General features: G+C 60.6%; 54 protein-coding genes and 2 tRNA genes (2 of these 56 cut by a window edge). 24 read left to right on the forward strand and 32 right to left on the reverse strand.

Translation table 11 applies throughout. The features are described from left to right. The 3 genes from ACYU70_RS20470 to ACYU70_RS20480 form a co-directional block, all read right to left on the reverse strand. Positions 1-249, reverse strand: the 5' portion of a protein-coding gene (locus ACYU70_RS20470; RefSeq protein ID WP_460616091.1) for a flavin monoamine oxidase family protein. It extends 1,455 nt beyond the left edge of the window; only the first 249 of its 1,704 coding nucleotides appear in the window; its start codon is at positions 247-249; its stop codon lies off the left edge, out of view. 181 nt (positions 250-430) lie between these two features. Then, positions 431-2,890 carry a TonB-dependent receptor gene (locus ACYU70_RS20475; RefSeq protein WP_342299029.1) on the reverse strand — a complete coding sequence of 820 codons (2,460 nt, stop codon included), beginning with the start codon at positions 2,888-2,890 and terminating at the stop codon, positions 431-433. Positions 2,891-2,986: 96 nt separating this feature from the next. Further along, positions 2,987-3,337 (reverse strand): hypothetical protein, encoded by a 351-nt coding sequence (locus ACYU70_RS20480; protein WP_342299028.1) that lies wholly within the window; start codon positions 3,335-3,337, stop codon positions 2,987-2,989. Positions 3,338-3,508: 171 nt separating this feature from the next. Here ACYU70_RS20480 and ACYU70_RS20485 point away from each other — a divergent pair, with 171 nt between their 5' ends. Next, on the forward strand, positions 3,509-3,985 hold the full coding sequence (locus tag ACYU70_RS20485; RefSeq protein ID WP_342299027.1) for a hypothetical protein: 477 nt from the start codon (positions 3,509-3,511) through the stop codon (positions 3,983-3,985). Between the two features lie 219 nt (positions 3,986-4,204). Continuing rightward, positions 4,205-6,022 (forward strand): molecular chaperone HtpG, encoded by a 1,818-nt coding sequence (gene htpG / locus ACYU70_RS20490; protein ID WP_342299025.1) that lies wholly within the window; start codon positions 4,205-4,207, stop codon positions 6,020-6,022. 121 nt (positions 6,023-6,143) lie between these two features. Here htpG and ACYU70_RS20495 read toward each other — a convergent pair whose 3' ends face one another. Then, the gene (locus ACYU70_RS20495; RefSeq protein WP_342299023.1) at positions 6,144-7,058 is read right to left on the reverse strand and encodes a class I SAM-dependent methyltransferase; all 915 of its coding nucleotides are present in this window, start codon (positions 7,056-7,058) and stop codon (positions 6,144-6,146) included. Positions 7,059-7,174: 116 nt separating this feature from the next. Here ACYU70_RS20495 and ACYU70_RS20500 point away from each other — a divergent pair, with 116 nt between their 5' ends. Then, positions 7,175-8,143, forward strand: coding sequence for a YpdA family putative bacillithiol disulfide reductase (locus ACYU70_RS20500; protein ID WP_342299021.1), 969 nt, complete (start codon positions 7,175-7,177; stop codon positions 8,141-8,143). Between the two features lie 61 nt (positions 8,144-8,204). Here the strand turns inward: ACYU70_RS20500 and ACYU70_RS20505 are convergent, their stop codons facing one another. After that, entirely contained in the window at positions 8,205-9,605 is a 1,401-nt protein-coding gene (locus ACYU70_RS20505; protein WP_342299020.1) for an SGNH/GDSL hydrolase family protein, read from the reverse strand. A gap of 29 nt (positions 9,606-9,634) precedes the next feature. Beyond that, on the reverse strand, positions 9,635-10,978 hold the full coding sequence (locus tag ACYU70_RS20510) for an OmpP1/FadL family transporter (protein WP_342299019.1): 1,344 nt from the start codon (positions 10,976-10,978) through the stop codon (positions 9,635-9,637). A gap of 150 nt (positions 10,979-11,128) precedes the next feature. Between ACYU70_RS20510 and lptB the strand changes: the two genes are divergently transcribed. The 3 genes from lptB (at position 11,129) to ACYU70_RS20525 (ending at position 13,891) form a co-directional block, all read left to right on the forward strand. Then, positions 11,129-11,860 (forward strand): LPS export ABC transporter ATP-binding protein, encoded by a 732-nt coding sequence (lptB, locus tag ACYU70_RS20515; protein ID WP_342299017.1) that lies wholly within the window; start codon positions 11,129-11,131, stop codon positions 11,858-11,860. Positions 11,861-11,970: 110 nt separating this feature from the next. Continuing rightward, positions 11,971-13,521, forward strand: coding sequence for a GH3 auxin-responsive promoter family protein (locus ACYU70_RS20520; RefSeq protein WP_342299015.1), 1,551 nt, complete (start codon positions 11,971-11,973; stop codon positions 13,519-13,521). Positions 13,522-13,657: 136 nt separating this feature from the next. Beyond that, entirely contained in the window at positions 13,658-13,891 is a 234-nt protein-coding gene (locus ACYU70_RS20525; protein ID WP_342299013.1) for a hypothetical protein, read from the forward strand. A 15-nt stretch (positions 13,892-13,906) separates the two neighbouring features. On the opposite strand, the gene ACYU70_RS20530 is transcribed toward ACYU70_RS20525, so the two are convergent. Then, the gene (locus ACYU70_RS20530) at positions 13,907-14,689 is read right to left on the reverse strand and encodes a TIGR00266 family protein (protein ID WP_342299011.1); all 783 of its coding nucleotides are present in this window, start codon (positions 14,687-14,689) and stop codon (positions 13,907-13,909) included. A gap of 185 nt (positions 14,690-14,874) precedes the next feature. Between ACYU70_RS20530 and ACYU70_RS20535 the strand changes: the two genes are divergently transcribed. Beyond that, entirely contained in the window at positions 14,875-15,483 is a 609-nt protein-coding gene (locus tag ACYU70_RS20535) for a toxin-antitoxin system YwqK family antitoxin (protein WP_342299010.1), read from the forward strand. 11 nt (positions 15,484-15,494) lie between these two features. Here the strand turns inward: ACYU70_RS20535 and ACYU70_RS20540 are convergent, their stop codons facing one another. The 10 genes from ACYU70_RS20540 to ACYU70_RS20585 all read right to left on the reverse strand — a co-directional run bounded on the left by ACYU70_RS20540 (position 15,495) and on the right by ACYU70_RS20585 (position 27,031). Next, complete coding sequence (locus ACYU70_RS20540) at positions 15,495-15,887, reverse strand: hypothetical protein (protein ID WP_342299009.1); 393 nt, start codon at positions 15,885-15,887, stop codon at positions 15,495-15,497. Positions 15,888-16,030: 143 nt separating this feature from the next. After that, complete coding sequence (locus ACYU70_RS20545) at positions 16,031-16,651, reverse strand: response regulator transcription factor (RefSeq protein WP_342299008.1); 621 nt, start codon at positions 16,649-16,651, stop codon at positions 16,031-16,033. Between the two features lie 97 nt (positions 16,652-16,748). Then, positions 16,749-18,752 (reverse strand): tetratricopeptide repeat-containing sensor histidine kinase, encoded by a 2,004-nt coding sequence (locus tag ACYU70_RS20550; protein WP_342299007.1) that lies wholly within the window; start codon positions 18,750-18,752, stop codon positions 16,749-16,751. Positions 18,753-19,010: 258 nt separating this feature from the next. Further along, positions 19,011-20,561, reverse strand: coding sequence for a glutamate--tRNA ligase (gene gltX / locus ACYU70_RS20555; RefSeq protein ID WP_342299005.1), 1,551 nt, complete (start codon positions 20,559-20,561; stop codon positions 19,011-19,013). Between the two features lie 104 nt (positions 20,562-20,665). After that, positions 20,666-21,961 carry an erythromycin esterase family protein gene (locus tag ACYU70_RS20560; protein ID WP_342299004.1) on the reverse strand — a complete coding sequence of 432 codons (1,296 nt, stop codon included), beginning with the start codon at positions 21,959-21,961 and terminating at the stop codon, positions 20,666-20,668. Between the two features lie 112 nt (positions 21,962-22,073). Continuing rightward, positions 22,074-22,265: a hypothetical protein gene (locus tag ACYU70_RS20565; RefSeq protein WP_342299003.1), complete on the reverse strand. Its 192-nt coding sequence runs from the start codon at positions 22,263-22,265 to the stop codon at positions 22,074-22,076. 58 nt (positions 22,266-22,323) lie between these two features. Next, positions 22,324-22,707, reverse strand: coding sequence for a RidA family protein (locus tag ACYU70_RS20570; protein WP_342299001.1), 384 nt, complete (start codon positions 22,705-22,707; stop codon positions 22,324-22,326). A 131-nt stretch (positions 22,708-22,838) separates the two neighbouring features. Next, entirely contained in the window at positions 22,839-24,674 is a 1,836-nt protein-coding gene (gene glmS, locus ACYU70_RS20575) for a glutamine--fructose-6-phosphate transaminase (isomerizing) (RefSeq protein WP_342298999.1), read from the reverse strand. A 67-nt stretch (positions 24,675-24,741) separates the two neighbouring features. Then, positions 24,742-26,235 carry a DUF4270 family protein gene (locus ACYU70_RS20580; RefSeq protein ID WP_342298997.1) on the reverse strand — a complete coding sequence of 498 codons (1,494 nt, stop codon included), beginning with the start codon at positions 26,233-26,235 and terminating at the stop codon, positions 24,742-24,744. Then, complete coding sequence (locus tag ACYU70_RS20585) at positions 26,219-27,031, reverse strand: glycogen/starch synthase (protein ID WP_342298995.1); 813 nt, start codon at positions 27,029-27,031, stop codon at positions 26,219-26,221. Before ACYU70_RS20585 ends, ACYU70_RS20580 begins: the two co-directional genes overlap by 17 nt. A 119-nt stretch (positions 27,032-27,150) precedes the next feature. Here ACYU70_RS20585 and panC point away from each other — a divergent pair, with 119 nt between their 5' ends. The 6 genes from panC (at position 27,151) to ACYU70_RS20615 (ending at position 31,885) form a co-directional block, all read left to right on the forward strand. Continuing rightward, positions 27,151-27,999: a pantoate--beta-alanine ligase gene (gene panC, locus ACYU70_RS20590; RefSeq protein ID WP_342298994.1), complete on the forward strand. Its 849-nt coding sequence runs from the start codon at positions 27,151-27,153 to the stop codon at positions 27,997-27,999. A 110-nt stretch (positions 28,000-28,109) separates the two neighbouring features. After that, a complete protein-coding gene (gene panD, locus ACYU70_RS20595) occupies positions 28,110-28,457 on the forward strand; it encodes an aspartate 1-decarboxylase (RefSeq protein ID WP_198069639.1) in 348 nt (115 codons plus the stop codon). 99 nt (positions 28,458-28,556) lie between these two features. After that, positions 28,557-29,606: a lysylphosphatidylglycerol synthase transmembrane domain-containing protein gene (locus ACYU70_RS20600; RefSeq protein ID WP_342298993.1), complete on the forward strand. Its 1,050-nt coding sequence runs from the start codon at positions 28,557-28,559 to the stop codon at positions 29,604-29,606. Positions 29,607-29,706: 100 nt separating this feature from the next. Continuing rightward, on the forward strand, positions 29,707-30,186 hold the full coding sequence (rfaE2, locus tag ACYU70_RS20605) for a D-glycero-beta-D-manno-heptose 1-phosphate adenylyltransferase (RefSeq protein ID WP_342298991.1): 480 nt from the start codon (positions 29,707-29,709) through the stop codon (positions 30,184-30,186). 143 nt (positions 30,187-30,329) lie between these two features. Further along, on the forward strand, positions 30,330-31,007 hold the full coding sequence (locus ACYU70_RS20610) for a zinc metallopeptidase (protein WP_342298990.1): 678 nt from the start codon (positions 30,330-30,332) through the stop codon (positions 31,005-31,007). Between the two features lie 263 nt (positions 31,008-31,270). Then, the gene (locus ACYU70_RS20615; RefSeq protein ID WP_342298989.1) at positions 31,271-31,885 is read left to right on the forward strand and encodes a response regulator transcription factor; all 615 of its coding nucleotides are present in this window, start codon (positions 31,271-31,273) and stop codon (positions 31,883-31,885) included. A gap of 108 nt (positions 31,886-31,993) precedes the next feature. On the opposite strand, the gene ettA is transcribed toward ACYU70_RS20615, so the two are convergent. Beyond that, positions 31,994-33,658 (reverse strand): energy-dependent translational throttle protein EttA, encoded by a 1,665-nt coding sequence (gene ettA / locus ACYU70_RS20620; protein ID WP_342298987.1) that lies wholly within the window; start codon positions 33,656-33,658, stop codon positions 31,994-31,996. Positions 33,659-33,941: 283 nt separating this feature from the next. Here ettA and ACYU70_RS20625 point away from each other — a divergent pair, with 283 nt between their 5' ends. From ACYU70_RS20625 to ACYU70_RS20635, 3 genes are all read left to right on the forward strand, one after another. Next, positions 33,942-35,261: a DUF349 domain-containing protein gene (locus ACYU70_RS20625; protein ID WP_342298986.1), complete on the forward strand. Its 1,320-nt coding sequence runs from the start codon at positions 33,942-33,944 to the stop codon at positions 35,259-35,261. Between the two features lie 99 nt (positions 35,262-35,360). Beyond that, positions 35,361-35,582: a DUF2795 domain-containing protein gene (locus tag ACYU70_RS20630; RefSeq protein WP_035561220.1), complete on the forward strand. Its 222-nt coding sequence runs from the start codon at positions 35,361-35,363 to the stop codon at positions 35,580-35,582. A gap of 134 nt (positions 35,583-35,716) precedes the next feature. Continuing rightward, entirely contained in the window at positions 35,717-36,397 is a 681-nt protein-coding gene (locus ACYU70_RS20635; RefSeq protein ID WP_342298981.1) for an ABC transporter ATP-binding protein, read from the forward strand. A gap of 4 nt (positions 36,398-36,401) precedes the next feature. Here the strand turns inward: ACYU70_RS20635 and ACYU70_RS20640 are convergent, their stop codons facing one another. The 3 genes from ACYU70_RS20640 to ACYU70_RS20650 form a co-directional block, all read right to left on the reverse strand. After that, positions 36,402-37,592 carry a lycopene cyclase family protein gene (locus ACYU70_RS20640; protein ID WP_342298980.1) on the reverse strand — a complete coding sequence of 397 codons (1,191 nt, stop codon included), beginning with the start codon at positions 37,590-37,592 and terminating at the stop codon, positions 36,402-36,404. Between the two features lie 99 nt (positions 37,593-37,691). Further along, complete coding sequence (locus ACYU70_RS20645; RefSeq protein ID WP_342299031.1) at positions 37,692-38,435, reverse strand: LOG family protein; 744 nt, start codon at positions 38,433-38,435, stop codon at positions 37,692-37,694. Between the two features lie 380 nt (positions 38,436-38,815). After that, a complete protein-coding gene (locus ACYU70_RS20650) occupies positions 38,816-40,045 on the reverse strand; it encodes a Glu/Leu/Phe/Val dehydrogenase dimerization domain-containing protein (RefSeq protein WP_342298978.1) in 1,230 nt (409 codons plus the stop codon). A 245-nt stretch (positions 40,046-40,290) separates the two neighbouring features. On the opposite strand from ACYU70_RS20650, the gene ACYU70_RS20655 reads away from it, so the two are divergent. Further along, a complete protein-coding gene (locus ACYU70_RS20655; RefSeq protein WP_168671712.1) occupies positions 40,291-40,611 on the forward strand; it encodes an ArsR/SmtB family transcription factor in 321 nt (106 codons plus the stop codon). An 11-nt stretch (positions 40,612-40,622) separates the two neighbouring features. On the opposite strand, the gene coaE is transcribed toward ACYU70_RS20655, so the two are convergent. From coaE to ACYU70_RS20695, 8 genes are all read right to left on the reverse strand, one after another. Then, positions 40,623-41,276 (reverse strand): dephospho-CoA kinase, encoded by a 654-nt coding sequence (gene coaE, locus ACYU70_RS20660; protein ID WP_342298976.1) that lies wholly within the window; start codon positions 41,274-41,276, stop codon positions 40,623-40,625. 34 nt (positions 41,277-41,310) lie between these two features. Further along, positions 41,311-41,997 carry a YbbR-like domain-containing protein gene (locus ACYU70_RS20665; RefSeq protein ID WP_342298974.1) on the reverse strand — a complete coding sequence of 229 codons (687 nt, stop codon included), beginning with the start codon at positions 41,995-41,997 and terminating at the stop codon, positions 41,311-41,313. Between the two features lie 3 nt (positions 41,998-42,000). Next, positions 42,001-42,333, reverse strand: coding sequence for a preprotein translocase subunit YajC (gene yajC / locus ACYU70_RS20670; RefSeq protein ID WP_342298972.1), 333 nt, complete (start codon positions 42,331-42,333; stop codon positions 42,001-42,003). A gap of 27 nt (positions 42,334-42,360) precedes the next feature. Then, the gene (locus tag ACYU70_RS20675) at positions 42,361-42,861 is read right to left on the reverse strand and encodes a DUF1573 domain-containing protein (protein ID WP_342298971.1); all 501 of its coding nucleotides are present in this window, start codon (positions 42,859-42,861) and stop codon (positions 42,361-42,363) included. A gap of 132 nt (positions 42,862-42,993) precedes the next feature. Continuing rightward, positions 42,994-43,992, reverse strand: a complete 999-nt coding sequence (locus ACYU70_RS20680; protein ID WP_342298969.1) for an isocitrate/isopropylmalate dehydrogenase family protein — start codon at positions 43,990-43,992, stop codon at positions 42,994-42,996. Positions 43,993-44,120: 128 nt separating this feature from the next. Next, positions 44,121-44,432, reverse strand: coding sequence for a YtxH domain-containing protein (locus ACYU70_RS20685; RefSeq protein WP_342298967.1), 312 nt, complete (start codon positions 44,430-44,432; stop codon positions 44,121-44,123). A 141-nt stretch (positions 44,433-44,573) separates the two neighbouring features. Then, complete coding sequence (nusB, locus tag ACYU70_RS20690; protein ID WP_342298965.1) at positions 44,574-45,770, reverse strand: transcription antitermination factor NusB; 1,197 nt, start codon at positions 45,768-45,770, stop codon at positions 44,574-44,576. A gap of 176 nt (positions 45,771-45,946) precedes the next feature. After that, entirely contained in the window at positions 45,947-47,038 is a 1,092-nt protein-coding gene (locus ACYU70_RS20695; RefSeq protein ID WP_342298963.1) for a Glu/Leu/Phe/Val dehydrogenase dimerization domain-containing protein, read from the reverse strand. Between the two features lie 267 nt (positions 47,039-47,305). Between ACYU70_RS20695 and ACYU70_RS20700 the strand changes: the two genes are divergently transcribed. Together ACYU70_RS20700 and ACYU70_RS20705 are read left to right on the forward strand one after the other, a co-directional pair. Further along, entirely contained in the window at positions 47,306-49,090 is a 1,785-nt protein-coding gene (locus ACYU70_RS20700; RefSeq protein ID WP_342298961.1) for an ABC transporter ATP-binding protein, read from the forward strand. A gap of 6 nt (positions 49,091-49,096) precedes the next feature. Continuing rightward, entirely contained in the window at positions 49,097-49,492 is a 396-nt protein-coding gene (locus tag ACYU70_RS20705) for a VOC family protein (protein ID WP_342298960.1), read from the forward strand. A 65-nt stretch (positions 49,493-49,557) separates the two neighbouring features. Here the strand turns inward: ACYU70_RS20705 and ACYU70_RS20710 are convergent, their stop codons facing one another. After that, positions 49,558-50,022 (reverse strand): T9SS type A sorting domain-containing protein, encoded by a 465-nt coding sequence (locus ACYU70_RS20710; RefSeq protein ID WP_342298958.1) that lies wholly within the window; start codon positions 50,020-50,022, stop codon positions 49,558-49,560. Positions 50,023-50,199: 177 nt separating this feature from the next. On the opposite strand from ACYU70_RS20710, the gene ACYU70_RS20715 reads away from it, so the two are divergent. The 4 genes from ACYU70_RS20715 (at position 50,200) to ACYU70_RS20730 (ending at position 52,179) form a co-directional block, all read left to right on the forward strand. Then, positions 50,200-50,273: transfer RNA gene (locus ACYU70_RS20715), tRNA-Pro, on the forward strand. Positions 50,274-50,379: 106 nt separating this feature from the next. Next, positions 50,380-50,453: transfer RNA gene (locus ACYU70_RS20720), tRNA-Pro, on the forward strand. A 209-nt stretch (positions 50,454-50,662) separates the two neighbouring features. After that, positions 50,663-51,340, forward strand: a complete 678-nt coding sequence (locus ACYU70_RS20725) for a hypothetical protein (protein WP_342298957.1) — start codon at positions 50,663-50,665, stop codon at positions 51,338-51,340. 125 nt (positions 51,341-51,465) lie between these two features. Further along, complete coding sequence (locus tag ACYU70_RS20730; protein ID WP_342298954.1) at positions 51,466-52,179, forward strand: hypothetical protein; 714 nt, start codon at positions 51,466-51,468, stop codon at positions 52,177-52,179. A 9-nt stretch (positions 52,180-52,188) separates the two neighbouring features. Here ACYU70_RS20730 and ACYU70_RS20735 read toward each other — a convergent pair whose 3' ends face one another. Next, a complete protein-coding gene (locus ACYU70_RS20735) occupies positions 52,189-52,707 on the reverse strand; it encodes a hypothetical protein (RefSeq protein WP_342298951.1) in 519 nt (172 codons plus the stop codon). A gap of 93 nt (positions 52,708-52,800) precedes the next feature. On the opposite strand from ACYU70_RS20735, the gene ACYU70_RS20740 reads away from it, so the two are divergent. Beyond that, complete coding sequence (locus ACYU70_RS20740) at positions 52,801-53,508, forward strand: hypothetical protein (protein ID WP_342298949.1); 708 nt, start codon at positions 52,801-52,803, stop codon at positions 53,506-53,508. A gap of 9 nt (positions 53,509-53,517) precedes the next feature. Here ACYU70_RS20740 and ACYU70_RS20745 read toward each other — a convergent pair whose 3' ends face one another. Next, a protein-coding gene (locus ACYU70_RS20745; RefSeq protein WP_460616092.1) for an ABC transporter ATP-binding protein crosses the window boundary here: on the reverse strand, positions 53,518-55,289 show its 3' portion. The gene runs 19 nt beyond the window's last position; 1,772 of the gene's 1,791 nt are visible here — the last part of the coding sequence; its start codon lies beyond the right edge, outside the window; it ends in the stop codon at positions 53,518-53,520.

Consider the following 55,289-nt stretch of genomic DNA (forward strand, 5'->3'; position numbering starts at 1 on the left):
GTCGGGCGCAGCAGGCTCAATAGCTACCTTTTCGCAGGCGGCCAGCAGGCCACCGGCTCCCACCAGCACGCCCAGTTTGGTGGTGATGGCCAGGAAATCGCGCCGGCTCTGGCCGGTGGCCAGCTCCGCCAGCTCCTCAGCCGAGGGCCCGCCGGGCTCGTTGGCCGCCACGGCCAGCTGAAAGGCTTTTTGCAATGAGCGCAGCAGCGAAGTACGGGCCTTGGGAATGTTCGTAAAGAGTTCGGACATATAAACTGGAAAAGGGCGGGATTTATGAAATTTATCGAAAGAAACAGTTTTATATCGGGATAAAAAAATACGGTCGGCGACTTCCATCTGGAAGCCACCGACCGTTGCAAATTGCCGGTTGGTGATTAGTCGGCGAGTAATAAGGGCCCAGTTTCGCCCGGCCTGTGAAAGCCGCGCGCCGCTACTTGAACGCCAGCGGCACCACCAGCCGCACGCTCACATTACGCCCCTGATTGAACACGCCGTAGCGGCCATTGGCCACATTCAAATCAGCGTATTTCAACCGGCTCAGATGGCTCTGGTAGCCCACATCGAACAGATTATTGGCGGTGATGAACAGCGAAAACAGCGTGCGACCTTTGGCATCGGCCAAATCGGTGCCGATGCCGGCGTTGATGAGCGTGTAGCCGGGCGTGGCCGTCTCGGTGTCGAAGGCCGAGAAGTAGCGGTTCTGGGCGAAGGTGTGCTCCAGCTGCACGCGGGCGTAGGGGTTGGTGATGCGCTTGCCCTGGCGGCGGAAATTGGCCCGCAACTCCGATTGCAGCCGGTCGCCGGGGATGAAGGGCAGGTACTTCTCGGCAGCGGGCACGTTCAACTGCTCAGCGCGCACCATCGAAAACGAGTTTTCAAAGTGCAGCCAATCCAGCGGGTGGGGGTGGAAGTCGAGGCTGACCTCGCCGCCCACCAGGCGGGCCTGGCCCTGGTCGTACTTATAGGCCCGGGTGTCGTCGCGGAGCGAATCACCCCCGCTGGCCGTGAGCAGCCGGCGCGTGAAAATGTAGTTGCTGATGCTGTTCTCAAACGCATCGACGCTGAACCGAACGTGGTCCGTGACGTAACTCACACCGGCGTCCACCTGCAGACTGGTTTCGGGGCTAAGGTTGTCGTTGCCGATTTCGTAGCGAATGGTGCCTTCGTGCTTGCCGTTGGAGCCCAACTCGGCAATATTCGGCGCGCGGAAGCCGCGCGAGAGGTTGGCCTTCACCGTCAGCTTCTCGTTCAGATTATACGCCGCGCCCAGGCTGCCGCTGTAGTTGCGGAAGGTGCTCAGAAAGCCTGGAAACTTGGTTTCGGCCGTGGGGGCATTGCTGGGCCGCTCATTGCTGTCGAGCAGCAGCTTATCGGCTGAAATCTGGCGCACATCGTACCGCAGCCCGCCGCTGATGTCGAGCGAGCCAATGGTTTTCTTGGCCACGCCAAACACGCCGCCCTCGTTCACGCGGTAGGCCGGAATCAGGAATTCCTGGCCTAGGTTCTGGTTTTGCTGGTGCAGGCCGCTGGTGCCCACGGTCAGGTTCCAGCCATTTTTTTCGGGCAGGAAGTAGCGCAGCGAATAGTCCACGGTGCGCAACTGGAAGTAGAGCGAGGTTTCGGCGGGGTCGAGCACGTTGCCGTACTCGCGGCGCAGGTTCTGCTGGTAGCTCACCTGCAGGCCAATACGGCCGCCGTTCGAGCCCAGAATGAAGCTGTTGTCGGTGCCAATGCGCAGGTGGTTGATTTGCTGCTGGGGGACAGCCAGGCCGTAGCCGCGCAGGTCGCTGTCGGTCACGGGTACGCTCAGGGTCGAGTCGCCGCTGGGCACGTCCTTCACGAAGCGGCCGGTTTGCGGGTCGCGGGCACCCTCCGTCAGCCCCAGTCGCTGGTTGAACGTGCTGAAGGTGAGGTGCGAATAGCCCCAGCTTTTATTCACGCCCACGTAGCCGTTAGCATCCCACTCATTAAAACCCGAGTTGTACACCCGGCCATCGTAGCGGTTCTGGTAGTCGCCGGCCACCTTGCGGGTGCCCCGCGCCAGCCAGTTAAAGCCGTTGAGGTTGCCCGCATTCTGGAAAGAGTAGGCCTGCAGGTGGTTATTGGTCTGGTAGTTGGCCGTAGCCGTGCCGGTGATGTGGCCCTCGGCAATGGGGTCAGGGGCCACGAAGTTGATAACGCCGGCCATGGCATCGGAGCCATACAGCAGCGAGCCCGGACCTTTGATAATCTCGGCCCGGTCCACGCTAAACTCGTCAATCTCAATGCCGTGCTCGTCGCCCCACTGCTGGCCTTCCTGCTTGGCCCCGTTGTTTAGGGTGATGACGCGGTTGTAGCCCAGCCCGCGCACGACAGGCTTGCTGATGGCCGCGCCGGTCGTAATCTGGCTCACGCCCGGCGTGTGCGCAATGGCATCCACCAGATTCGAGCCGGCCGTCTGGTTCAAGCGCGTGTGGTCGACCACCGAGGTCGGAATAGGCGAGCGCCGCAGCTGCGTGGCCTGCGACACCCCGGTCACCACCACCTGCCCAATCTCGGTGGCCGCCACCGTCAGCTTGAAATCGAGCGGCTGGCCGCTGCCCGTGTCCACGGTCTGCGTCACGGTGTTGTAGCCCAGCGAGCGCACCTGCACCGTGAAACGCCCCCGCGGCAGGCTGCTGAAACTGAATGAGCCGTCCGGCCCGGCGGCCGTGCCCTGCTTTAGGTCGTCGAAAATAATGTTGGCTCCCGGCAGGCCCTCACCGGTAGCTGCATCGGTAATGCGGCCGGTGAGGGGCGGGGCGGCCATGCGCACACGCGGCGCAACGGGCTGGGTATTCTGAGCAAAAAGAGCTGTCGGCGCTATCGCCAGGCCCATTAATAAAGAGAAACGGGGAATAAGGAATGACATGAAAAAAGCCAAAGCAGCCCGGCCCGCCAACCGCGCAAAAGCGCGGCTGCGGGCGAGGCAGGGTAACACCAAGAAGAAAAAGGAATGCGCCGGAGGTTAGGCGAGGGCGGGCGGGCCGCGCAACGACCGCGCAAAAAGCACTTCGCCCGCCGCCGGCCGCACGGGCGGCAAAGCGGGCGTAGCGGCGTAGCGTATGGCCACGCGGGGCTGGGGCGCAGCCACCGGCACGGCGGCCTGAAACGCTACGTCATAAAACTGCTCTACGTCGCAGTGCTGGTGCTTGGCGCTGACAAGTGCCTTGCCCTTGTGGCGGAATGCCGGGGCCTGGGCCGGCTCTTCAATGGTGTGGGCGTGAGGGTGCATCGCCAGAATCCACGCCTCGGGCAGCAGCGTCCGCACGAGGCAGAGCAGCAGCAGCAGGGCTAGATGGGAACGGATGGCTTGCACAATACAAAGATGGAGGTAAAGGCCGGAAGTTGCTCAGTAAATAAATTTTACGAGTGGTTACTGTTCACCAATCCATCGCGCTACATTTCCCGTAATGGTGCCGTAACTTGCTGCCCGAGCGGCCTTTTAGCGCCTTTTTCTGTGATAATTAGCAATATTCCTGACTTTTCTTTGCAATACGACGAACAGCTGAGCCTGTTGCGTATCGAATGGGCCTCAGGAGCCGACACCCGTACCCTGCGCCAAAGCGCCGAACAACTCCTGGCCCTGGACCGGGAGCTGGGCCCGCGCCACCTGCTGCTCAACATGAATACCTTTCCCGACATCTCGGTCTACGACCAGGTGTGGCTGGGCGTGAGCTGGATGCCGGGCATCGTGAAGCTGCCGCTGGAGCGCGTGGTGCTTGTGAACCACCGCCACCGCGTGCACAACCAGCTGGCCATCGATTCGCTGCTGGCCATGTTTCGGAGCATTATTAAGTTTGATATTCAGTATTTCCCCCAGCCCGAGCCCGGCCTGCAATGGCTGTCCGACTACTCGGCGCGCCTGCCCGAGCTGCAGGCCGAATGGGACGCCGTATTTGGGTCCGGCCCGGTTTCGGCTGGTAGCTTCGAAGCTCCGCACCGGAGCCAGCCCGAGTTGCTGTAGCCAGACCACATACTTGTCATTCCGACGAAGGAGGACGATGCCTGGACGGCTTTACTCAGATTCCTCCTTCGTCGGAATGACAAGTATGGGCCGCAACCGGCCGCTGTCAATCTGACAGCTGATTACCCCTTGGAACGTCCTTTGAAAGCTACGGAAACCGTGGCCGGGGCCTCTGCGCCCAGCCATTCCGTCTGTATTCAACCGTTTCCATCTTATATCATGCAAGAAACCGGCTCCATCTCCATCCACACCGAGAACATCTTCCCGATTATCAAGAAGTTCTTGTATTCCGACCACGAGATTTTCCTGCGGGAACTGGTCAGCAATGCCGTCGATGCCACCCAAAAGCTGAAAAGCCTGGCCCAGCTGGGCGAGTACAAAGGCGAGCTCGGCGAGCTGAAAGTGCGCGTGACCGTGGACAAGGAAGCCCGCAAAATCACGATTTCTGACCACGGCCTGGGCATGACCGGCGAGGAAATCAAGAAGTACATCAACCAGATTGCCTTCAGCGGCGCCACTGAGTTTGTGGAGCAGTACAAGGACAAGGATGCCGCCACGAAAGACCAGATTATCGGTCAGTTTGGCCTCGGTTTCTACTCGGCCTTCATGGTGGCCAGCGAGGTCGAAATCTTCTCGCAGAGCTACAAGGAGGGCACCGAAGCCGCTCACTGGACCTGCGACGGCAGCACCTCCTTCACCCTGGAAACCACTGAGAAAGCCGAGCGCGGTACCGACGTGGTGCTGCACGTAGCCGAAGATTCAGACGAGTTTCTGGAGGAGGCCCGCCTGCGCGGCATCCTCACCAAGTACTGCAAGTTCCTGCCCATTCCGATTGAGTTCGAAGGTGAGCTCATCAACGACACCAACCCCATCTGGACCAAGCAGCCGAGCGAGCTGACCGATGAGGACTACAAGAAATTCTACCAGGAGTTGTACCCCATGAGCATGGACGAGCCCCTGTTCTGGATTCATCTGAACGTGGACTATCCGTTCAATCTAACTGGTATTCTGTACTTCCCGAAAGTGAAGGACGAGCTGCAGTTCTCGCGCAACAAGATTCAACTCTACTCGCGCCAGGTGTTCATCACCGACGAGGTGAAGGACGTGGTGCCCGAGTTTCTGATGCTGCTGCACGGCGTGATTGACTCGCCCGATATCCCACTGAACGTGTCGCGCAGCTTCCTTCAGGCCGACGCGGCGGTGCGCAAAATCAACACCTACATCACCAAGAAAGTAGCCGATAAGCTCAGCAGCCTGTTCAAGCAGGACCGCGCCGGCTACGAGGAGAAATGGGGCGACATCGGTATGTTTGTGAAGTACGGCATGCTGAGCGACGAGAAGTTCTACGACAAAGGCAAGGACTTCGTGCTGCTGAAGAACGTGAACGGCAAGCTGTTTACCATCAACGAGTACACCGAGCACATCCAGGCCAACCAGCAGGACAAAAACGGCAATACCGTCATCCTCTACACCAATGATGCCGAGCACCAGCACGGCTTCGTGGCGGCAGCCCAGGAGCGTGGCTACGACGTGCTGAACTTCGACCAGGTGCTCGACCCGCACTTCGTGGGCCAGCTGGAGCAGAAGCTGGAAAAAACCAGCTTCAAGCGCGTGGATGCCGATACGCTGAGCAAGCTCATTGAGAAGGACGACACCACCGAAAGCGTGCTGAGCGAGGACGACACCAAGAAGCTGGAGGAAACCTTTACCACGGCTATTGCCAACCCGGCTATGCACGTGAAAGTGGCCGCCCTCAGTCCGCAGGATGCGCCCGTGGTCATCACCCAAAACGAGTTCATGCGCCGCATGAAGGACATGCAGCGCACTGGCGGGGGCGGCGGCATGCAGATGTTCGGGGCCTTCCCCGAGTCCTACGATGTGACCGTGAACGCCAACCACCCGCTGGTGAGCAAAGTGCTGGCCGACGGCGGCGACAAGCTGGCCAAGCAAGCGTTTGATTTGGCGCTGCTGTCGCAAGGCATGCTGAAAGGCGAGGCCCTGACTGCCTTCGTGAAGCGCAGCACGGAGCTGCTGTAGCCGTAGCGCGGACTTTTAGTCCGCGACCGAATAGCAAAAAAACGCCTGAGGCTTTAAGCTTCAGGTGTTTTCTGCTTTAGGGTGCTGTTTTAATATTGGGGCCGCGGACTAAAAGTCCGCGCTACTTCACGTTCCGCGCCACCACAAACATGCGGTCGCCAAATCGGCCCGTCAGCTTGTTCAGGTAATACGTCGGGTATTGCCCGGCCAACTTGCTCACCTTCTCTACCACGCTGCCGCCGAGGCGGATGTTCTTCGGCGGCTTCACCGGGTTCAGCAGTTCCACCACTTCAAAGCCCTGCTTCTTGAGCATTTTGGTGATGGTGGCGGGGGTGAACTCGAACAGGTGGTAGGGCGGAATGTCCATCTTGCGCTCTTTGCCCAGTGCGCCATAAGCCGCGAAGCCCAGGCGCACGGTGGGCAGGTTGAGCGTGGCCGGCAGGGCCAGCACCAGCAGCCCGCCCGGCTCCAGAATGAGGTGGAACTTGGCCAGCGTGGCGCTGGGCGAAAGCAGGTGCTCCAGCACGTCGCCCATGTAGGCGAGGTCGAACTGGTTTTCGTGGAAGTCCTCGGTGGTTTCGATGTTGCCCGTCACCACGGGCAGGTGCAGCTCGCGGCGGGCAAAGTCGGCGGCGTGCTCGGAGATTTCGAGGCCGTGGGCTTCCCAGCCCAGCGCCTCTAGGCTTTTGAGGGTGTAGCCGGGGCCGCAGCCCACGTCGAGGTAACGGAACCGGCGGCCGGGGTACTTGGCCAGAATGTAGTTCGTGAACTTGTCGGGCCGAACCTGGTTTAAAGCAGCCTGCTTCTGGCCTTCTTCGATGAACACTACTTCCTGCTGGGTCCGGTCGTAGTTGGGGCGCTCGGTGAAATAGTCCTTCCCGTAGAGCCGTTCCAGCTGCGCGGGCGTGGGCTGGGGGTCGAGAAACATCAGGGCGCAGCTGCGGCACTGGGTGCCTTGCAGCCGCTGGCCTTCAAATTCGTAATAGAAAGGCAGCTTCTTAAAATCGGTGCTGCCGCACAAGTCGCAGGTACGCATGGCGCAAAGGTAGGGGCGCATATTTGCGTCTCAGCGTCTGGGCCAGTTGGTTTCGAGAGAAGGTGTACCCCATTAACCGTTCAACGACAAGACGCAAGTATGCGTCTCTACATCATATGCTCGACGTTCTCATCATCGGAGCCGGCCCCGTGGGCCTGGCCTGCGCCCTCGAAACCCAGCGCAAAGGCCTCAAGGTCGCCATCATTGAAAAGGGCGCACTGGTCAATTCCCTGGTGGGCTACCCCACCAACATGGAGTTTTTCTCCACGCCCGAGCTGCTCGAAATCGGCGGCTACCCCTTCCCCACGGCGCACTACAAGCCCCTGCGCGAAGACGCCCTCGACTACTACCAGCGCGTGGCCCGCGACGAAAAGCTGGATATCCGCCTGCATGAAAAGGTATTGAAGCTGGAAGGCGAGCAGGGCAATTTCACCATCACTACCAGCAAAGGTGAAATCCCGACCCGCAACGTCATCGTGGCCACCGGCTTCTACGACTTGCCCAACCCGCTCAACGTGCCCGGCGAGGATTTGCCGCACGTAAGCCATTATTACAAGGAGCCCTACCAGCACGTGATGCAACACGTCGTCGTCATCGGGGCCAAAAACTCCTCGGCCAAAGCCGCCCTACAAATGACCCGCGCCGGGGCCAAGGTCACGCTCATCGTGCGCGGCCCCGCCATCAGCGATTCCGTCAAATACTGGATTCGCCCCGACCTCGTCAACCGCATTGCCGAAGGCCGCATCACGGCGCATTTCAACACCACCGTCACCGCCATCACCCCGGCGGCCATCGAAGTCCTCACGCCCGACGGGCCGCTCACCATTCCCACCGATTTCGTGTACGCCCTCACCGGCTACCACCCCGACGAAGCCCTGCTCGGCCGCCTCGGCGTGCAGCCCGACCCCGATGACGAGGCCTGCGCCCCGCTCTTCGACCCCGCCACCCACCAAACCACCCGGCCCGGCCTGTTCGTGGCTGGCACCGTGTGCGGCGGGCGCGCCACCAGCCGCTGGTTCATCGAGAACGGCCGGCACCATGCGCAGCTTATTGCGGCGCACCTGAGCACGCAGATACCGGCGTAGTCATAAAAAAAAGGCCTTCCCTGGAGCAGGGAAGGCCTTTTTTCCAGGCAAAGCCGTTCGCTTACGGGAACAGCACGCCGCGGTAGTCGTTCGGTGCCACGGCCGGGATTGCCGAGCCGTAGTACGAGTTGATAACGCGGATAAACTCGTTGGCCACCACGGCGTAGCCGCGCGGCGTGGGGTGCACGCCATCGAGGCTGAACAGGTTGCCGGAGGCAAACGTGGCCGTGTTGTTCACCGCATTGGTCACGATGCCCTGCTGGGCAATGCTGGTGAAGAAGGTGTTCATATCGGCCAGGGCCACCTTATTCTGGCGGGCCGTTTTGGCGATGATGTTGTTCAGCTGCGTAGTACGAGCTACCACTGCCGCCGCTTCGGTAGCGTCGAGCACGTAGTTATTAGGCAACGGGCTGGTGGGCAGGCTACCAGGGGCCGTACCACCGGCCGCTACCACGGCGGCAATGTAGCCTTGGGTAGTCAGCGTCAGCAAATCAGCCGAAGTAGCCAGACGCACTACGGGCGCGGCGGCCGTACCAGTGGTGATAAACACGCCCGGCGATGCCGGGTTGGCCGCCTTAAACGAGGCCGCAACAGCCGCGACGGTTACCGTGGTGAAATACGGAATCGTCGTCACGTTCGGGATGTTGGCCGCAACCCCGGCTACCGTGCCGTTTTTCGAGATGGTCGACAGGATGTTGCGGTAGCCCCGGCCGAAGCTGGTGGTATCCGTCATGCCGCTGAAAGGGTTGGTGGCGCTGGCAACCCCGCCGTTGGTGGCGAACGTCAGCACGTCGTTGTTGCCCATCCAGCAGGTGAAGAACGTCGGGGTTTTCTGGCCGATGTAAGTCACGTAGTCTTTCGTGCCCCGGTCAGCCGCCGGCAGAATGCGCTGGTAGAAGTTGTTGAGCACGCCGTAGGCCGCCGCGGCACCCCGGGTCTGGGCATCCACGGTTGCGTTGCCGCTCGAAGAAGCCGTTTTATCGGCGCTCAGCACCGAGATGCCGGGCACGCCCAGGTTATCGGGCTGGTTGCCAGTGTAGGCCTCTAGCTCCGTTGGGAAGGCTGGGTTATTGGTGTAGGCCACCTGCTCGCCGAGGAAGCTGTTGGCTGCCGAGGGCTGCACGGGGGTAGTTGTGCCGTTCACGACCCGAAGCTGCACGTAGCCCGAGCCATCCTTCTTGGTGGCCGAAAACGAAGGCTGCACGAAGGCCGAAGGGCCTTTGCCCGTCTTGGCAAACTGCTGGGCCAGAATGGCGGGGTACGACGAGGCCTGGGCCTCGTTGTACAGGCCACCGTCGGAGTAGCCCGAGGTGAGGGAGTTGCCCACGGCTACGTAGCTGCTGAAGTTCAGCGAGCCGGCGTCGGCGGCAGGGCGGTTGTCCTCCAGCGTGGGCTGGCAGCTGCCCAGCGTCAGCCCCAGCAGGGCCAGAGCGGGCAGCGAGTAGTTAAAAGTGCGTTTCATTGTTATGCGTCGGAATGCGGGGGTGGGAATTAGAATTTAACGTACAGCCCCACGCCGGGAATGGCAATGGTCGTTTTGTAGGTGCCGGCCACGCGGTCGGTGGTGCCGTTGTTCACCAGGTCGGCCTGGCTCTGGCTGCGCTTCAGGAAATCCTCGAACAGGAACGACGCATCAACGCCGAAGCGCTTGGCAAACTCGTAGGAAACACCGGCCGACAGGCCAATGCGGTCCGCATCCGGGGTTTCGGGGCTCACGTAGCCATCTTTCACCGCCGCCTGGTCGAAGAAGCCGCCGGCGCGCACCGTCAGGGCCTCCGTGGCTTTGTACTGGGCACCGAGGCGGAAACACAGGGCATCCTGGTAGTAGCGCTTGGCCGAGGAAGAAGTATTATAGGTGGTTACACCATTCGTTGTGGTGCTGCCCAGGCGGCTGTCGGTGTTTTCACCGGCTTTGGCGAAATCCTTCGCGTAGCCATTATTGCCGCTGTAGTTGAAGTCGAGCGTGCGGTACACGTTCCAGAACACCAGGTTGGCATCCAGCGAAACCGTCAGTTTCTCGGTCGGCATCACGGCTACGCCCACGCTGGCCGTGGCAGGCAGGGGCAGGGTGGCCGAAAAGTTGGTGGCCGTGAAGGCGGCCCCGGTCGAATAAATCACGTCGCGCAGGCGCACGTCACCGTTTTCAATCTTGGCATCTACCTGCGAGCGGTAACTGGCGCCCACGCTCAGCTTGTCGCTGGGCTTGAAGAAGATACCCACGTTGTAGCCAAACGTCTGCTTGGCCTTGCCGTTAAGAGTGACGTGAGGCGTAGGAGCACCGCTCTGGGCCGACAGCGGAACGTCTTTTTGCAGGTCCACGTCGCCATAGGCCAGCATCACCAGGCCCGCGCCGATGCTCAGCTGCGGCGTGATGGCGTAGGAGCCCGTAACCTGGGCGAAGATGGAGCGCAGGTTGATGTCCGTGAGGGAATAGCGGCCTTCCCAGTTGCTGGCGTAGTGCAGCTCGCTGCCGAAGGGTGTATAGGCGCCGATGCCGATTTTCCACTTGCCTTCCTTCGGGCCGAAACCGGCGTAGAAGTTGAAGGGCGTCACCAGCTTGTTGTTGAGTTCGCTCTGACCGCCGCCGCTTTCGGGACGGAAGGCACTGCGGGCAATGGCTCCGTTGAAGCCTACCTGCACGCCGTTTTCGCGCACCATGGCCAGCGCGCCGGGGTTGTAAAACATGGCGGCCTGGTCAAGCGTCAACGCCACGCCGACACCGCCCATGCCGATGTTTTTCTGGCCGCCCAGGTTCACCTGAAAGCCACTGGCAGACGCGGCCGACGCGCTGACCAGCAGCGTGCCCCCCGCAAGGAGTAGTGTTTTTACCGTCATAAAAAAAAGAAAAATTAGGTGGGTTAGGTTGTGGGCTTAAAAGTAACGGAAAATTTCACGCCATTTGTTAGGCAAGCCGAATATTTCACCCGTTTCAATCGTTTGACGCGGCATTCGCCCGCCTTCCGCCCAGCCCGTACCTTTGCCCCTATGATTCTTCGCGCCGACCACCTCGTTAAAAAATACAAAGCCCGCACCGTCGTCAACGACATGTCGGTGACCGTTGAGCAGGGCGAAATCGTGGGCTTGCTCGGGCCGAACGGGGCCGGGAAAACCACCTGCTTCTACATGATGGTGGGCATGGTAAAGCCCAACGGTGGTCGCATCTTTCTGGATAACACCGAGATAACGACCATGCCCATCTACCAGCGGGCACGCCTCGGGGTGGGCTACCTGGCCCAGGAAGCCAGCGTGTTCCGCGACCTGAGCGTGGAGGAAAACATCATGGCCGTGCTCGAAATGACCAGCATGAAAAAGCAGGCCCGACACGACAAGGTGGAGGAAATGCTCGAAGAATTCAGCCTGACCCACGTGCGCAAAAATCTGGGGAAAGTATTGAGCGGGGGCGAGCGCCGCCGCACCGAAATAGCCCGCGCCCTGGCCGTAGACCCCAAATTCGTGCTCCTCGACGAGCCCTTCGCGGGCGTCGACCCCATCGCCACCGAAGAAATCCAGGGCATTGTGGCCAAGCTCAAGCACCGCGGCATCGGCGTGCTCATCACCGACCACGATGTGAACTCCACCCTCAGCATCGTGGACCGCGCCTACCTGCTTTTCGAAGGCAAGCTCCTCAAAGCCGGCACCGCCGAAGAGTTGGCCGGCGACGAAACCGTGCGCCGCGTGTACCTGGGTAAGAATTTCGAGCTGAAGCGGAATGTGTGATGAGCAGCAGTTTTGCTGAATAATACAGACCGTCATGCTGAGCGCAGTCGAAGCATCTCTACTGCGCTCAGCATGACGGTCTTTTAACCCACCAACCCGCCCACCCGCCTATGCTCGACCAGCTACTCGCTCATGCCGTCCAACTCAGCAGCCTGCCGCGGCTGGCCCGCATCCGGCAGCAGCCGCTGGAGGTGCAGGCGCGGCTGCTGCGGGGGTTGCTGCGCCGGGCGCAGGGCACGGTGTGGGGCCGGCGCTACGGCTTTGGGGAGAAAATGACGCCTGCCGACTTTGCCCGGCGCGTGCCCGTGAGCACCTACGAGCAGCTGTACCCGGAGCTGGAAAAGGTGTTGCGCGGCCAGCCCGACGTGCTCTGGCCCGGTCGCCCGCAGTGGTTTGCCAAAAGCAGCGGTACCACCAACGCTCGCAGCAAGTTCATCCCCGTCACGGCCGAGGCGCTGCACGACTGCCACTACCGCGCCGGGCGCGACATGCTGGCCCTGAGCACGCACCTCTACCCCCGCGAGCGGCTGCTGGCCGGCAAAACCCTCTCGCTGGGCGGCGCGCATGCCCCCAATCCCTTCCGGCCCCACGAGCCGGCCTCCCGGGTGGGCGATGTGTCGGCCGTCATCATGGCGCAGCTGCCGGCCTGGGCCGAAATATTGCGCACCCCGCCCCTCAAGCTGGCTCTGCTGGATGAATGGGAGGAGAAGATTGAGCGCATTGCCCGGCACGTATTGCGGCAGGACGTGCGCGTGCTGGCCGGCGTGCCCACCTGGACGGTGGTGCTGCTGCGCCGTGTGGTGGCCCTGGCCGGGGCCGAAAATATTACCCAAGTGTGGCCGCAGCTGCGGCTGTTTCTGCACGGTGCGGTGGCGTTTGGGCCGTACCGCGAGCTGTTTCGCCAGCTCATTCCCGATGCCCGGATGCGCTACCTCGAAATATATAATGCCTCGGAAGGCTACTTCGCCTTGCAGGACGAGCCCGAAAGCGAAGACCTGCTGTTGCTGCTCGACCACGGCATCTACTACGAATTCCTGCCCGCCGACCAGTGGACCGCGCCCGACCCGCGCCCCGTACCCCTGGCCGAAGTAGAGCTGCATCGGCCCTACGCCCTGGTCATCAGCACCAATGCCGGCCTGTGGCGCTATGTGGTGGGCGATACCGTGCGCTTCACCTCGCTGGCCCCTTACCGAGTGCGCATCACGGGGCGTACCAAACACTTTCTCAATGCCTTCGGCGAAGAAGTGGTGATTGAAACGGCCGAGGCCGCCGTGGCCGCCGCCAGCCAGGCCACCGGCCTGCTAGTGCGCGATTTCACGGCGGCCCCGGTCTGGTTCACGGCCGACAGCGCCACCTCGCGGGGCGGGCACGAGTGGGTGATTGAATTTGCTACCGCGCCCGCCGCGCCCGATGTGGCCCGGTTCGGAGCCGTGCTCGATGCCACGCTCTGCGCCCTCAACTCCGACTACGCGGCCAAGCGCCACCGCAGCCTGGCACTGGCCCCGCCCAAAGTGCGGGCCGTACCCGGCGGCACCTTCGACGCGTGGCTGGCCCACCAGGGCAAGCTGGGCGGCCAGCATAAAGTGCCGCGCCTGCTCAACTCGCGCGACGTGCTGGAGGCCGTGCTGCGTGCCGCCAGCTTGGCGGCGGGACCAGTATAACGGCTAATTCTGGGGGCTTCCTGTATCCATTTATGGTGTCAATTATGCGTTTGGCATAGAGGATTTGGATTTTAGTCGAATAGAACCTGTATATATTGAGTTAGAAGTGGTAATATTACCATCATATTCCCACGCAATGTCCTATACCACCGAATTGTCAACCGCCCAAAAGTCAGCTTATAAACGTCCCTACAAGTCGCGACAGCAGCGCCGCGAGGCCGACCGTCGCAAGCACGACGAGTCCAGCGACATGAAATTTCTGGTGCGCGTAGCCGTGGGCGTGGCCCTGGTGCTGGCCGTGGCCCTGGCGTTTGTGCTCAAAGGCGCCATGAGCCCTGCCGGACCCGCCACCACTGAAGCGTTGCAATAAAGGTCTTTGGGCCCCCTACTCGTCGAGCATTCCGCCGAGGAGGCCACCCAACACCCCGCCGCTTTCTTTCTGGGCATTGCCGCCGCCCGGGGCCAGCGCCCGAATAAGTTTTTTGACGGGCATGGACTGCAGCCACACGCGGCCACTGCCGCGCAGCGTGGCCAGCAGCAGCCCCTCGCCCCCGAATATCATCGACTTGAGGCCGCCCGCCCGGGCCACGCTGAAGTCGATACCCGGCTCAAAGGCCACCACGCAGCCCGTATCCACCCGCAGCAGCTCGTTGTTGAGGCGCTTCTCGATGATGGTGCCGCCCGCGTGCACGAAGGCTTTGCCGTCGCCGGTCAGTTTCTGGAGGATGAAGCCCTCGCCGCCAAACAGGCCGGCCCCGAATTTCTGGTTGAAATGCAGGCTGATTTTGGTACCCCGTGCGGCGGCCAGAAAGCCGTCTTTCTGCACGATGAGGCCGGCGGGCATGTCCCGCAAGTCAACCGCGATGATGGTGCCGGGATATGGAGCCGAGAAGGCCACCTTGCTCTTGCCAAACCCACCCCGGTGCGTGAAGTGCGTGAGAAACAACGACTCGCCGGTGATGAGGCGGGTGCCGGCCGAAAACAGCTTGCCCATCAGCCCCTGGTCGGGCTCGGAGCCGTCGCCCATCTTGGTTTCAAAGGCAATGGCTTCTTCCATGTACACCATGGCTCCGGCCTCGGCAATGACCGTCTCATTAGGGTCGAGCTCAATTTCGAGCACCTGAATATCGGAGCCGAGGATGCGGTAGTCAACGTCGTGGGAAGTCATGGCGGGGAGAATATTTGGTGCGGCCAAAGATAGAGCCGCCGCCATATCTACGCATAGGCCAGCCGGTTTTTATCCCTGTATAATTTGGGACGAAAGAGAGCAGCCCGGCGCACAATATTTCGGCGGGCTTGCGTTGGATAGTTTCTTTTAACTAATTTTATAGTTAAACTTAACTTCCTTGCCGTATGCACATTACTCGCCTGTTCCTCCTGGGTTGTTTTGCTTTGCTGCTGGGCGCTTGTGCCGGCTCGCGGGGCACCGCGCACTACGGCCCCCGGGGCTTCTGGCGGCCCAACCGCTTCGACCGACACGGGCTGGAAACCGGGCGCTGGCGCACGTATTATGACTCGGCCGACCGGCAGCCGTTCACGGCGGGGCGCTACCGCCACGGCCGGCCGGTGCGCACCTTCCGCTACTATGCCCCCACAGGCCAGCTCGACCGCAGCGAGCAGTACCGGCGCGAAGGATTTTGTGAGGTAACGTACTGGCACCCGGACGGGCAGGTGGCCCGCCGGGGACACGCCCAGTGGGTGACGGGCAGCGGCAAAACGCCCCGCTTCTACTGGTTTGGCCCCTGGACGAGCTACAACGAAGCCGGCCAGATTACCAGTCTCCAAACCTACGCCGACGGCACCCTGACCCGCACCGAAACCTATGAAAATGGCCAGCTCACGCAGGTCGAAACCTTCGATAAAGACAAGCGCACCCGCGTTGAAACCTACGCCGACGGCCAGCTCATCAAAGTAGAATCCTTCGAAAAGGGTTTGCGCACAGGCACCACCAACACGCTGTAAGTAATTGAAATTTACTCCTCCTGCGGGAGTTCGCCGCGCGTTTCGGCGGCTTCCTTGTCGGGGTCGCCTACGGTTTTCTTGCGCTTGGCCTCGCGGCTGGTGCGTTTGATGAAGTCCTCATCCGATTCTTCGGGCTCGGCAGCGTGGCCGTCTTCGATGGGGAAGTTGGCATCTTCGGCGTCATCATCGCCGGGCTTTTCGCCGAACTGGCCGGCGCGGTCCACGAGCTTTTTATCGCGCACGTGGCGGCCCAGAAACTGGTTTATCTGCTCGATGGAGTAGTTGGACGTGATTTCGCCCAGCGGATTCACCCCAATCTCAAAGCCCTCCAATTCTTTGTGAACGCGGGCTTTTTTGGCGGGGTCGGTGGCAGCTTTCTTGGGTTTGACGGGTTTCTTGGCCATGACGGGGTGCAGAGACGGAGAAATACTCCGCTGCTGTACGCGAAATCACGGGTTTGGGTGCCAGCAAGCCGGCTTCAAGGACAAAAAAGCGAGTGTGCCGGCTCCCGCAAGGCGGGTGCGGGGCGGCGCTTTCGGCCCGCGCTTTAGCCGCGCCGGCTGCGGGCCAGCAGCTCGGATTTGGAATTGATTTGCAGCTTGTCGTACACCGTGCGGATGTGGGCGCGCACCGTGTTCAGGCTGATGCCGAGGCGGTCGGCCACCAGCTTGTAGCTCAGGCCCTGCTCCAGGGCCTCCACAATCTGCTGCTCGCGCGGGGTGAGGGCGGTAGCGGGCGCGGCGGGCCGGAAGTAGCGCATCACGTGCCGCGCAATGGCCGGCGACATCGGCGAGCCGCCCGCCAGCACATCCAGCAGGGCCTGCTTGATGGCCGGCAGCGGCGTGCTCTTCACCAGGTAGCCCACCGCCCCGGCGCACAGGGCCTGGAAGGTACGCTCGGCATCCTGATACACGGTGATGAGCACCACCTCGGCCTGCGGGGCCAGCTCCCGAATCAACCCCACGCCCTCAATGCCGGTAGCGCCGGGCAGGCCGATATCGGACAGCACCAAGCGCGGGGCCACGGTGCCATCGGCCAGCAGGCTCAGCAGTTCCTCTACCGAGCCCGCCACGGCCACGCACTCGAACTCCGGCTGCGCGCACAGGTACGTATGCAGCGCCTCGCGGATGGCAGGCTGGTCTTCCACAATGGCCAGGCGAATTTTCATAGAGCAAAGGTCCGGCGTATTTGCAAGCAGCGGTATCGCATGTTGATGCGATGCCCGGTGGTGGCGCGGCCCTTTCAAGGCCGGGCCGGAATGTCGCTTATGCGCTCTTTTTCAGCCCAAAAGCCCGGCGCGGACTGGCCAGCGGCACGGCCACCTGCACCCGGAAGCCCCCGCCAGTTACGGAGCCGGCGGTGGCCGCTCCGCCCATGGCTTCGGCCCGTGTGGCCATGTTGCGCAGGCCGTGGCCCGAGCGCCGGCCGGTGCCATCCTGGGTCGGGGCGGGACTGGGGGCGTTGTCTTGCACTTCCAACACCAGCTGGGGCAGGCTGCTGGCCACGTAGCGCAGGCGCACGGCCACGGCGGTGGCACCGGCAGCGTGCTTCAGCACATTATGCAGGCTCTCTTTATAGATGAGGTACAGATTGCGGCGCAGCAGCACCGACAGCCGTTGGTCGGGGAGGTCAGCGGGGAAGTCAAATGTTACAGTCAGGCCCGCCAGGCCCAGCACCTCGTAGGCGTAGTCGCGCATGCGGTCCAGCAAGTCGGGCAGGTGGTCGTTGTGGGCATCGAGGCTCCACACCACATCGTTGAGCTGGCGCACGGCCGAGCGGCTGGCTTCGGTGATTTCGCCCAGCTGCTGGCGCTGGCCGGCCGCATCGGCCAGGCCTTCCTGAAGCAGACTACTCTGCAAGGAAATCTGGCTCAGCAGGGTGCCCACGTCATCGTGCAGGTCGGCGGCCAGGGTATTGCGCAGGGCCGTTTCGCGGCGGCGCTGGTGCTGGCGGTAGCGCCACAGCAGGGCGGTGCCACCCATGGTGGCCAGTAGCAGCAGCACCAGCAGGCCGGCGGCCAAGCGCTGCTGCCGCAGGCGGGCCAGCTCCTCCTGCTGGCCCAGCAGCTGCAGCTCGGCGCGGTGCTGGGCGGCCGCGTGGTTGAAACGCAGGGCAGCGGTGCGGCGGCTCACATCGGCCCCGTGCAGGCTGTCGTTGTAGGTGTCGAAGCGGCGCTGGTCCTGGTAGGCGGCGGCCCAGTTGCCCTGGGCGGCGTGGGCCTGGGCCAGCACCTCATAGGCCGAGTGCAGGCCTTCGAGGGATCGGGCCTGAGCACTGGCCTGGCGGCCGCGGGTGGCGTAGGCCAGGGCGCTGTCGGGGCGGCCCTGGTGCAGCCAGGTGCGGCCCAGCAGCGCCAGCAGCTGCGGCACCAGCAGCACGTCCTGGGCTTCGGCGGCCTCGTGCAGGGCGGTGCGGGCCAGAGGCAGGGCGGTGGCATGGTCGCCCAGGCGCTCCGTCACATCGGCCAGGTGGAAGCGCATGGTGCGCACCGTGGCCTGGTCGGCCACGGCAATGCGGTGGCTCACGGCAATGCTCAGGCCGTAGAAGCGACGGGCTTCGGCCCAGTTGCCCTGGGCGCGATTGAGCTCACCCAACTCCGCCATAATCAGGTTGATGCGGTCGGGGTAGTCGTAGTGGCGGGCAATAGCCAAAGCCTCCTGCAAGTACTGCCGGGCCGAACCAAACTCGCCCAGCCGGGTGTAGAGGCTGGCCGCGTGGATTTTCAGGCTGGTATGGAAGCGCCGCTCATTGCCCGTCGAGCTGATGGCCATGCCGCGCAGGCAGTAATCAAGCGCCTCGGCCAGGCGGCCCTGCTGGTCGGCAATGCGGGCCAGCCGGCCCAGGCCCCGCATCTGCCCGCCCAGGTCGTGCAGACGGGTGAATTCGCGACGGGACTCCTGCAGCGGCAGACAGGCCGAGTCGTATTGGGCCAGGGCAATGTGATAGTCGGCCAGGTTCAGCAGGGCTTCGGCCAGGAAATCGCGGTAGCCCACGCGGCGTGCCAGCCCAACGGCCTCCCGGCGAAAGGGACCGGCCTCGCCGGCATCCACTTCCATCAGCTCATCGCCCAGGTCACACAATAGTTCCACTCTCACCGTATCGCCCTGCGAATGGCTGCGTAACAGGTTCTTCAGGCTGTCGATGCGTTGGAATGCTGCCGACGTTTGAGCTGCTGCCTGCCGGGGCAGCCCAGCGCCCACGCCCAGCAGCCCGCAGATAACGGCAACCGAAGTGCGGAAAGCCAGCAGGTAACGCCCGTATACAGCCACGGAATGAACAAATAAGGACTTCCGGGTGCCAGCCGTCGGATTAAGTAGACGTTTAGGGAATATTGCCAGGTTGGTAGTTGAAAACAAATACCTGCCAAAGTTATGCGAAAGCAGCCAATGGCTATAGCTGGATGAAACGATAACTCGGGTGCTTTCTCTATTATCTTCAATGGGATGCAAGCTCCTACGCTTCAGTAAAAAAAAGCCCGGCCGCCTGATATCAGGCAGCCGGGCTATAAGCCGCAGTCGAAACCGAATTTATGCCGCTACGGGAATGGTAGCCACGGCCGTGCGCAGGCGCTCGGCCACTTCGGGCACACCCAGAATCACGAGCGTCTCGAACAAATCGGGGCCGGCGGCGGCTCCGGTCACCGCCACGCGCAGGGCTTGCAGCACCTGGCCGGGCTTGAGGCCCTGGGCCGCCATCGTGTCGTTGAAGAGGGTTTTCAGGCCTTCGGCCGAAATTTCGGGGGCCGTGGGCAAGGCCTCAGCGTAGGCCGTGAGGGCGGCGGCCACGGGGCCGTTCCACTTCTTGCTCACCACGGTTTCGTCGTAAGTATCCGGGGCCTGGAAGAAGTATTTGGCCTCCTGCCAGAAGTCGTTCGGGAAGCTCACCCGCTCCTTCATCACGCCCACAATCTGCTCGGCTTTCTCCTGCGAGCACACAATGGCGTGCTCGTGCAGGGCCGTGAGCAGATAGGGGGCCAGCTCGGCGTTGGTTTTGGCGCGCAGGTAGTGCTCGTTGAACCACTTCACCTTGTTCTGGTCGAACTTGGCCGGCGACTTGCTCACGCGCTCAATCGAGAAGGCCTGAATCAGCTCATCCATCGAGAAAATCTCCTGCTGCGTGCCGGGGTTCCAGCCCAGGAAGGCTAGGAAATTCACCAGGGCTTCGGGCAGGTAGCCGTCTTCGCGGTAGCCGCGGCTGATGGTGGCTTCGCCGGTTTCGGCATCGGTGCCGTGCCATTCCAGCGGGAAAACAGGGAAGCCGAGGCGGTCGCCGTCGCGCTTGCTCAGCTTGCCGGTGCCGTCGGGCTTCAGCAGCAGGGGCAGGTGGGCAAACTGCGGCATCGTCTTCTCCCAGCCCAAATAGCGGTATAATAGCACGTGCAGCGGCGCGCTCGGCAGCCACTCCTCGCCCCGGATTACGTGCGAGATTTCCATCAGATGGTCATCCACGATGTTGGCCAAATGGTAGGTCGGCATGCCGTCCGACTTCATCAGCACCTTGTCATCAACCGCCGAAGAATGCACCACCACCCAGCCACGAATCAAATCCTGGAAGCGGATTTCCTCCTTGCGGGGCACTTTCAGGCGAATCACATACTGCGCACCGCCGTCGAGCAGGGCCTTCACCTCGTCCTCGGGCAGGGTGAGGGAGTTGCGCATCTGGGCGCGGGTGATGGAGTTGTACTGCGGGTTGGGCACCTTCGCGGCCTGTAGGCGGGCGCGCATGGCGTCCAGCTCCTCGGGCGTGTCGAAGGCGTAGTAGGCGTGGCCGTCGGCGATGAGCTGGTCGGCGTACTGCTTGTACATGGGCTTGCGCTCGCTCTGCTTGTAGGGGCCGTGGGGGCCGCCCACGCCCTGGCCTTCGTCAATCACGATGCCGCACCAGGCCAGCGCTTCCAGAATGTACTCCTCGGCACCGGGCACGAAGCGGTTTTGGTCCGTATCCTCGATGCGGAGTAGCATTTTGCCGCCCAGCTTGCGGGCCAGCAGGTAGTTATACAGGGCGGTGCGAACGCCGCCAATGTGCAGCGGCCCGGTGGGCGAAGGTGCGAAACGCACCCGGACTTCTCTCTCGGTCATAACAGAAAAAAAGCGCGCCCCGGGGTTCGGAACGCGCTGCAAAGGTAAGACGGTTGGCCGGTCGGCACGAAGCTCAAAATTCAGCGCTTAGGGAGCTTCGCTACTCACTCGCCCCAGGGGTAAAGGTCGGGCGGCCCGTTTTCTTCGGCGTGAATTGCCAGCGGGTGCAGGGGTTTGGTGTGGTCCAGGAACGCAAAGGCGTCGTAGCGGTCGGGAATAAGTGAGGGCACGTAATTGCCAAAATGTTCGAACTGCGGCCGGTACACCACCCCGATGGCCCGGTGCCCCACGGCCCGCGCCAGCCGCGCATCCCCCCGTATTTCCGAAGAAAAAAGCAGGGCATTTTCACCGCCCAGTTGCGCGTGCAGCATGGCCTCCCAGGAATCACGCGGGGCGGCGGGCACGGGCATTTTCTCAAGTGGCGCGCCCCATTCCTTGCCCGCCACCACGCCGCCCTGGTACGAGCCAAAGCCCAAGCTGAACACCTGCGCGCGGCCCAACTGCTCCCGCGCCAGCTGCCCGATATTTACCATGTCTTCGCGCCGCATGTCGGTATAGCGGGCGTCACCTACGTGCGTATTGTGCGCCCAGATGATGGCCTTGCTGTGCGGCCCGTGCAGGCCCAGCAGACGGTTGAGGGTTTCCATCATGTGCTCGTCGCGCACGTTCCACGAGGCCCCGCCGCCGCGTAGCATGGCCTTGTAGTAGCGCTCGGCGTTCACGGCCACCAGGGCATTTTGCTCGGCCGCGAAGGCTTGCTCGCGCTCCGGCAGGGTGGCGTAGGTGCGGGTGGCGGCCTGCCGGCGCAGGGCGCGGAGCACGGCCGCTACCTCATCCTGGCAGTCTTCTGAAATGAAGGCCACGGCGCGGGCATATTCCTGCGGGTCGTGGCCGTAGGGCTCGAAGCAGCGGAAAGCCTGGCGGGCGGCGGTTATCGCGCCGTCGCCCTGCTGCTCGGCGTACTGGAGCACCGCCTGCAACGACTCCCAAAGACTGTACACGTCGAGGCCGTAAAAGCCCACGCGCCCCGCGGCGGGCCGGCGTTGGTTCTGGTGGTGCAGCCATTCTACCAAAGCCGCGATTTCCCAGTTGCCCCACATCCAGGTGGGCCAGCGGTTGAAGGTGCCCAGCAGACGGGCGGCCGTGCCGTAGGTGTTCGTGTCCTGCTTAATGGCCGCGTTCACCTCGAAGCAGTCGGGCCAGTCGCCCTCCACGGCAATGAAGTCGAAGCCTTTTTCCGCAATCAGCCGCTTGCTCAGGGCCGTGCGCCAGGTGTAGTATTCGTGGGTGCCGTGCGAGGCTTCGCCCAGCAGCACCACACGGGCATCGCCAATAGCAGCCAGCACGGGTGCCAGGTCGGCCGCCGTGCGGAGTGGGTGGGTAGGGAAGGGGGTTGCCATGGCTGGCAGGGATAGGCGCGGGCAGCGTTGCCTGGTCGTATTATTCTGCCTACGTGGTTAGCCTGCTGTGAGTTAACGACGAGCTTGCCGGTGGTGCCCTTCAATTGCCATCCTATCCCCGGTTCTTAAAACCCAGCCAGAGCACCAGTCCCAGCAGCGTGATGCCGCCCCGAATACCCCACGCCACGGCGGTGCCCCACTGGTCAATCCACGTCAGAAAAACGTAGTGAATGTTGGGGTTAATAAATGGCAGCGCCAGTGAAATAAGCCCAATAATGAGCAGGCCGAGTCCAAGTTCTTTCATGCGATGTGGGCGTTAGGCTGAAATAATTTTCCAACCCAACGCCCACATTGCCGGGATATTATGCGCCTACGGCGATGCAGGAAATTTCCACTTCCACATCGCGCGGCAGCCGGCTTACTTCCACCGTCTCCCGGGCCGGGGCCGTCGCATCGTCGAAATAAGAGCCATACACCTGATTGATGGTGGCGAAATTGCCGAGGTCTTTCACGAAGATGCTGCACTTCACCACATCGGTCAGGGCGAGGCCGGCAGCGGCCAGCACAGTGGTCAGGTTCTTCAGCACCTGGTGGGTCTGAGCAGCCACGTCGCCGGCCACCAATTGCCCGCCCGCATCCAGCGGAATCTGGCCCGAAACGTACACGGTATTGCCCGCCTTCACAGCTTGTGAGTAGGGGCCGATGGGGGCCGGAGCCTGGTCGGTGAGAATAATCTGGTGGGACATATGGTGGGTTGGTGGATTTTTGGGTTGGTGAATTAATGGATTATGGAGCGCAAATAACGCGAAAAGCCGCCCCTGTTTCCAGAAGCGGCTTCTCTTGGGCAAGCTTTAAAAACTCACCAATTCATAATCCACTACTCCACCGTCACCGATTTCGCCAGGTTGCGGGGCTGGTCAACGTTGCAACCGCGCAGCACGGCAATGTGGTAGGAGAGCAGCTGCAACGGAACTACCGATACCAGCGGCATCAGTACTTCCGACGTATGAGGCACTTCAATCACGTATTCGGCCATGGCCGGAATCACGGTGTCGCCCTCGCTCACGATGGCGATGATGCGGCCCTTGCGGGCTTTCACTTCCTGAATGTTGCTCACCACCTTCTCGTACGAGCTGTCGCGGGTGGCAATCACCACCATCGGCATGTTCTCGTCAATCAGGGCGATGGGGCCGTGCTTCATCTCGGCGGCAGGGTAACCCTCGGCGTGGATGTAGCTGATTTCCTTGAGCTTCAAGGCACCTTCCAGCGCTACGGGGAAGTTGTAGCCCCGGCCCAGGTACAGGAAGTTGGTGGCATCCTTAAACTCCTCGGCAATCTCCTGAATCTGGGCATCCAGCTCCAGGGCCTTGGTCACTTTGGCCGGAATCGTCTCCAACTCCACCATCAACTCGCGTAGCTTGGTATCGGTGATGGTACCGCGCTTCTGACCCATAATCATGGCCAGCAGGGTGAGCACCGTTACCTGAGCCGTGAAGGCTTTTGTAGAAGCCACCCCGATTTCAGGTCCGGCGTGGGTATAAGCACCAGCGTCGGTAGCGCGGGCAATGCTGCTGCCCACCACGTTGCATACACCGAAGATGGTAGCACCCTTGCTCTTGGCCAGCTCGATGGCTGCCAAAGTATCGGCCGTCTCACCACTCTGCGAAATCGCAATTACGATGTCACGCTCGGTGATAATCGGGTTGCGGTAGCGGAATTCCGAAGCGTACTCTACTTCTACCGGAATGCGGGCCAGGTCCTCAATCAGGTACTCGGCCACTAGGCCGGCGTGCCAGCTGGTGCCGCAGGCCACGATGATGATGCGCTGGGCATTGATAAACTTCTGCTCGTAGGCTCGGATGCCGCCCATGTTCAGGTGGCCGGCTTCCAGCTCCAAGCGGCCGCGCATGGAGTCGAGGATGGAACGGGGCTGCTCGAAAATCTCCTTCAGCATGAAGTGCGGGTAACCGCCCTTTTCAATGGAGTCCAGCTCCATCTCCAGCTTCTGGATGTAGGGCGTCTGGCTCACGTCCTCGCGGCTGCGGATTTCCAGCTGGCCGTCGCGGATAACTACGATTTCGTAGTCGTTCACATACACCACTTCGTTGGTGTACTCGATGATGGGCGTGGCATCGGAGGCGATGAAAAACTCACCTTCGCCAATACCAATCACCATCGGCGAGCCTTTGCGGGCGGCGATGAGTTGGTTGGGCGCATCCTTACTGAGCACCACAATGGCGTAGGCACCAATTACTTCGTGCAGGGCCAGGCGCACCGCTTCTTCGAGGGAGCAGCTGTTCTGCTTCTGAATTTCCTCAATCAGGTTCACGAAAACTTCCGTGTCCGTATCGGAATGAAAAACGTGGCCCTGCAATTCCAGGTGCGTTTTCAGCGCCGCGTAGTTTTCAATGATGCCGTTGTGAATAATGGCAATGCGCTCCGACGTGGAGTAGTGCGGGTGGGCGTTTACGTCGTTGGGCTCGCCGTGGGTGGCCCAGCGGGTGTGGCCCATGCCTACGTTGGCGTGCGTGTCTTTGTCGCTCAGGAAGTTTTCCAGCTCCGCGACTTTGCCCTTTTTCTTATAAACGCTCAATTCACCGTTGAGCAGCGCCACGCCCGCCGAGTCGTACCCGCGGTATTCGAGCCGATGCAGGCCTTTGAGAATGATAGGGCAGGCCTCACGATGGCCCAAATAAGCAACAATGCCGCACATGGCAAACGGGTTTAAAGTTATTAGAAATCAGAAAGTAAAAGGGCTATTGGTAGGCCCTCGCCCGGCACTAGCGCTGGGAGTAGTATACGCGCAAAGTTATTTTTGCGGCATCAATAGCTGCCCGGTCAAGGCTCAGGGTATTAGTGCCAAGGTTGCCGTAGGAGCGGAGGTTGGGCACCAGCACCAGGGCATCGGGGGTGGTATCGAGTTTGTTGGTCAGGTAGGCTTGCAGGTAGGTGGTAACGGGAATGCTGTAATACGGCTGAGTGGAGGTTCCATCAACCAGCAAGCTGTAGGCGGGGTTGCCGGCTCCTGTCTGGGTTGCACCGTCGGCCTGCACTACCCGGTCCACGGTCGTATAGTTCACTATTCGTTGCAACACTTGGTTCGCGGTGTTCACTTCCAAGGCGAAGAGCCGCGCAGGGTTGGTAAATAGGGCGTTGGAAAAAGGCTTTACCGGCACGCGCAACTCGGCGCGGTTCACGGTCAGGCCGGGCTTGGCGGCCAGGGCGGCCAGGCCCGTAAGCGTAATGCGCGTGCCCAGCCCCGTGCCTTCCTGCGCGTAGCTGGTATTGTTCAGGTCGCCCGAAGCCACGAAGCCGGGGCGGGTAGCCAGGGCTTGCAGCGCAGGCGGCAAGATGTTGGTAATCTGCGTGTAGTAACGAGGGTCGTTGGCCGTGGCCGTGCCGCCGCTGCCATATATCGAGCCGAAATATATCGGGTAGTAGTGCGACAGCACATTACTGGTAGCTCCCACGGAGTGGAAATAGACCACAATGCGCGGAATGTTGGATTGGCCAAAGCTCACAATATTGCCCGTGTGGCTGGCGCTGGGAACTATGGCCAGCCCTTTCAGCAAGGCATTAAGCTGGTCCTGCGAAAAGGTGGACGACTGCTGGAGCTTCTGAAAAAGCGCGGTGAAAAACGGCGACGCTACCGCGGGATTGCCGGCCGTGGCCGTGGTGCGCTGCAATATCAGGCGCACGCTTGGGTCGGGCACAATGGTCGTTACCGCCGGAATGGCGGCTGTGGTAGCGGTAGCTGGCACGGCCGCGGTCACGGTTTGCACCTGCGTGCGGTCGAGGCGGCTGGTCAGGTTCTGGCCCAGCAGCGGCCCTAGCGGGGTGGTAGTGCCGGCATCGTACACCTGCCGGTCGTCGAGCGCCGCAGGAAGCTGGTAAAGGTCGTACGCCACCGGGGTGGTGCTGCCATTCACCTTGTCGAAACCCAGCACCATTATTACCGAGTCAAGCACCGGGGCATTGAATTTCGATGGCAGTGAGTCGTTTACGCCCCCGTTCACCAAGTTGAAATACGCCCGGGCTTCGGTCACGCCCGCCACGTTGTCGTTGAGGCGGCCGATAAGGAAGTGGTCCGTTTTGAGGCTTTGCACCGGCGCCAGGCGTACGGTGCCGCTCGTCACGGGCAGGTCCAGGTATTGGGTGCTGATGCCGGTGGTGTCGGGCAGGTCCACGTTGAGGGCGGTGCCCGTGTCGCAGCCCGTCAGGGCCAGGGCGGCAAATGCCACCAAAGGGGCACAGCGGCTAGTTAGCCAATTCATTGTAGAGCGCTAGGTAAGAAGAGTGCAGGTTTTCGTCGGTAGCCACCTGGCTGAGCTTGTTGTGCAGGGCGTATTCGTGGAACATGCCGTTCATGTTTTCCGAAAAATCCTCGTCGGAACGCACCACGGTGTCGGCATACTCCATGCCCATTTTGATAAAGCCGCTGAAATCAGCGGTTTTCAACGAGGCCATCATGGCATCGTCGATGTCGAGCATCTTGGCTTTCTCGAGGATGTTGCCCTCAAATTTGTCCATGAACTCGTTGCTGTAAATCGAGAATACCGACTTGGCATCCTTGAACACCGGGTCTTTCTTGTAGGTGGTTTTCAGGTACAACGGAATCAGACCGGTCATCCAGTCGGAGCAGTGCACGATGTTGGGCGACCAGCCCAGCTTCTTCACCGTCTCGAGCACCCCTTTGCAAAAAAAGATGGCGCGCTCGTCGTTGTCGGCGTAGAATTTATCGTTTTTATCGACCAAAGCCGACTTGCGGTGGAAATAATCTTCGTTATCGATAAAATAAACCTGCAACTTTGCCGTCGGAATCGAGGCGACTTTGATGACCAGCGGTTTTTCGTCGTCGCCGACTGCGATGTTGATGCCCGAGAGGCGCACTACTTCGTGCAAACGGTTCTTGCGCTCGTTGATAATGCCAAAACGTGGCACGAAAATCCGGATTTCGCAGCCCATCTCCTGCATGCTGGCGGGCAGGCGGCGCAGCATTTCGGCCACCTTGGTGGTCTGGAGAAAGGGGTCAATTTCGGTGGCCGCGTATAGGATTCGTAGCTTCGACATAAAGGAATTATTGAAGAGAATGGAACAAGGCCATGCTATGGGTGCACAAAATTAAACAATTTTGAGCGGAAATTCAACATAAGCTACTTTGGGGGCCGTTCCAATTGCCTTCCTCTCCTATGCAGATACTAACTACCGCCGCCGGGTTGCAAGCCTACACCGAACAGGCGCGCCAGGCCGGCAAACGGGTGGGCCTAGTGCCCACGATGGGAGCCTTGCACGCCGGCCACATTCAGCTGGTGCAGGCTGCCCGCGCCGATTGCAATGAGGTGATAGCCACCATCTTTGTTAATCCCACGCAGTTCAACAATGCCGATGATTTCCGGCTCTACCCCCGGGTGCCGGAGGCCGATGCGGCCCTGCTGGAACCGGCCGGCTGCACGGCCTTATTCGTGCCTTCGGTAGAGGAAATGTACCCCCGGCCCACGGTGCTGCGGTTCGATTTCGGGGCTTTGGAACAAGTGATGGAAGGGGCGCACCGGCCGGGCCATTTCAACGGCGTGGCCACGGTGGTGAGCAAATTGTTCCATCTGGCCCGCCCGCACCGGGCGTATTTCGGGCAGAAGGACTGGCAGCAGGTGGCCGTGGTGCGCCAGCTGGTGGCCGACTTGTCGTTCGACCTGGAGATAGTGGCTTGCCCCACCATTCGGGAAGCCGACGGGCTGGCCATGTCCTCGCGCAACCGCCGGCTCGATGCGCCGGCGCGGGCCGTGGCCCCGCTGCTCTATCAGGTGCTGAGCGCCGCCGCCGCCCAGGTGCGGCAGGGCGTGCGGCCGGCCCAGGTGCAGGCCGATGCCCTGGCTACGCTGGCCCAGGAGCCAAGCATCACCTCTGAATACGTGGAAATAGCCGATGCCCAAACCCTGCAGCCGCTGGCCGAATATGCGCCCGGCCGGGCCGTGGTGCTGTGCCTGGCCGCTCACCTGGGCGGCGTGCGGTTGATTGACAACGTGGTGGTGGACGGCTAGGCCCGGCCAAAGCGGGGCAGGGGAGGAGGTTATCTTTGTGACCCCAACCAAAGCGGGGCAGGGGAGGAGGTTATCTTTGTGGCCCCAACCAAAGCCTGCGGGCCAATGCTATGCACATTGAAGTAATGAAGTCCAAAATCCACCATGCAACGGTCACGCAGGCCGAATTGCACTACGTGGGCAGCGTGACAATTGACGAAGACCTGCTGGATGCCGCCAATTTCGTGGAAAACGAAAAGGTGACCGTAGTGAACGTGAACAACGGCGAGCGTTTCGAAACATACACCATTCGCGGGGAGCGGGGCTCGGGCACCATCTGCCTGAACGGCCCGGCGGCGCGCAAAGTGGCGGTGGGCGACGTGGTTATCATCTTTTCCTACGCGCTGGTCGATTTTGCCGAAGCCCGGCAGCACAAGCCTACGGTTATTTTCCCCAACGAGCATAACCGACTGGCTTAAACCAATGATTGAATGGGCGAATGAGTGAATGAGCGAATGACTCTCGCGGCCATTCCTCCTTCACTCCTTCGCCCATTTACTCATTCACTCATTGTATTGATGAAACACCTGTTGACGATTGTTAAATACGTGCTGCTGCTGAGCATTTCGGTGGCGCTGATGTGGTACGCGGTGCGCGGGCAGGACCTGTCGCGCATTGGGCACTACATTGCCACGGCCAATTATTTCTGGCTCACGCTCACGCTCACGCTGTCGGCGCTGGGCTATTTCAGCCGCGCCTACCGTTGGCAGATGCAACTCGACGCTTCCCAAACGCCGGCCCCGTACTGGGCCGTGTACCACGCCATGATGGTGGGCTATCTGGCCAACCTGGTGCTGCCGCGCATGGGCGAAGTCATCCGCTGCTCGGTGCTGCGGCGCACGAGCGGCGTGCCCGTGCAGGTGGCGTTGGGCACGGTGGTGACCGAGCGCGTGATTGATGTGCTGGTGCTATTAGGCTTGGTAGTGAGCCTGTTGCTGCTTGATTTTAATACCTTCTGGAACTTCGTGACCGTGCAGGTGCTGGGCGGGCGCTACGAGGCGCTGGCCCGCAACCGCACGCCCCTGCTCATTGCGGCCGTCATTGCGGGCGTGCTACTGCTGGCGGCGGGCTATGCCCTGTTTCGCAACCTGGAGCGGCTGCGGCAGAATGCGTTTTTCAACAAGGGTATCCTATTTGTGAAGGGCCTACTGGCAGGCGTGTTCAGCGTGCTGAAGCTGGAGAAAAAAGGCGTGTTTCTGCTGCACACGCTGTTCACCTGGGCCGTGTATTACCTCATGGATTACCTGGCCTTCTTCTGCTTTCCTGAAACCTATAACCTCGACATGAAGGCCGGTTTGGCCGTGCTCACCTTCGGTGCCTTTGGCATGGCCGCGCCGGTGGCGGGCGGCATCGGGCCATTTCACGTGATGGTGCAGGGCATTTTGCTGGTGTACGGCGTGAGCAAGGAGGCCGGCATTGCCTACGCGCTGGTGGTACACGGGGCCCAAACGCTGCTGGTGGTGCTCATGGGTGGCATCAGCTTCGTGGCCGTAGCGGCGGCCGACAAGCGCAGCCTGCTCACCGAAGCTGAAGCCCTGGCCGAGGAACCGCTTACCACTGAGTTATGAGTTAAGGGTTAAGAGTTGCCCGTTTGAATGAATGGCCGAGCCTTTGTTCAAGCAGGCAATGTCCTTTAACTCTTAACTTATAACTCTTAACTCCCATCCCATGTGGACGAAAGATAAAATCCTGACCCGCGAGCAACTGCCGGCCACCTTGGCCGACTGGCGCGCGCAAGGCCGCAAGGTGGTGTTCACCAACGGCTGCTTCGATTTGCTGCACCTCGGCCACGTCGACTATCTGGAGCAGGCCCGGCACCTGGGCGATGCGCTGGTGGTGGGCCTGAATACCGATATTTCGGTGCGCTGCCTCAAGCCCGGCCGGCCCATTCAGGACGAGGAGGCGCGGGCCCGCATTCTGGCCGCGCTGGCGTTTGTGGATGCCGTGGTGCTCTTTGGCGAGCCCACGCCCCTGTCCCTCATCGAGCTGGTGCAGCCGGATATTCTGGTGAAGGGCGACGATTATGCCATCGAGCGCATTGTGGGCCACGAGCTGGTGCTGGCCCGGGGCGGGCAGGTGCTCACGGTGCCGCTGGTGGCGGGCTACAGCACCTCGCGCATCGTGGAGCACATTATTGCCACGCAGTAGCCACTTTGGCAGGGCCGAAAGACTGCATCTTTTTTGCAGAGCAGGTGTTTTGATAGCAGTGCCGGGTAGCGGCCGAAGCGTGGGCCAGTAGGTCCATGCCTCGGCGTCCGGCTGCGAATATCCCTTCATCTCACTTTCTTCCCATGTCTTCTTCCTATTTGCTCATCATCGTGCTGATGGCGGCCAGCTGGGCCATTCAATGGCGGCTGCGCAGCAAGTTCAAACAGTACGCCCAAGTAGGCCTGAGCTCGGGCCTGAGCGGGGCCGAAATCGCCACCAAAATGCTGGCCGACCATGGCATCTACGACGTGCGCATCATCAGCACCGCCGGCCAGCTCACCGACCACTATAACCCCACCGACAAAACCGTAAATCTGAGCGAAGGCGTGTACGCCGAGCGCAGTGCGGCGGCGGCGGCCATCGCGGCCCACGAGTGCGGCCACGCCGTGCAGCACGCCACAGCGTATTCCATGCTGCAATTCCGGTCGGCGCTGGTGCCCACGCTCAGCGCCGTGTCGCGCTTCATGCCCTGGATTTTGATGGCGGGCATTCTGATGCTGCGTACCAGCATCATTCCGTTGGGCGTGGGCATTGGCCTGTTTGCCCTCACCACGCTGTTTTCGTTCATCACGCTCCCGGTTGAGTTTGATGCCTCGCGCCGGGCCCTGGCCTGGATGGACCGGCGCGGCGTGGTGACCGTGCAGGAACACGCCATGGCCAAAGACGCGCTGTGGTGGGCGGCCATGACCTACGTGGTAGCGGCCCTGGCCTCGCTGGCCACCCTGCTTTATTACGTGGGCATTTTCCTGCGCCGCCGGTAAGCCGCCGCATCGTTTTTCACCAAAAAGAGCCGTCCTTCTGCTTGCAGAGGGGCGGCTCTTTTTTATGGCCGGCCGCCGAGGACGGGAAAAAAGTGGCCTAAAAGCCTGGTTTTTCAGGATTCAATTATTTAGATAATGAGTAGTATTGTTTATCGAAGCTAAAATACTACTTTGGCAGCCCCTTCCGCCTGTTGCCTGCGCCAATGCTTTGCCTCCGAAAGCTTACTGGTCAGCGGGTTCACCGCGTTGTGTCTGCCCGTGTCATGATTTCTTCTACCCCCACAGCCTTGGTGGCCGCCGCCCCAACGCTGCTCCGGCAAGGACTGGTAGCTACTCTGAAGGAGCAGTGGCCCCAGCTCCAGCTCACCCTCACCGCCGATGCCACGCAAGTCGTGGAACTGGTCGACCATGCCGCCTTCTGCCTGCTGGTGCTGGATGAGCAGCTGGCCGGCCGCCACCTGCCCGAGCTGCTGAACCGGCTGCACCACGCCAGGCCCAGCCTACGTCTGGTGGTGCTCACGGACCACCAGGTGTCCGTTTCCCCGCCGGCCGCCCTCGGCAAGCTCCTGCAGCTATCGCGCCATGTGCTGCCCCACGCCCTGGTTGGGGCGCTGGCGCAGTGGCTCGATGCGCCGGGTTGCACCGCCGGGGCCAGCCGCTCGCTACGGGCCTGTACCGTGCCCGACCCCTTCAGCCGCCGCGAGCTGGAGGTGCTGCGCCTGGTGGTGGCCGACCATTGCAACGAGGAAATTGCCGACCAGCTTTGCCTGAGCGTGCGCACCGTGGAAAGCCACCGCCGCATGCTGCTCCAGAAAGCCGGCACCCGCACCCTGGTGGGCCTGGCCGCCCGCGCCGTGCGCGAGGGCTGGGTGGCGTGAATGGTGTGAATCGCGCCAAACCGTTTACCTAATTCTACTTAAAATAAAAAGCACGCGGTGCTGGAGTCATCCGGCACCGCGTGCTTTTTAATAGTGAATCGATTTTAACTACCCCAGCTTCTTATACCGCACGCGCTTCGGCTCCACGTCGCCCAGGCGCTTGCGCTTGGCCTCTTCGTAGTCCGAGAAGTTGCCCTCGAACCACACCACTTCCGAGTCGCCCTCAAAGGCCAGAATGTGCGTGGCCAGCCGGTCCAGGAACCACCGGTCGTGGCTGATGATGACGGCGCAGCCGGCAAAGTTCTCCAGCGCGTCTTCCAGCGCCCGGATGGCGTTTACGTCCAAGTCGTTGGTCGGCTCATCGAGCAGCAATAAGTTAGCTCCCTGCTTCAGCGTCATGGCCAGGTGGACGCGGTTTTTCTCACCGCCCGAGAGCGTACCTACCTTCTTCTCCTGGTCGCCGCCGCCGAAATTGAACTTGCTTACATAAGCGCGGGAGTTCACCGGCCGGCCGGCCAGCAGCATGGTTTCGGTCCCGCCCGTGATGGTGTCGAACACCGATTTGCTGCCGTCCAGCGTGTCGTGCTGCTGGTCGATGTAGGCCGTGAGCACCGTTGGGCCCACTTCAAACGTGCCCGCGTCGGGCTTTAGCTGGTTGGTGATGAGGCGGAACAGCGTGGTCTTGCCTGCGCCGTTCGGCCCGATGATGCCCACGATACCACCCTGCGGCAGCGAGAAGCTCAGGTTCTCAAACAGCAGCTTATCTCCAAACGACTTCGTGATGCCCTCGGCCTCAATCACCTGTGCGCCCAAGCGCGGGCCGTCGGGGATGAATAATTCCAGCTTCTGCTCCTTGTCTTTCGCTTCCTCGCTGGCCAGCTTATCATAATTGGCCAGGCGGGCTTTGCCTTTCGATTGCCGGGCTTTGGGCGACATCCGCACCCAGTCCAGCTCGCGCTGGAGGGTCTTCATGCGCTTGCTTTCGGTATTTTCCTCCTTGGCCATGCGGTCGGTTTTCTGCTCCAGCCACGAGGAATAGTTGCCTTTCCACGGAATGCCCGAGCCGCGGTCCAACTCCAGAATCCAGCCCGCCACGTTATCCAGGAAGTACCGGTCGTGGGTCACGGCGATGACCGTGCCTTTATACTGCTGCAAGTGCTGCTCCAGCCACAGCACGCTCTCAGCGTCGAGGTGGTTGGTGGGTTCGTCCAGCAGCAGTACATCCGGCTCTTGCAGCAGTAGGCGGCACAGGGCCACGCGGCGCTTTTCGCCACCTGAGAGGTTACCAATAATGGCCTCCTGCGGCGGGGTGCGCAGGGCATCCATCGCCCGCTCCAGCTTGGTGTCGAGGTTCCAAGCATCGAGTTGGTCGAGGCGCTCCTGCACCTTGCCCTGGCGGTCGAGCAGCTTATCGAAGTCGGCATCCTCGGCCCCGAAGGCTTCGTTGATTTCGTCGTATTCCTTCAGCAGGGCCACGGTTTCGGCCGCGCCTTCTTCCACCACCTCGCGCACGGTTTTGGTGGGGTCGAGGTGCGGTTCCTGCTCCAGGTAGCCCACCGAGTAGCCCGGCGAAAACACCACTTCGCCCTGAAACTGCTTATCAACGCCGGCAATGATTTTCAACAAACTCGACTTGCCCGAGCCGTTCAGACCCAGCACGCCGATTTTGGCCCCGTAGAAAAACGAGAGGTAGATGTTTTTAAGAACTTGCTTCTGCGGCGGGTAAATCTTACTCACGCCGGCCATGCTGAAGATGATGGTCTGGTCGCTCATGGGGTGGGGGTGGGGCTAATGAAAGAAATGCGACTACAAAGAACGACAGCCGCCGCTTGCAACCCATGCCCCGACCCCGGGTTCTGTGAGCGGGTTGGTCCGGCCCTGGTCGTTGAATGTGCCGGTTTGGCCGGGGTTTAACGAAAGCTACATCTATTCATCACGTTTTTACCGTAAACTTGTACTCCCTTCCCGGTACGCATTTCAGCTGCAGCCCCTACGTTCTTTTTTGCCTTTCCCCTCCCCAATACCCCACCTTCCTACCCACGAGCTTACTATCTATATGGAACCAACCGACCACTTGTTGGCCGAAGCCAAGCGCTACGGCTACGTGGAAGCCGATGGTGTATGGCTGCGCCCCGTGCTGGGCCAGCCCGCTCGCCAGATTGGCCTAGTCAAAGATTCGGACGATGCCGCCCTGCGGTACTTCAGCCAACGTTTTGAAACCCTGCGTGCCAAAGTCGATTCGCTGCTCGAAAAAATGGCGGCTAGCGAGAACAAAGGCTCCTTCCTGATGAAGGCCCTGCACCTCAAAGAGCAGCTCCTGAGCTACGACGGCCTCGGCGATTTCGCCAGCCTGCACCGCCGCCTCACCGAGGCCGAGGATGCCATTGCCGTGACCGTAGTCCGCAACCGCGAAAAAAACCTGGCCACCAAAATCAGCTTCATTCACGAAGCCGAAGCCCTCAGCGAAAGCGTGGAGTGGATTTCGGCCAGCGAAAAGGTGAAAGACCTGCGCCAGGGCTGGCTCAAAACCGGCCCCGTCGACAAAGCCATGACCGACGAGTTGGAGCACCGCTTCCAGACCGCCATTCAGGTGTTTTTCGACCGCCGCAAGGCCTTTCAGTCCGATAAAAAGGCCATGACTAACCGGGTGCAAACCCGCTACCGTGACCTCATTCAGCAGGCCGAAGCCCTTAAAAACTCCGACCAGTTCGAAACCACCTCGCGCCAGCTCAAATTGCTGCAACAAGCCTGGCGAGATGTCAACGGCAACCTGCCCAAGAAGCAGGCCTCCGAGCTCTGGACGCGCTTCCGCGCCGCTAACAACCACTTTTTCGAGCGCCTCAAGGTGCATATTGCCGCGCAGCAGGCCGCGGGTGCGCCCGGTGCCCCCGCCACCCCCGAGGTGCTGCTGGCCCGCAAACGCTCCCTGGCCGAGCGCGCCGAAGCCCTGATGGCCATTCCGCCCCAGGAAGCCATCCATCAGGCCAAATCCCTGCAAGCCGAATGGAAGCAGGTGGGCACCGTGCGCGGCGAGGAGTCGGACCGCATCTGGCAGCGCTTTATGGTGGCCTGCGACAAGATTTTTGAGCTCAGCGCCCTCGAATACCACCTGCGTAAGCGTGCCGAAGGCACTCCCATGCCCACGGCCCCAGCCGAACGCGCCCGCTTCCGGGCCAGCACTTTGCGCGAGCTCCTCAAGGACGACCACGAGGAACTGAACACGCTCCGCGCCAACCTCGACAACCTCAGCCCTAGTGCCGCCAACGATGCTTTTCGGCAGATGCTGCAAACCAAAATCCGGTCGTTTGAGCGCAAGATTCGCACGAAAAACGACCTGATTGCCTTGTTCAGCCAGCAGGCGCAAACTGCCGGCTAACCTTGGCTAATATTTTGCGTTGTCGGTTGAAACGCCCCTCTCGTTTGTATCTTGACGGGAAACTGTTACCTTCGCCCACCCTTTTTTATTCGCTTCACTATGTATTGGACACTCGAACTGGCTTCCTACCTGGAAGATGCTCCCTGGCCCGCCACCAAAGACGAACTGATTGACTTTTCTATCCGCTCGGGTGCGCCCATGGAGGTAGTAGAGAACCTGCAAGCCTTGGAGGACGACGGCCAGCCCTACGAAAACATCGAAGAAGTATGGCCCGACTACCCGACCAAGGAGGACTTCATGTTCAACGAGGACGAGTACTAAGCTTTAATTATGAGTTTTGAATTATGAATGATGAGTTGGCTGGTGATTCATCTCCTGAACTCATAACTCATAACTCTCAGCTCATAACTCCCGCGCTTAGCGCGGAAAATCTGGTTGCGGGCTACCCCGGTAGGGTGTTGGTCCGCAACCTTTTTTTGTGCCTGCCCGCGCCGGCTTTTGTGGCCGTGGTGGGGCACAACGGCAGTGGTAAAACCACGCTTTTTCGGGTGCTCACGGGGCAACTGCCCTATGAGGGGAGCATCCAATTGCTCGGCCACGAAGTGCGCGACCTGCGCCGGTCCGCCACGGCCGGCCTTCTGGGCTACCTGCCGCAACGCGGTAGCCTCGACTTCGCCATTGCCGTGCGCGAGCTGGTGGTGATGGGCCGCTACCGCCACCACGGCCTGCTCAGCGCCTACGCCCCAGCCGATTATGTCCTGGCCGATGCCGCGCTGGCCCGCGTGGGCATGGCCCACCTAGCCGCCCGTGATTTCACGCAATTGTCTGGTGGCGAACAGCAATTGGTGTGGCTGGCGCAGCTCAGCCTACAAGATGCCCAGGTGTATTTGCTCGATGAGCCCACCCAGCAGCTCGATGTGTATTACCGCCGCCAAGTATTCAGCTTGGTGCACGATTGGGCTACCCAGCAGGGTAAAACCGTGCTGTGCAGCACCCACGACCTCGACAACCTTCCGGCACTCACTGGCTATCTGCTGAATCTTTCGGAGCCGGAGCCGCAGCTGCGCCCCATATCCGAGGCTACGGTGCGTGAGGCCCGGGCATGGCTGGAACAAGCCCCACGGCCGGTAGAATAAGGAATCAACGCCGGCCTGGCCGGCCGCGTAGTACCTGCCCGATGGACCGCATAAAAGGTCCCGCCGATACTGAATTCATCACCCGCAGGTTATCGGCCCAGGAAGTCTTCTCATCCAAAAACCGGAAAATGCGCTCCACCGGGTTGCGCTCAAATAGCTGCCGGAAGATGTCGCGCGTGGTTTCGCCCCGTCGCTGCATGATGTCAAGCAGCAGCGTATCGAACAACCGGAATTGCCATTTATCGCCCGTCGCATCGACGGGCGGGTGGCCGGTTTCGGCCAGCGCCGCCACCAGCCGCGCCGAGTGCTGCTGAATGCGCTTGAAGGCGTAGCCGGTGCTGGGCTTGGCCCGGCCGCCCCGCGTGCCCAGGTTGATGATGTGCGCGCCATTGCGGGCCGGCAGCGGATGGTCCGTCATCGGAATCGCGCCTACTTCTTCGGCCACAATGCGGTAGGTTTTCAAACCCAGCGTGTTGCTCAGGTATTCCCGAATAGCTGCTTCGTATTCCGCCTTTGGTAAAACGATTTCTGAGAATAGCGTGTACTCAACCAATGCTTTACGTGGTTCGAAAGGTAACACGTATATGAACCGCGCCTCGTGCTGCTGCTCGCCGCGAAAATCCATGAACTCCACCGTGGTTGGGTCGAAAACATCGGCATCGGTTTCAATTTCCCACCCCACGAAATGCTGCAATAGGTAGCGGTGCTTCTCTGGCTGCTTCAGCTTCGCCAGGTCTGGCGGGCGGCTATCGAAGCCGTAGCGGGCAGTGTAAGTCCCCCCGGCAGCAGTTGTTGCGCGCACGCCCATCGGCGTGTTCTCTAATTGCTCAACATTGCTACTTACCCGCGTGAATTGCGGATTATCGGCCAGTGCTTGTTGCACGAAGCGGTAGTAATCCAGTCCGTTGATGGTTTTGTAGCGGTAATGCCCCAGGTCAATCACGCGCTCGAAGCCGGGGCTGCGAAAGGCGATTTTGCCCCACTCGTGCGCCACAATGCTATTGAATATTCCCGGCTCATCGGCCCAGAACGACCAAGTCCGGTCGTTCTGCGTTTTGGCTTCGGGCTCGATAATCAACACTCGCTTATCAGCCAGCCGAGGCTCTTGGGCAATGTGATATGCCAGACTCAACCCCGCCGCGCCGCCGCCCACAATGAGGTAGTCGTACTCAATCAGCGAATTGGCGTTGGACATTGAATAAGGAATATCAAACGCAAAAATGGCACAGCGTTCAACAAAAAAGCCGAACCATACGGCCCGGCTTTCTCGGTATTTGAATAACGACCAAATGGCCTAGAAGTTCGGCGACAGCAGGTACTTGTGGTAGAAATCGTCGATGATTTTCACAGCTTCGCTGGCGTCGTCCACAATCTGCACCAGGTTCATGTCTTCGGCCGAGATGTTGTGCTCCTCGTGCAGCATCACGTCCTCAATCCACTTAAACAGGCCGTTCCAGTAGGCCGAGCCCACCAGCACGATGGGGAAGCGGCTGATTTTCTTGGTCTGAATCAACGTCATGGCCTCAAACAGCTCATCGAGGGTGCCGAAGCCGCCGGGCATGCCCACGAAGGCCTGCGCGTACTTCACGAACATCACCTTCCGCACGAAGAAGTAGTCGAAGTTGATGCACTTGTCCTGGTCGATGTAGATGTTGTGGGTTTGCTCGAAGGGCAGCTCAATGTTGAGGCCCACCGACTTACCGCCCTCGGCACGGGCACCTTTGTTACCGGCTTCCATGATGCCAGGGCCGCCGCCCGTGATAACGCCGTAGCCGTGGCGCACCAGCTTGGCCGCAATTTCCTCGGCCATCTGATAGTAAGGATTGTCGGGCTTGGTACGGGCCGAGCCGAAAATGCTCACGCAAGGGCCGATTTTGGACATCTTCTCGAAGCCCTCCACGAACTCGGCCATCACCTTGAAAATCTGCCAGCTATCGGCGATTTTGATTTCGTTCCAGTCCTTGTCCACGAAGGCTTTGCGCAGGCGCTGCTCGTCTTCAAGGGCCATGGTGGTCTGGCCGTTGGTGGTCTGGCGCATCTCCGTGATGGAGGTGAGCTTGTCGTCGTTGACGTTGGGCTGCTTAATGGTTTTGCCGCTACCGGCATTCAGCATGTCGTCGGAGACCTTAGTTTTGCTGGTCTTGGCTTTTTTCAGTGTAGACATATTATTCAATTGGGAATTCCTTCAAAAACAAAATCGCCCCAAATGTGGGGCGACCAAAAGTAGGGCGTCAAAGTTATCGAATTGTTGCCAAATAAAAATGCTGCCGGTTGAAAGGAATTTTGTCTGTAATTCTGAACGCAGTGAAGGACCTTATCGCGCCCAAATCGTTTGCGGTAAACGAACTGCTGCAAACGCGATAAGGTCCTTCGCTACACTCAGGATGACAAACGTTGATTCTGTGCCGCTAATGAGCTCTATACCAGTTGCCGCAGCGCCATCTCGAATGAGCGCTGCGCGATGCCGGTGGGCTGCGCGTTCTCGGCGTGGGTGCGCTCCAGGGCCGCGCCGATGATGCGCGAGGTATCGGCGAAAATGGCCTGGTCGGTGATTTCAGCGCCGGTTTCCATCAGATAGGCAAACACGCGGGCCATGCCGCAGTTGGCGATGAAATCGGGGATGACGGCCGTGCGCTCATCGGCGAAAACGCCGGTGGGGCCGAAGAAAATCTCGGGGTCGGCAAATGGCACGTTGGCCCCGCAGCTGATGACCTTGAGGCCGCCCGCCACCAGTTGCTCCACCTGCGAGCGCGCCACGAGGCGCGAGGCGGCGGCCGGAATAAAAATGTCAGCCCCCATGGACCACACTTTCTCGTTCACTTCCTCGAAGGAAAGCAGGTTGTCGGCCGTCAGCGCGTTGCCCTGGCGGGCCAGTAGCAGCGCCCGGATTTCCTCCAGCCCGAAGCCTTCGGTGCTCAGCAGCCCACCGGCCCGGTCGATGATGCCCACGATGCGCACGCCCTGGCCAGCCAGGTAGTAGGCCGCCGCCGCGCCTACATTGCCCCAGCCCTGGATGATGGCGCGCTGCCCGGCCATCTCGGTGCCGGGCCAGAGGCGGTAGTAGTGGCGCACGGCCTCGGCCACGCCGTAGCCGGTGATGAGGTCGGCCACGGTGTATTTGCGGGCCAGGTTGGGCGAAAACGTGGCATCTTCCACCACTTTGATGACGCCCTGGCGCAACTGGCCGAGCTTCTGAATCTTCTGGGGCTCAGTGGCGTGGTAGTGGCCGTTCACCACGCCTTCCTGCGGGTGCCAGAGGCCGTATTCCTCGGTGATGGCGATGACTTCATGAATTTCATCCACGTTGAGGTCGCCGCCGGTGCCGTAATAATTTTTCAGCAGGGGAAATACGGCGCGGTACCAGCGCTCCAGCACGCCGCGCTTGCGGGGGTCCTGCGGGTCGAAGTTGATGCCCGACTTGGCCCCGCCAATGGCTGGCCCGGACACTGTGAACTTCACCTCCATGGTCTTGGCCAGGCTCTCTACTTCGCGCTTGTCGAGGCCTTTTCGCATGCGGGTACCACCGCCGGCGGCTCCGCCCCGTAAGGAGTTGATGACGACCCAGCCTTCGGCTTCGGTTTCGGCATCTTTCCATTCAAAGACGATTTCGGGGCGCTTATTTTCAAACTTGGTGAGCAGGTCGAGCATAGGACGAAATAGATGAGAAAAACTGCCGATAAGCAGAACTACAAAGGTAGGAGCATCCTTATTAAGCGGGCAGAATACAGAAATGGTATTTCTATAAGAAATGAAAATGAATAAATATTAAGGTATTTTAGGAATAACAAACCCCTTTAACGCTATTTTGCGTAATCGTTAGGAACTAGCTCAGCAGTACGGCTGTATTGCACTTATTCTACTCTTCCACTTTCCCCTCACTTTTTATTGACTTCATGAAACCATTACACTCGCGTGTAGAAGCGCAACAGTTGGACCGCGCTGCGGCTATGCTCAAGGTTCTCTCTCATCCCAAGCGTCTTGCCATTGTAGACTTGCTGGGAAAGACCAAGGGCAAAGACAGCCAAATGTCGGTAACTGACATCTACCAGGCTCTTGATTTACCCCAGGCCATCGCCTCGCAGCATCTCATTACCCTGAAAGACCGGGGCGTGTTGAAGTCCAGTAAAATCGGTACGAAGATTTATTACTCACTGGCGGTGCCCCAGCTCCTGAAAGTGATTGATACGTTGGAAGATTACTCGGGCCGCATTTAGGCTCTCCAGCATTAAAAAGAAAAAGGCTGCCCCGGAAGAGGCGGTCTTTCTTTGTTTACGGGGGTGGCTGGCGGGGCGCTGAAGGCCGCGTGCAGCGCCAGCACCTGCGGCAGCAGCGGCTGCACATCGTCGTTGGTCAGCACGTAGTCGGCCCGCGCCATTTTTTCTTCTTCGCTGAGCTGCTTGGCCATGATGGCCTGCACATCGGCGGCCGAGCGGTGCGGGTCGCGGCGCAGTACGCGGGCTACCCGCACCGCCAGCGGCGCAAACACGGTGATGATGCGGTCGAGCTGCTTGTAGGAGCCGGCTTCAAACAGCAAAGCGGCTTCTTTGAGCACGTAGGCGTGGCCGGCCTGCGCCTGTGCGTCGGCCCAGCGCTCGAAATCAGTGCCTACGTGCGGGTGCACCAAGCCATTGAGTTGGGCCAGCAACGCCGGGTTGTTGAACACGGTGCCAGCCAGCACGGGCCGGTTGAGGCGGCCGGCGGCATCGTAGGTGTCGGGGCCGAAGGCGGCGGTGAGTTGCTGGCGCAGTTCCGCGTCGTTTTCCATCACCCAGCGGGCGCGGGTGTCGGCATCGTAGATGGGCACGCCCAGCGCATGAAACAAGCGACTGACAATGCTTTTGCCCGAGCCGATTCCGCCGGTAATGCCGATGCGCAACATGGGTGAGGAATTGATTTAAAGGAAAAGAGGGGACTTAGCGCCGCGTCTGGCGCAGGCGCACCGTGGGCACGGAGGCCCGAATCCGGGCTGGGGTTTTCACATCGGCCTCTACTTCCTCGGCCTTGCCCCGCGCCGAGGGCTGCGGCGGCACAATGGGGTAGGGGCTGGGTAACTCATTCACGAGGCTGGCCGGCCCCCGAAACGTGACCATGGCGGGCGTAAAGCTGGCCTTGTAGTGTTTGGCCGAATCGGGCGGCAGCGCTAGCGGCAGCCGGCGGCTGGCGTAGCGGTCGAAGGTAAGACGCAGGGTATCGCCGGCCCATTCGGTTACCTGTACCCCTTCCAGCGCGTTTTGCAGGCCCCGGCGCCAGGCGGTGGCAGGCAGATAGCGGGTGCCGGGCAGCGGCACAGGGCGCAGGTCGGCGGGGTGAGTGCCCCAGCCCAGGTTGGCCCGCAGCAAGCGCCAGCCCTGGCCCGTGACCGTGACGGGCAGCGCTGTGGGCAAGGGCCGCATGGGCACGTAATGCACCGAGTCGTAGTGCCAGGCCAGCGGGAAATTGATGCGGGTGGTGTAGGTCTTGTTCAGGGCATTCATCTGCCAGAACAGGCCCGCCGCCAGCAGGCAGGCCGTAATGGCCCGGTAGAAGCTGGGCTCCTGGCCCGCGAAGGGCCGCACGAACCAGCGCAGCAGCCAGCTTGCCCGATTCAGCGGCCCGTCCATGACTTAAGCGCCGATAGTGTCGGCCCCGGTAGCGGTGTTGGCTTTGTTGCCCACTTCGCGGGCAATGGCCGAGCGGTCGAAGCGCAGCTTAGTGCCACGGTCTACCTCAACTACCACGGTGTCGTCGGTGAGTTCCACAATCAGGCCGTGCAGGCCGCCGATGGTGACAATGCGCGAACCCTTGGCCAGCGACTGGCGGAAGTTCTTGGCATCGGTGGCCCGCTTTTGCTGCGGCCGAATCATGAAGAAATAGAAGACGCCAGCGGCAATCAGCAGGAAAAGCGGCTGGGCATAGTCGGCGCCGCCGGCGGCTTGCAGCATAAGGTTCAGGAACATGGCGTTGGAGTAAGAAGCGGGAATAGGCTAGTTGGCCTTCGGAGTGAGTACGTTGCCTTTGATGAGAATGGTGGTGATGGTAGGCTGCGTATTGGCCCGCACCGCCACCTGCTTGCTGATGATGCCCTGCTTGCCGCGGCTGTCGAACTGCACTTCCATCTTGCCCTGGGCCCCGGGAGCCACGGGCTCCTTGGTCCAGCTGGGGGTGGTGCAGCCGCAGGAAGCGGTAGCGTCCTCAATCAGCAGCGGCGATTTGCCGGTGTTGGTAAAGGTAAACGTGTGGTGGACTTTAGAATCAGGTTGAATGTCACCAAAATCAAACTCAGCCTCGGCAAATTTCATCACCGGAGCATTGGGATTGGGCGCGGCTTCGTCGCTCACCACGTTGGGGTTGTCCACGGTGGGGTTGGCGGCATCAGATTCGACGGTTGCGGCGGCGTTAACGCCTTCGGTGCCTACTTCGGCGGTTTTGTCGTGGTTGCAGGCTCCGAGTAGGAGCGATGCGGCAAGGAAAATCGGGTATTTCATTGAATTGAAAAGGTGTTTTATTCTGTCATCCTGAGCGGAGCGAAGGACCTTATCACAGCCGAACAATTCGTTCTGACTTGATAAGGTCCTTCGCTCCGCTTAGGATGACAGACGGCACACAACCGTATAAAATTACAGCTTGGCAATAATGCTTTGAGCGAACTGGCTGGTGCTGGCTTTGCCGCCGAGGTCGCCGGTGCATTCTTCCTGGTTCAGCAGGGTGGCTTCCAGGGCTTTGTCGATTTGCTCAGCCTTGGCGTGCTCGCCGAGGTGGTGCAGCATCATGATGGCCGAGCGGAGCAGGGCGGTGGGGTTGGCTTTGCCTTGGCCGGCAATGTCAGGGGCCGAACCGTGCACGGCTTCAAAAATGGCCATGTTGTCGCCGATGTTGGCCCCGGCTACCACGCCCAGGCCGCCCACGAGGCCGGCGCAGAGGTCGGACAGCAGGTCGCCGAACAGGTTGGTGGTCACAATCACGTCGAACTGCTCGGGCTTGTTCACGAGCTGCATGCACATGTTATCGATGATTTTGTCCTCGAACACAATCCCCGGAAACTCGTTGCTGGCCTCTTTGCAGGCATTGAGCATCAGCGTGCCGGCCATTTTAATGATGTTGGCCTTGTGGGCCAGAGTCACCTTTTTGCGGCCGTGCTTGGCGGCGTAGGCAAAGGCGGCGCGGCAGATTTTGCGCGAGCCTTCTACCGTGACGCGGGCAATGGCGTCGGCGATGCCGAGGCGCTCGTCGTACACTTCCAGGCCCGAGTACAGGCCTTCGGTGTTTTCGCGGAAGAGCACCAGGTCGATGCCTTCGTAGCGGGTGTGGATGCCGGCCGTGGTTTTGCTGGGCCGCACGTTTTGGTAGAGGTCGTACTTCTGGCGCAGCGTCACGTTGATGCTGCGGAAGCCCTTGCCGACCGGCGTGGTAATCGGGCCTTTGAGGGCCACCTTATTCTTTTCCAGTGACTTGAGCAGCGCATTCGGAATCAATTCGCCCGACTGGTCAAACGTCGTTTGGCCGGCATTCTGCTCCTCCCACTGAATGGGCACCTGCGCGGCAGCAAAAATATCGGTTACCGCTTTCGTGATTTCGGGGCCTATGCCATCGCCGGGAATAAGGGTTACTACGTGCATCGTACTGGTAATAAATGACTGAATGAGAAAGCAAAGAACGGAATGAGTGAATGAGCGAAGACTGAATTTTCATCAGCTGTTCACCCATTCTCCCATTCCGTCAAGTACTTAGGCACCCGTAAAAAAAATTAAGCGCCCTTGCGGGAATTGATTTGGTTGATGAGTTGGTCAACATCGCCGAGTAACTGTTCGGCTTTGGATTTGGCATCGGAAATCACGCGCTGGCCTTCGCTTTTGGCCGTCGATTGGCCCACGCCTTCGCGGCTGGTCACGAGGCTATCGGTGAGGTCAGCGAGCACCGAGCGGTACTTTTCGAGCTGGTAGCTGAGCCAGGAGCGGGTTTCGGTGCCGGGTTCGGGGGCATAGAGCAAGCCAAGGGCTGCGCCGGTGAGGGCGCCGCCCGCGAAGCACAGGATGCCGGTGGTGGTTTTGCTAGCCATGGTCGTCGAGGATTGGGGAAGAGAGGTGAGAATGTTTTCAGAGCTGCGTACGCAGAAACGCGGCCGTAGATGCAAAAGTGGCTATATCGGCCCAATGTTCAGCCGCAGGCCATAATGTTGCCGTTCGCCCGCGCCCGGCGCTTACTGGTTGTCCAGCAAGCCGCGGCCCGATTTGCGAATGTCGCCGCTGGCGGCCAAATCCGTTGCCAGCTTGTCCAGAATGCCGTTAACAAATTGTTTGCTTTTGGGCGTGCTGTAAAGCTTGCTGATTTCAATGTACTCGTTGATAGTGACTTTCACCGGAATGCCGCGGAAAAGCTGCATCTCGGTAAGGGCCATTTTCAGGATGATTTTGTCGAGCAGGGCCACGCGTTCCACGTCCCAGTTCTGCACCGAGCCGGCGATGAGCTTCTCCATCTTGTCGTCCTCGATGAGCGTCTGCTTGTAGAGCGTTTCGGCAAACTCGCGGTCGTCGGCCCAGTTGGCCGAGAGGTTCATCAGCTCCTGCGTGGGCTCGGCGGTGAAGGGCAGCATTTTCAGCGTCTTCAATACCAGGTTGCGCACGATGGGCCGGTTTTCCTCCCAGTTCAAATCATCGGATTCGAGCTGGCGTGGTAGCGCTTCGCCTTTGAAAACGAAGTCCTTGTAAATGTGACGCAGGATTTCGAGGTCCGTGTCGTAGTCCATCTCGGGCTGGTCGATATCCTTGCCGTTGAGGTAGGCCAGCACGGTTTCGTCGGCCTTCATTTCCTCCCAAGCGGCGCGCAGGGCCTCCAATTCCTCATTGCCTTCCCAGGCCAGCTTGCGCCGGATGGTCTGGCTCTGGAGCTGCTCGTTGGCCATCAGCTTGGCAATGGCCTTGTTCTGGTGCAGGCGGGTGGCATCCTGGGCATCCTCGCGCGGGCCGAGTCGGCGGCGCTCCTCACGGCTCTGCTCTTCCTCAATCACGCCGAGCAGGGCGGCGGGCAGGTTCAGCAGGTGCAGGTATTGGTCGTGAATGCTTTCGGCGCCCACCAGCAGCTGGCCGGCGTAGAACTCGCCGTCCTTCTTCACCTGGTTCTGGAAGGAGTTGATGGCATCGGTCACGGCCTTGTCCACGGCTTTGTCGTCCGTTTTCTCGGGCATCACGCCGGTGCGGTACCAGTCGCGCAGCTGGGCTTCGCCCATCTTGCGCTGGCCTTCCAGCAGGCGGCGGTCGGGGGCCTCTTTGGCCGTCAGGTCGGGCTCGAAAGCCGCCGCGATGCGGTCTTGCGCCAGCATTAAATCAGCTCCCACCGCCTGGTGGTAGGAGTAGAGCGACTGCATGACTTTGATACGGAGGAGGCGGCGATTGAGCATATTGGTCTGGTAATCAGTTGTTGGTTGTCAGAGGTTAATCTGAACGAAGAAAGCGCGTCATGCAGAGCGCAGCGAAGTATCTTTACCGCAGTCAGTAATCCAATTAAATGAATTGCGTTGCGCGGGCAAGATGCTTCGCTGCGCTCTGCATGACGTTCTTTTTTCGTTCAGGCTAACTAATACGTCGACTTCACCCGGCCCACGCTGGCGATGCGCTCCTTGGCCTGCCGGATGGCGGCGGCCTGCGGGTGCGTGCCTTCTTCTTCGGCCTTGGCCAAAACCTGGAGGGTGAAATCGTAAATTTTTTCGGTCTGGGTGAGGGCACCCTGGCGGCTGGCTCCCGTCACTTCGGAATACACGTTGATGAGGCCGCCGGCGTTGATGAGAAAGTCGGGGGCGTACACGATGCCGCGGCGCACGAGCTCGGGGCCGTGCTGGTTTTCTACTTTGAGCTGGTTGTTGGCGCAGCCGGCCACTACGCGGGCCTTCAGGCGCGGAATGGTGTCATCGTTGAGCGTGGCACCCAGCGCGCAGGGCGAGTAGATGTCCATTTCCTGGTCATAAATATCGTCGAGGCCTACGGCGGTGGCACCGAAGCGGTTGGCCGCATCCAGGGCGCGGTCTTCGTAGTAATCGGTCACGATGAGCTTCGCGCCCTCTTTCTGGAGGTGCTCCAGGAGGTAGGTGCCCACATGGCCCGTGCCCTGCACGCCAATGCGCTTGCCAGCCAGGCTCTCTGAGCCGAATGCCTTTTTAGCAGCGGCTTTCATGCCCATGTACACGCCGTAGGCCGTCACCGGCGAGGGGTCGCCCGAGCCGCCCATGCTCTCGGGCAGGCCGGCTACGTGCTTGGTTTCCATGCGGATATACTCCATGTCCTTGGTGGTCATGTTCACATCCTCGGCCGTGATGTACTTGCCGTTCAGGTTCTGCACGAAGCGGCCGAATTTGCGCAGCAGGGCTTCGGTCTTCAACGTTTTGGCATCGCCGATGATGACGGCTTTGCCACCACCCAGGTTCAGGCCCGAGATTGCGGCCTTGTAGGTCATGCCGCGCGAGAGGCGCAGTACGTCGTTCAGGGCTTCCGCATCAGAAGCGTAGTGCCACATGCGCGTGCCACCGAGGGCCGGCCCAAGCACGGTGTTGTGGATGCCGATAATGGCTTTGAGGCCAGTTTCGTGGTCGTGGCAATACACGACTTGCTCGTGCTGATGCTCGGCAATCTGGCCGAAAATCGACTCGGGGGCGATGATTTGGGTTTCAATCATGGGGATGAATTGAAGGTTGGTGGGAATTTGGGGATGGATGGTTGGGAAGAGTGCGGCGTAACTTTGTTGGGTCTTTGGGCTTGTACGAAAATCCAGAACGTCATGCTGAGCTTGCCGAAGCATCTCTACCGCGTAAGTAAATAATTACTACTGCGGTAGAGATGCTTCGGCAAGCTCAGCATGACGTTCGGTTTGACCATTGACTCATCGTTTCAGGCCGCAAAAGTACCGCTATTTTCCCGAACCGGCCCCCTTTCCACCCTGCCCGTGCGCGCATTATCCGCCGTTAATCCCTTCATCTTCCGCTACAAGTGGCATTTCCTCGCCGGGGTGCTGTTCGTAGCGCTAAGCACCTTATTGGCCATTTTTCCGGCCCAGCTGGTGCGCTACGCCTTCGATTTGGTGAACGAGGGCATCGACCTCTACCACCTCTACGCTGGTACCGAAGCCCAGAAGGGCGTGTATCAGCTATTTGGGCGCAACGTGCTGTTCTACGGCGTGCTCATCATTGCACTGGCGCTGGGGCGCGGCATCTTCCTGTTCTTCATGCGCCAGACGCTCATTGTCATGTCGCGCCACATCGAAAACGACCAGAAGAACCAGATTTACCAGCACTACCAGTCGCTGCCGCTCAGCTTCTACCGCCGCCACAGCACCGGGGATTTGATGTCGCGCATTTCGGAGGACGTGAGCCGGGTGCGGATGTACCTCGGGCCGGCCATCATGTATTTTTTGCAGCTGGTGCTGCTGTTCCTGCTCATCGTGCCGCTCATGCTCATGGTGAACGTGAAGCTGACGCTCTACACGCTGCTGCCGCTGCCGGTTTTGTCGGTCAGCATCTTCTATGTCAATAATTTGATTGAGCGGAAGTCCGACGAAATCCAGCGGGCACTGTCGGGCATGACGACCTTTGTGCAGGAGGCTTTTTCGGGGATTCGGGTGCTGAAATCCTTCGTGCGCGAGGCCGATTCGCACGCGCAATTCTCGGCGGCCAGCAACGAGTATAAAGAGAAGTCGCTGAGCCTGAACTTCGTGAACTCGCTGTTCTTTCCGCTTATTCTGTTCCTCATCGGCTTGAGCACGCTCATTACCGTGTGGGTGGGCGGCCAGGAGGTCATTCGCGGCACCATCACCACGGGTACCATTGCCGAGTTTCTGATTTACGTGAACCTGCTCACTTGGCCGGTCACGGCGCTAGGCTGGACTTCCTCTCTGGTGCAGCGCGCCGAGGCCTCGCAGGCCCGCATCAACGAATTCCTGGACCAGAAAACGGACATCATCTCGCGCCAAAATGTGCAGCGTGAACTGGACGGTGATATCGTGTTCGAAAACGTGTCGTTCACTTACCCCGACACCGGTATTCAGGCCCTGAAAAACGTGAGCTTCCGCGTGAAGCCGGGCCAGACGCTGGCCGTCATCGGCAACACTGGCTCAGGCAAAAGCACGGTAGCCGCCCTGCTCTGCCGCCTCTACGACGTCTCGGCCGGCGACATCAAAATCGACGGCACCGACGTGCGCGACTACTCGCTACGCGCCCTGCGCGGCCAGATTGGCTACGTGCCGCAGGACGTATTCCTGTTCTCCGATACCATCCGCAACAACATCAACTTTGGCCTCGACCAGCCTGATGAAGCCCGGATGCTGCAAGCCGCCCGCGATGCTGATGTGTACGAAAACATCCTCGCCTTCCCCGAAGGCTTCGATACCAAAGTGGGCGAGCGCGGCATCACGCTCTCCGGCGGCCAGAAGCAGCGCGTGAGCATGGCCCGCGCCCTGGTGAAGGAGCCCAAAATCCTGATTCTGGATGATTCGCTCTCCGCCGTTGATACCAAGACGGAGAATGCCATTCTGGGCAGCCTGCAGCGCATTATGGCCGCCCGCACCAGCCTCATCATCTCGCACCGCGTGAGTTCGGTGAAGCTGGCTGATGAAATCCTGGTGCTTGACGATGGCGTGATTGTGCAGCACGGCACCCACGATGCGCTCATGGCTGACGCGGCGGGATTGTATAAAGCGCTGTATGACCGGCAGCTGCAAACCGAAGAAGCCTAACTGCTCATGAATCAACGCCTGGCTCACGTCACCCTGCTCGTTCGTAACTACAACGAAGCCATTGCCTTCTACACCAACGTGCTCGGATTTACCCTGGCTTCTGACCTAGACATGGGCGGCGGCAAGCGCTGGGTGGTAGTAGCGCCGCCTAGCGCGGCCGGTTGCAGCCTGCTGCTGGCCGAAGCCAAAACCGACGAAGAAAAGCGCGGCGTGGGCCACCAAGGCGCGGGCCGCGTCTGGCTATTCCTGCATACCGACGATTTCTGGCGCGACTTCCCCGTGCTGCAAAGCCGCGGCCTGCATTTCCTCGAAACGCCACGCTCCGAGGTCTACGGCCACGTTGCCGTCTTTGAGGACCTGTACGGTAATAAATGGGACCTGCTGGAGCCGCTGGCCGGATAGTCAGGTAACAAAAAAGGGCCGTTACGCTTAGCGTAACGGCCCTTTTAATTTATTCAAGCGCGAGCTTACTGCCCAATCATGACGCGGCGCATGCCGGTTTTTTCATAAGCCGTGCAGCGCACGATGTAAGCTCCGGCCGGCAGCTGGCCCACGTTGAGCACGGCCGGGGTCTGGCCGTTCATCATGGTGTAGGTGATGACGGGGCGGCCGCCCGCATCACTCACTTCCACGCGGGTGGGGCCGGGGTTATCGGTTTTGACGGTGAGCTTGCCGGCCACGGCATCGGCTTTCACCTTGATGGCGTTGGGGTTGGCAGCGGGGGTTTCGGGGGCCAGCGCGATGCGGCTCGTGCCCTCGGCCGGCGCGGCGGCGGCAACGGCCGTGGCGGGGGCCGCCACTACGCCGTTGGGCAAAATTGCTTCTTCTTTGGCCGGGGCCGCAGCGGCTGCGGTGGGGCTGGCCGGAGTCTGGGCCTGCGCCGCTGCCGAAGCCAACGTGCTGGCCAACACAAGTAGTAATAACTTTTTCATAAGTAGGATAAGAACAAGATGAGGTAAAACGGCTTGCGTAAAGCTAAGCAATTCCGGGACTGCTTGGGCCAAAACCGCTCCAAAAACCGGTCCTAAGCCACCATTGGCAAAACTTTATTTGCGTCGGGCTTGCACAGGAATCAAAAATAATCTTACCTTTGTCGCTCCAATACCAATCGGGGTGTAGCGTAGCCTGGTATCGCGCCAGCATGGGGTGCTGGAGGTCGTAGGTTCGAATCCTGCCACTCCGACGGAAGAGCAGCCGCTCTTGTAAAGCCTCCGAACTTTTGGGTTCGGAGGCTTTTTTCGGCCGCTAATATTGGAACAAGAAAACCGGCTGCCCCATCGGCCGGCTTTCGGGGTGTAGCGCAGCCCGGTAGCGCGCGTCGTTCGGGACGACGAGGCCGTAGGTTCGAATCCTGCCACCCCGACATTTCTCGCAAGCTTCAACGCCTCCGCCTCATCGGCGGGGGCGTTGTGCGTTTAAGCCAAGACGGGTAGCAAAAATAAAGTGCTGATTACAACAAGCAAAGGCTGCTTTACGGGGTGTTTATTGGCACTACAACCAAATTGCTTGAAGAAAGGCATGGAGAATGGGTGAAATCGCAAGAGCTTTGCGTTAAATTTTAATCCTTTCTTCATGAAAACCCCTCTACTTGTACTGGCTGCGCTAGGCAGTACGCTGACGGCCGCACAGGCCCAAACCACCATCGGCAAAGGCACGGGCCTGCTCACCGGTAGCGTGGGCTTCCACACCGAAACCGATGACTTGACCAGTAACGGCAATGGTGGGCTCAATAGCAAAAATACTTACCGCACTTTCCGGCTTGATTTTGCCGTTGGAGGCTTTGTGGCTGATAATCTGGCGCTGGGCGTGCAGCTTCAGCATACGGTGACGGGTGGTTCGTATAGTTCGTCAAGCAGCAACAACCAATCGGGGCCTCCTACTTCTTCCACTTTACGGGTGGGACCAATGGCCCAATACTACCAGATGTTTAGCGAGCAATTTGGCATGACGGCTACACTCGGTGCGGGCTACGAATCGGACTCGCAATGGGCCCAGCGGACATCCAGTTACCCGCCTTACTACTATTATTCGAACTTGAAAGTGAGCGGCTACTACGTGGCGCTCACGCCGGGTATCGTCTTTTTTCCGGTGCCGAAGTTTGGCTTGACGGCTAGCATTGGCAGCCTGAGCTACAATCGGTTAAAGGTTAAGGATACTGGCTCGGCCGACAGGTACCTTAGCGCGCTCGATGCTGGGTTTGGCTTAAGTCAACTGCAGTTTGGGGCCAACTATTATTTCGGCCGTAAGTAGCCGTTCGACCTCTAAGCACATGAAAAAGCCCTGGCTGCAATAGCAGCCAGGGCTTTTTCATGAGTTCATGAAATCGACAGTTTCGCGGCTTATATTCATAGCATCATTCAGTTAGTCCAGGATTTATGAAAATACTGCTTACGCTGCTGGGGCTGCTGAGTGCCGCCGGTTTTGCCCCACTGGACGCACAGGCCCAGTGCCACGCGGCCTTTGTTCCCTACACTGCCTGCCATCACAGCCACCACGATTCCTGTGAGGTGAAAAAGCCCTTTGTGCCAATCCGCAGGGGCGGTTCTATTGGGCTGCTGGGAGCTACGGACCGGGCGGCTACGCCTTACCTGGGGATGGAGGCGGAAGCGCACTACTGGCTGCTGCCCCGCTGGAGCGCCGGCCTGCGCGGCAGCTTCACCGGCGAAATGCCGGCTGCCCACGCGCCGGCCGAGGTGTATGCCGGGGCGACGCAGCCGCGCCTGGCACTTTTTAGCGCTACCTGGAATAACCAACTGCTTCTGGCCGAAAACACTCGCTGGCGGCTGGCCGCCGAAGCAGGAGCGGGACTGGGCGGGGCCAGCCTCTACGACAATGCCCAGCAGGTGCAGCGCAAGGGGCAGGGCTGCGGCTGCACCACGGCCAAGCGCCTCGATACGGCCGTGGCCCCGGTGACGGAAATCGGCCTTATGGCCACGTACAAGCTACGGCGCGTGGATGGGCCGTGGCTGACGCTGCGCGGCGGCTACCGGCAGTGGTACGCCAGCGCGCCGTTTGGCACGGCCGACCAGTTTTCGGCCTACCTGCTGAGCGTGGGAGTGAGCGTGCCCGACATTACGCGCAAGCGCTAAGGCGGCCGGCTACTTCACGCCCACCCACACTTCCGATTCCTCGTTGGCCCCGAAGCGCTCTAGGTAGAAGTCGCCACGCTGGGTGAGCTTCTGGGCTTTCACGGCTTCGAGGGCGGCGGGGTAGAGCTTGTTGGGGGCCAGCAGGTAGCTTACGCCGCTGAGGCGGGCGGCCAGGATGCGCTGCCCGGCCGGCACCACGCGGTAGCGAAAGCCGGTGGGCAAGGCCTGCGTGGTATCGGCCACGGCCAGGCCGATGAAGGCCTGGATGGTATCGTGGGCCGTTTCGGGGTCGTTGAGGTAGAGGTTGGCGAGGTCGCCGTGCAGGCGGGCCTGGGCATCCTTGGCCTGGCGAAACAGTGTACCAAAGGCATCGCCGGTGACCTTGCCGTGGAAGGGCTGGCCGGCCAGGTACAGCGGCGCGACGGTGGTTTCGAGGGTGACTTTGGGCTCGCGGGTGCCACCGAGGTAGGCGTAGGTGCCGGCCGCAATGATGGTGAGCAGGATGATGGCGAGAAAGAGGTAGCGCACGGCGTGGGGAAACGGTTTACATTGCAGTAGGGCAGCGCGAAAACACGAAATCGGTCGGCCTATCTACCAAGCTACAAACTTACTCGTGCGCTCATGAAGCTCTACCGGATACTACTCGTGATGCTGGTGCTGGCCGGGCACCGCGGGGTGGCCCAAACCACCGAGGCTCCTACCGAATGGCCGGCGCGTCGGTGGTCGGTAGGCACCCAACTGGCCTTTTATCCGCGCTTTGCCTTTGTCGAGGCGGCCGATGAGCGTGGCATAGAATCCGTCCGGCCCTGGCCCGTGATGCCGGCCATCACCTACCAAATAAGGCAAGTGGGGAGCTTCGAAGTGGGGTTATTGTTGCGAACGATGCCGAGGCGTACCGCCACCGTCGCCGACAGTTATGGTACGAGTATCCGGCAGCGCAGTGCCAATTCCTGGGCCGTGCCGATAATTATCCGGTCGCACTTGCCACTGCCCGACCGTGGGCGCTGGCAGGCCGATTTTGAAATTGGGTTCATGCCCCTGGCCGCGACTTACCGCGAGGAAAGCACCTATACCGATGCCCGGACGGGCCAGCAATCGAATTCCGACATGAGTACATCCTACCACGACTTCCTGCTCGTCGGCGGCCTGGGCGGCGCGTATGCCCTCACGCCCAATCTGAAATTGACCGCCGATGCCCGTGTAACGTTCTCGTTGCTGCTGGCATTGGTTGGCTCGTATCTGACGAACCACGGCATCGATAACAATATCTCGGCCTTCGCCCCGGCCCTGAGTACGGGCGTGAGCTACCAATTTGGAAAGACGCTCTGAGCCAGCCGGCTATTCCTCGTTCAGCGAAGCATCTGCCACGATGTACTGCATGCGGTAGAGCTGGGCGTAGTAGCCGCCCGCAATGCGCAGTAGCTCCTCGTGGGTGCCGGTTTCCTTGATTTCGCCTTTGTCGAGGACGATGATTTTGTCGGCTTTCTGGATGGTGCTCAGGCGGTGGGCGATGACGAGCGAGGTGCGGCCCTGCATCAGCTTTTCGATGGCCTGCTGAATCAGCTCCTCGGTTTCGGAATCGACGGATGACGTGGCTTCATCCAAAACAATAATGTGGGGCTGGTACACCATGGCCCGCACGAAGCTGATAAGCTGGCGCTGGCCCACGGAAAGCGTGGCGCCGCGCTCCATTACGGGGTAGCCGAGGCCTTCGGGCAGGCGCTCGATGAAGCGGCGGGCCCCTACGAGGTCGGCCGCTTCCCAGATTTGGGCGTCGGTGATGGCTTTATTGCCGAGCGTGATGTTGTCGCGGATGCTGCCGGCGAAGAGGAAAACATCCTGGAGCACAATGCCGATTTGGCGGCGGAGCAGGCTGAGGTCGTATTCGCGCAGGTCGCGGCCATCGATGAGGATGCTGCCGCTCTGGATGTCGTAGAAGCGGCTCAGTAGGTTGATAATGCTGGTCTTGCCCGCGCCGGTCGCGCCTACGAAGGCGATGGTCTGGCCGGGCTTCACGTGGAAGCTGATGTCTTTGAGCACCCAGTCGGGCTCGTTGTAGGCAAATTTGACGTGCTTGAATTCCACGTCGCCTTGCAGCTCGGCGGGGGCGAAGGTGCCGCTGGGGGCCACCAGCTCCTGGTTGTCGAGGAGTTTGAGGAGGCGTTCGGTGCTTACCAGACCGAGTTGCAGGGTGTTGAACCGGTCGGCAATCTGGCGGATGGGGCGGAAGAAAAGCGCGTTGTACATGATGAAGGCGATGAGCGCGCCCTTCGAAATCGAGCCCTCAATCTGGCCCTGCGCGGCGTACCACACCAGCAGGCCCACGCCAATGGCCCCCAGCACCTCGGCCACCGGGAAATAGATGCTGTAGTAGAGCACCGAGCGGATGTTGGCTTCGGTGTGCTCCTTGTTGATGGCGGCAAACTTGCGGTACTCGCGCTCCTCGTTGTTGAAAATCTGGACCACGTTCATGCCCGTGAGATGCTCCTGCACGAAGGAGTTGAGCTTGGCCACGGCCGTGCGCACATCCTGAAACGAGCCCTTGATTTTCTCCTTGAACACATACGTGCTGAACAGCAGCGGCGGAATTACCGAGAGGCTGATGAGCGTGAGCCGCCAGTCGATGTAGAACATGAAGGCCATGATGAAGAGCAGCTGCAGAATGTCGCCCACCATGGCCGCCAGGCCCTCACTGAACACGTCGGATAGGGTTTCAACATCGGAAATATTGCGCGTCACGAGCACGCCGATGGGGGTCTGGTCGAAGAACTTGAGCTTGAGGCTGAGCAGGTGGCGGTAGAGGTCGGTGCGGATATCGCGCACGATGTACTGGCCCAGCCAGCCGCCGTAGTAGGTCTGCAGATAGCTCACGCCGGCGTGGGCCACCAGCAGCACCAGCAGCAGCAGAAACATGAAGTTCAGCCCCTTCATGTCGCCCTGCTCGATGCTGACATCGACCATGCGCTGGATGAGAAAGGGCCGCAGCGTGCCTAGCACGGCCGTGGCCACGGTGAGCACAATCAGGCCGATGAAGACGCGCCGGTAGGGGCGCACGTAGCCGAGCAGGCGGCGCAGCACGGTCCAGTCGAAGACCTGGCCGGTTTTGGTGG

This window comes from Hymenobacter segetis, assembly GCF_054776495.1.

What these genes read in the sequence shown, in the direction of transcription:
- ACYU70_RS20505 (WP_342299020.1), bottom strand. Translation starts at nt 9,605, where the DNA reads ATGAAACGCACTTTTAACTACTCGCTGCCCGCTCTGGCCCTGCTGGGG.
- coaE (WP_342298976.1), bottom strand. Translation starts at nt 41,276, where the DNA reads ATGTTGCGCATCGGCATTACCGGCGGAATCGGCTCGGGCAAAAGCATT.
- gltX (WP_342299005.1), bottom strand. Translation starts at nt 20,561, where the DNA reads ATGACCGAGAGAGAAGTCCGGGTGCGTTTCGCACCTTCGCCCACCGGG.
- ettA (WP_342298987.1), bottom strand. Translation starts at nt 33,658, where the DNA reads ATGAGCGACCAGACCATCATCTTCAGCATGGCCGGCGTGAGTAAGATT.
- ACYU70_RS20510 (WP_342299019.1), bottom strand. Translation starts at nt 10,978, where the DNA reads ATGACGGTAAAAACACTACTCCTTGCGGGGGGCACGCTGCTGGTCAGC.
- ACYU70_RS20685 (WP_342298967.1), bottom strand. Translation starts at nt 44,432, where the DNA reads ATGGCTAGCAAAACCACCACCGGCATCCTGTGCTTCGCGGGCGGCGCC.
- panC (WP_342298994.1), top strand. Translation starts at nt 27,151, where the DNA reads ATGCAGATACTAACTACCGCCGCCGGGTTGCAAGCCTACACCGAACAG.
- htpG (WP_342299025.1), top strand. Translation starts at nt 4,205, where the DNA reads ATGCAAGAAACCGGCTCCATCTCCATCCACACCGAGAACATCTTCCCG.
- ACYU70_RS20580 (WP_342298997.1), bottom strand. Translation starts at nt 26,235, where the DNA reads ATGAATTGGCTAACTAGCCGCTGTGCCCCTTTGGTGGCATTTGCCGCC.
- ACYU70_RS20610 (WP_342298990.1), top strand. Translation starts at nt 30,330, where the DNA reads ATGTCTTCTTCCTATTTGCTCATCATCGTGCTGATGGCGGCCAGCTGG.
- lptB (WP_342299017.1), top strand. Translation starts at nt 11,129, where the DNA reads ATGATTCTTCGCGCCGACCACCTCGTTAAAAAATACAAAGCCCGCACC.
- yajC (WP_342298972.1), bottom strand. Translation starts at nt 42,333, where the DNA reads ATGTTCCTGAACCTTATGCTGCAAGCCGCCGGCGGCGCCGACTATGCC.
- ACYU70_RS20740 (WP_342298949.1), top strand. Translation starts at nt 52,801, where the DNA reads ATGAAGCTCTACCGGATACTACTCGTGATGCTGGTGCTGGCCGGGCAC.
- ACYU70_RS20570 (WP_342299001.1), bottom strand. Translation starts at nt 22,707, where the DNA reads ATGTCCCACCAGATTATTCTCACCGACCAGGCTCCGGCCCCCATCGGC.
- rfaE2 (WP_342298991.1), top strand. Translation starts at nt 29,707, where the DNA reads ATGTGGACGAAAGATAAAATCCTGACCCGCGAGCAACTGCCGGCCACC.
- ACYU70_RS20565 (WP_342299003.1), bottom strand. Translation starts at nt 22,265, where the DNA reads ATGAAAGAACTTGGACTCGGCCTGCTCATTATTGGGCTTATTTCACTG.
- ACYU70_RS20680 (WP_342298969.1), bottom strand. Translation starts at nt 43,992, where the DNA reads ATGCACGTAGTAACCCTTATTCCCGGCGATGGCATAGGCCCCGAAATC.
- nusB (WP_342298965.1), bottom strand. Translation starts at nt 45,770, where the DNA reads ATGCTCAATCGCCGCCTCCTCCGTATCAAAGTCATGCAGTCGCTCTAC.
- ACYU70_RS20560 (WP_342299004.1), bottom strand. Translation starts at nt 21,961, where the DNA reads ATGGCAACCCCCTTCCCTACCCACCCACTCCGCACGGCGGCCGACCTG.
- ACYU70_RS20525 (WP_342299013.1), top strand. Translation starts at nt 13,658, where the DNA reads ATGTCCTATACCACCGAATTGTCAACCGCCCAAAAGTCAGCTTATAAA.
- ACYU70_RS20695 (WP_342298963.1), bottom strand. Translation starts at nt 47,038, where the DNA reads ATGATTGAAACCCAAATCATCGCCCCCGAGTCGATTTTCGGCCAGATT.
- ACYU70_RS20630 (WP_035561220.1), top strand. Translation starts at nt 35,361, where the DNA reads ATGTATTGGACACTCGAACTGGCTTCCTACCTGGAAGATGCTCCCTGG.
- ACYU70_RS20495 (WP_342299023.1), bottom strand. Translation starts at nt 7,058, where the DNA reads ATGCGTACCTGCGACTTGTGCGGCAGCACCGATTTTAAGAAGCTGCCT.
- ACYU70_RS20535 (WP_342299010.1), top strand. Translation starts at nt 14,875, where the DNA reads ATGCACATTACTCGCCTGTTCCTCCTGGGTTGTTTTGCTTTGCTGCTG.
- ACYU70_RS20615 (WP_342298989.1), top strand. Translation starts at nt 31,271, where the DNA reads ATGATTTCTTCTACCCCCACAGCCTTGGTGGCCGCCGCCCCAACGCTG.
- panD (WP_198069639.1), top strand. Translation starts at nt 28,110, where the DNA reads ATGCACATTGAAGTAATGAAGTCCAAAATCCACCATGCAACGGTCACG.
- ACYU70_RS20500 (WP_342299021.1), top strand. Translation starts at nt 7,175, where the DNA reads ATGCTCGACGTTCTCATCATCGGAGCCGGCCCCGTGGGCCTGGCCTGC.
- ACYU70_RS20725 (WP_342298957.1), top strand. Translation starts at nt 50,663, where the DNA reads ATGAAAACCCCTCTACTTGTACTGGCTGCGCTAGGCAGTACGCTGACG.
- ACYU70_RS20625 (WP_342298986.1), top strand. Translation starts at nt 33,942, where the DNA reads ATGGAACCAACCGACCACTTGTTGGCCGAAGCCAAGCGCTACGGCTAC.
- ACYU70_RS20645 (WP_342299031.1), bottom strand. Translation starts at nt 38,435, where the DNA reads ATGCGCCAGACCACCAACGGCCAGACCACCATGGCCCTTGAAGACGAG.
- ACYU70_RS20710 (WP_342298958.1), bottom strand. Translation starts at nt 50,022, where the DNA reads ATGAAAAAGTTATTACTACTTGTGTTGGCCAGCACGTTGGCTTCGGCA.
- ACYU70_RS20475 (WP_342299029.1), bottom strand. Translation starts at nt 2,890, where the DNA reads ATGTCATTCCTTATTCCCCGTTTCTCTTTATTAATGGGCCTGGCGATA.
- ACYU70_RS20675 (WP_342298971.1), bottom strand. Translation starts at nt 42,861, where the DNA reads ATGAAATACCCGATTTTCCTTGCCGCATCGCTCCTACTCGGAGCCTGC.
- ACYU70_RS20520 (WP_342299015.1), top strand. Translation starts at nt 11,971, where the DNA reads ATGCTCGACCAGCTACTCGCTCATGCCGTCCAACTCAGCAGCCTGCCG.
- ACYU70_RS20665 (WP_342298974.1), bottom strand. Translation starts at nt 41,997, where the DNA reads ATGGACGGGCCGCTGAATCGGGCAAGCTGGCTGCTGCGCTGGTTCGTG.
- ACYU70_RS20540 (WP_342299009.1), bottom strand. Translation starts at nt 15,887, where the DNA reads ATGGCCAAGAAACCCGTCAAACCCAAGAAAGCTGCCACCGACCCCGCC.
- ACYU70_RS20600 (WP_342298993.1), top strand. Translation starts at nt 28,557, where the DNA reads ATGAAACACCTGTTGACGATTGTTAAATACGTGCTGCTGCTGAGCATT.
- ACYU70_RS20640 (WP_342298980.1), bottom strand. Translation starts at nt 37,592, where the DNA reads ATGTCCAACGCCAATTCGCTGATTGAGTACGACTACCTCATTGTGGGC.
- ACYU70_RS20650 (WP_342298978.1), bottom strand. Translation starts at nt 40,045, where the DNA reads ATGCTCGACCTGCTCACCAAGTTTGAAAATAAGCGCCCCGAAATCGTC.
- glmS (WP_342298999.1), bottom strand. Translation starts at nt 24,674, where the DNA reads ATGTGCGGCATTGTTGCTTATTTGGGCCATCGTGAGGCCTGCCCTATC.
- ACYU70_RS20545 (WP_342299008.1), bottom strand. Translation starts at nt 16,651, where the DNA reads ATGAAAATTCGCCTGGCCATTGTGGAAGACCAGCCTGCCATCCGCGAG.
- ACYU70_RS20655 (WP_168671712.1), top strand. Translation starts at nt 40,291, where the DNA reads ATGAAACCATTACACTCGCGTGTAGAAGCGCAACAGTTGGACCGCGCT.
- ACYU70_RS20730 (WP_342298954.1), top strand. Translation starts at nt 51,466, where the DNA reads ATGAAAATACTGCTTACGCTGCTGGGGCTGCTGAGTGCCGCCGGTTTT.
- ACYU70_RS20530 (WP_342299011.1), bottom strand. Translation starts at nt 14,689, where the DNA reads ATGACTTCCCACGACGTTGACTACCGCATCCTCGGCTCCGATATTCAG.
- ACYU70_RS20585 (WP_342298995.1), bottom strand. Translation starts at nt 27,031, where the DNA reads ATGTCGAAGCTACGAATCCTATACGCGGCCACCGAAATTGACCCCTTT.
- ACYU70_RS20705 (WP_342298960.1), top strand. Translation starts at nt 49,097, where the DNA reads ATGAATCAACGCCTGGCTCACGTCACCCTGCTCGTTCGTAACTACAAC.